This window comes from Mucilaginibacter sp. cycad4, from assembly GCF_034263275.1.
GTDB lineage: Bacteria > Bacteroidota > Bacteroidia > Sphingobacteriales > Sphingobacteriaceae > Mucilaginibacter.
The window spans coordinates 1,901,993-1,959,663 of the sequence record NZ_CP139559.1 but is presented as its reverse complement, the minus strand read 5'-3'; the positions used below and the strand labels follow the sequence as shown (position 1 = coordinate 1,959,663).

Here is a 57,671-nt window from a genome sequence, read left to right as displayed (position 1 = left end):
ATCATCGCTTATAGATGTCAATGCAGCTAAAGCCCATGCCTACCAGGCTAAACTTTCATCGGCCTTTGCCGAAATTGATACGCTGCTTAATATGCAACATGACACCACCAGGCTCAACGCGGAGCAGCGTGTACAACTGCATGCCTGGCACAATCAAAAGGTAAAACTATCTGCCGACCTTCTTTCGGCCCGCCACGATTTTGATTCCCTACTGACAACATACTCAGACTTCGGCACAGCGACCGTTCAAAATAAACTGGCTGTTAAAAGCAGCCGCACCGTGCAAAACAGCAGCGATACTTTAACTCAACCCGGCCAGCTGAAAAGAAAAGGTTTTTTTGCAAGGATAAAAGAGGCAATAAAAAATAAAAATGCCTATGCTACCGGCTCAGGCGGTGTTGTTATCAATCACCGGACACGGATTTATGTTGACTCCGTTACTCAAAAGCTTCGCACTAAAGATAAATCCAGCTACCTTAATAAGCTGAAGCAGTTACAACAAAGTAATTCAAGGTTACAGGAAACGCAAAGGCAGCTCATCGCCCTTAATATGCGTATTACCAGTAAAATGGAACAGTTGATTGCAGCCATTAAGGATATCAATTACAACATGACCGATGCCTTTAAAGGTTTGGCTTTTAACAGTTACCTTGAAACAACAAGCTTACTGAATAAACTTTACCTCATTACGCTATTATCGCTTTTGGCTTTTGCAATATTGCTGATTGTGTTTGTTATTAAACTGGGAAAATCCGAAGAGCTTTTACTTAAGGAGAATGAACGTGCCGTAATGATAGCCCGGCAAAAAATGGACCTGCTGCTGCACATGAGCCATGAAATTCGCAATCCGCTTACATCAATAAATGGCTTTCTATATATTTTCAGCAGAACGACACTCACACCAAAACAATCGGAGATGCTGGGTACAGTGAGGGCATCGTCCGATCTGCTGCTGCAAACACTCAATGACACCCTTGATGCTGCTAAAATGGAAGGCAGTGAGCTGAAGATCCATCAGGACCCTTTTTGCCCGGATAAAATATTGAAAGAGGTTATTGAAAGTATGGCATTCAGCGCTGATAAAAAACAATTGGAATTAAGCTATCATTTTGAAGGCGACCCGGAAGCTGAAGTTTTGGGCGATAGCTTCAGGCTTAAACAAATTATGGTGAACCTCATTAGTAATGCTATTAAATATACGGATACCGGTAGCGTAAAGATCAAAGCAACCCTGAAATCTGCCGATGGTAAAGGTGGATTAACAGTTAATATTACCGATACAGGAGCAGGTATCAGCCAGGAACAGCAGGTTAACTTATTTTCAAAATATTATCAAACCAATTCGGCAAAAGGAAATACCGGTACGGGGCTTGGTTTGTACATCTGCAAGCAATTGCTCGAACTGCAAAACGGAAAAATCAGTGTAAAGAGTGATGCAGGTAAAGGAAGCACTTTTAGCTTTGAGATCCCCTATGAGAAGTATGAAATAGATTAACTGCGGCGTTATTGTTGTTTTTTATAGGAATAGGGTATCACAAAAGGTTGAGAAACTTTTTATCCTCCAGCCAATAACAAGGCATAAAATGAAACCTAAAAATACCATACCCATGCTAAACGGGAAAATGTATAACATTCCAAAATGACTTGCAACTCCTCCAACTAATGGACCGGTAAGCCCAAGCGAAATATCGAGGAATAAACCATAAGCGCCCAGTGCAGCTCCCTTGTTTGAACCGGGCACTAACTTTACAGCCTCCACCCCAAGCGCCGGGAATACAAGTGAAAATCCGAGCCCTGTTATTCCAGCCCCAATTAGCGCTATTTGGGGCATATTGGCAAGCCAAAGGACCATCAATCCCACCGACTCTAAGGCCATACACGCGATGGCTGTTTTAAGTCCCCCGTAATTATCAATAGCCCCGGCGAAAATAAGCCGGCCAAGGATAAAAAATACACTAAAAACAGACAGGCACAATACAGCATTCGTCCAGTTCAGGTAAGCATAATACAACGTAATGAAGGTAGAAATAGCGCCAAAGCCTAATCCCCCGAGCGTGAGGCAAATCCCATAGGGCATCACAGTTTTAAGTACAGATAAAAAAGACTTTCCGGGCTCATTGCTATTATTGCGAAGTCCTTCTTTCCTTTTGGCATATAAATGCCCGATAAGCCCTATTACAAATACTACAGCCCCCATGCCTGCAAGCCCATAACTGTTATTAAGCAGTATGCCCATCGGCGCACCGGCAGCAAGAGCGCCATAACTTGCAACGCCATTATATGATATGGCCTTTGCTGTATTTTCTTCCCCAACGGCATTTATAGCCCAGTTAATTGGGCTTGCACCAATCAGGCCCTCTCCAAAGCCGGTAATAAGGCGTGTTAATGCAAGCAACAACAAACAAACCTCCCGGTGTTCTTTAAGTAAAAAGGCGGCGCACAAAAATAATCCGCTAACAGCAAAACCTATCATACCCGTCATAACGGCTGGCTTTGGCCCTTTTTTATCGATAATATTTCCGGCGTATCCCTGAATAAAAAAGTGCTCAAATACTGCAGACTGATCACAACCCCGGCAATCACGGCACTGTAACCTAACTGATTATGAATAAAAACCGGAAGCACCCCAAGGCTTAAGCCAATAGTAAAATATCCCATAAAGGTAAATTTTACAAATCCGGCTATGGTTAAAACTACGCTTTGTGATGTGCTTTTTATACTCGAGCCTGCTTCCATGGCGCAAAGATAGGCTGTTTTACCGCCCGGTTTAGTGTAAATTATACACTTTACTTTTAATTAACATTTTGTGGCAATTAAAGCAAAGAGCAAAACCCGCATTCACTCATCATTTCAGGCAAAGGGTTATCCCTTCAATAACCCGTTTGGTTTCTTCCGGGTTATGCACGAGGTTAAACGCGACTTCTTAAACGCTGAAGAATTGGAAGTGATGGCAAATAAGAAACTTGTCAGCGGCCGGGGATCACAGGTAAGGGATACTTTTCTTTTCAGCTGTTACACCGGCTTAGCTTATGCGGATGTTAAGAAATTAAAATGTTTAGAGATCGTGACCGGAATCGATGGAAAAAAATGGGTTTATACGAGTCGTCAGAAAACAGCTACTTCTTCCCGCATTCCTTTACTTCCCCAGGCAATGGAATTAATGGCAAAGTATGGAGACCACCCTCAATGCGTGAATGATGGTTTATTGCTTCCTGTGTTGAGCAATCAGAAAATGAATAGCTATCTGAAAGAAATAGCGGACGCCTGCGGCATTAATAAAGAATTGACCTATTACGAGCCCGCCACACTTTTGCAACGACTGTAACACTTGCAAATGGTGTTTCTATTGAAAGCGTTTAAAAAATGCTTGGACATTCTAATATTAAGACTACACAGCACTACGCAAAAATATTGGATGCGAAAGTCAGTGAGGACATGGTTAAATTGAAACGCCGTTTTGCTGAAAGGTAATTACTTATCGGATAACCATCTGCGTTTTCCAAGGCGGTGAATAATTTATCCCTTATTCATCATGGCCGCAAAGGTAGGCCATGATGAATAAGGTACAGTTTTAGGTCGAAGTTGCAAACTTCGACCAGTGGGAGCGAGCCATCCCCGGCATGATAAATACTAATTGCTCCATAGGCAGCTGCAATAATGATTCAAAATATCATCGATTAAATTCAATTTGCTGTTCTGTTATACGCTTTATTAACTTATAGTAAAAGAACCTTTTTTCTTTATAATTGAGTCCCCACATCCATTTGATGATCAGTGTTATATCCTGCACCTATGTAATAGCTACTATCTCTTACTTCGATAGTGGGAAATTGTTTAATATCATAATCTACCCGTTGCACATATCCAGAAAATTCGATATTAATAATTTCCTTATCAACTTGTTTATTCTCACCTACTAAATAAAATGCGGCACTACTAATGATAAAGCTCGCTACATAATTATAATTAATAAATTTCGTTTTAAAAACTGTTCTATCCATGATTACCGTCGGCTGGATAATCATGGATAGTCGAATTGATTCCGTTAGCTGCCTTTCTACAGGATATTTATTGCCTTGAGAATATATCAAGGTTTTATTCAGGCTATTTTCGGATTATCGTCGCAGCGTTCAACAAATCAATCATAACTGCCTTCCCAATCGTCAGGCTCGGGAAATAACAACTGATAAGATTCTTTTCCGTATCGATTCACATATGTTGACCATTCCCTGATATAATCTTCGCCCCAGCCCATATTCCAAAACATCCCGCCGGGCTCATTATTGGGAAAAGCAATCCATGGAGGAAAAATCAAATCCGGGTCTTTCGAGACTTCAAAAAGTTCATTCCTTACGCGCATTAGGATTTCGCCAAGTTGGTTCTTTCCGGTGCCGTCACCTCCGTCGGCCCAATGGAAATCATTGTTCGTATGTTCAATAAGTACAGCGTCGCCAGTTTCCATCAAAAGCTTCTGTAAGCGATGATGCTGAAAAAACTTCGATCTCACCGCTTTAAGCATAACTGCATCCTTCACCTCTTCCCAGTCGGCCCTGGGCTTATCTTACGATTCCTCCCCTCATTGGCAGCTTCCATAGGCATTCTCATCGCCTTAATCTTATCCCATAAACTGACTTCTTTAAAACTTCATCGACTGAAAATAATGCTCTACGGTAGGCCAGATTTCGTTCAATAAAATAATAGGCGCAGCATAAAAGTTAGAAAACTCGCCGTAACGATCTGACGTTCTATAAAATTTAATTTCTTCCATTGTTCATATAATTGCTTCAGGGTGCTTTATTTTCACGGTCAGTTCGTATAAAGATTATGGGATAAGGTTTTGCTGTTATTTTCCTCGGGGTGCGTGTTCCAGCTTTCGGATACGCCGCTCCTGACTGCGCAGTTTTTTATTCTGCTGATCAAGCTGCCTGTCTTTTTCGATAAGGTATAAGGTCAGTTCCTCTATCTTTTGCAGTAATATTCTATTCACTTCGCCAAGGTTTAACCCTTTTTCTGCGATCTCCTGCGAGGAAGGTATTTCCGGTAAATGGCCGTTTTCGCCTATAAAAGCTTGGACTTCCATTAAAGGTCTTAGTTTATAGCTACTCTTGAAGACGTAATCAGGCCAGTTAGCGATCTCTACTTTAATCTGTTTAGCACGGATACTGCCGTTAACTGACAGTTCTTCCCGCGGTGTAGTGGTTCCTATTCCGACAAAACCGGATGACAGGATGGTCATCTTGGTATCGGCTAAGCTTACGCTGGAATTATCCGTTGAGTTATTGACTAGGAATTTCAGACTGCCGACCCCATAAGCGCCCATCCGTTCATGGACGATCGCGGCCTTCCACCAGTTCCCCAAAGCCTCGTTCAGGAATCCGACCCCGACCGCGTTACCGCCAGTTTCTGTACCATTGCCGTTCTGAAATCCCCCGACAATATTTAAACCATTATTCGCCACATAAACATGCAATTTCGACGCCGGACTTATGGTTCCGAGCCCCATATTTCCGGCAAAATAACCCTGACCATCAGCCCTTACACTGAAATTTGTCGTTCCATTTGTCACCCCATCATAATAGAAGTTGGCTGAGCCGACAGGCTGATCCGTCCAAGCTCTAAAAATACCGGCGCCCGGATAGGAATAAGTATTGCCCAACTGATGGCCTACAAAAAAAGATTGGCCGACAGAGGTCTGTGCAACAATCTTGGTATTATTGTTCAAGGCGTCATTCGCATCGACCGTCACCGTCTTCGTTTGCGCAAACGCAATATGTCCCCCCGCCGAGATCGCGAATGCCATTAGTAAAGTTCTTTTCATCGTTTATTCTGTTTACTTTTTAGTTGTTTAACCTCTTTTTTCAAAAGTGTTATCTCTTCTTTAGCCTCAATCATGTATAGCGTCATTTCTTCCATTTTTTTTAACAAAAGTTTATTAGCCTCGCTAACATCAAGCCCGGTTTTGATCATCTCGGCTTCCGACGGAACTCCAGGTAGATGCTTATTTTCCCGGATATAGCTTTTAACCTCATTCAGGGCCGGTAATCTGTAATCCTTTTTGAACACATAGTCGGACCATCCATTCAGGTCGATCACTACAGACTTAGCATGAACGGTACCATTGACGGACAGCTTCTGATCAGGTGTTAGTGTTCCTATGCCAACATTCCCGGCTCCGTCAATAATTAGATCATTTCCATAATACCATTGTGCTCCTGTCCCGAGCTTATCAAACATCCGTCTGGTGCCCAATATCATTTTCCCGGTAGCGTTACCATTGCCTGCATTTCCTGCCACAGTTATAATTCTCGCTTGCCCCCAGGCATTTGTGCCATCTGTATTTGCGGGAATGACGAATTCCAACTGAGCTCCTAAAGTTGTTGATCTACCTCCCGTGTTGGCCTGAATGGCCAGATCATTATTATTGATGCTAATGCTGTTGCCACCGTCTATAGAAACACCATTTCCAACTAAATGTAAGCGCGCAATTGGAGTCGTCGTACCAATACCCACGTTCCCATTGTAAGTCTAGGTCATGGCGTGCTGATCGGGGATGTCATTTTGATTACTGCCACCATTAATAAATAAATCTAACTGTGATCCCCAAACATTGGGACCTCCGTGACCTATTCTGAATTCCGCACTTTCGTTATAAGTATAACCGGAAGTACCTAATCTGGAAAGTTTAAAAACCGATTTGGTTGGTGTTAAAACGCCACCCGGTTTACTTGTTGACGGCTCTACGACCTGTAGATTACTTGCAGGTGTTCCCGTGCCGATGCCTATTGCATTTGTAGTTGACGTAATAGTATTTGCTCCATTAGTTATCCATTGAGCGTGTACCAATGATGAACAGCTTAAAAATAGGGATAGTAAAAAGTTGCCTTTCTTCATGATATTTGTAGTTAACGACTATTGATAGATTTAGGTCCGTGTTCTGTCTGCAAGAGATAGATTATTGGGATTTACTGGTTAGTTAAGACATGCAATAAAAGGTTGGCAAATGATTTTTCCTCTTTTTGCAGCAAAAAGCACTACTTCCCAAAAAGTGTAGCATGGGTATCTATACTGAGCCTTGATAATGTTGTACTATAATTGAAAATATCGATTAATATTACTCCGGTTGGCCGACATAATGATGTGCTGATAACGAAAATTTGCCCCATTAACAAAGAATGATACCTTGGCTGGTTTAATACCGATGAGGGAGCATGCCGAATTTAGCACGGTAAGGTTTAATTGTTTCATTATTGTGATGGTTTAGATAAATAATATTTGTTACAAAGATATTATTTAAACGAAAATTGCAAGCGATTTCTCATATTGTTCTTTTCAACAATTATTTTAACGACCTTCTGAACAGCTGGTAAAATAGCCCACACACTGCTTACCTCACAAAAAAAGTTGTTAATAAAATTGACAACTTGCCTAAAATAGTATTAAACCCCGATGTCTACACGAACCAATTCATTAATGATCTAAAGCGGTTTGCCACTCTATTTGATGAATAAGACCGATATCGCAATATCTAACCTGTTTTTAAATACTGTTCAATTTAATAATTGCTCCGGAGAGCACAGAGCAGGTGATGAAAGTTGTTTAATGTTTTAGATAAGTTGGAGAAGCGCTTGACGGACGATTTGCGTTTATTATCTTCATTATCCGCCTAAAACAAGTAAGAGTTTATTTATAATATTTGCTCTTTTAGATAAACTATTTGCTTTCTGTGATAGACTGGCGTTGTGTTGATAACCCCACATGTATAAATTGATCGTATTATCTTTAGCGCCAAACCATTGTTCGACAGAATTGATAAAAAACTTAATCCCCGCATTCTGTTGGATGTTTTAACAGATGAAAGAGACGACCGTCATCCAATTTGTCTGGAGCCTGAGGATTGCGGTTTTAGAGTAGAACATTTTTCAGGTTTCAAAAAGCTTGCTTCAGAATTAGAACAAGTAGATCGCGAAGGTAGAATGTTCCACACACATCCCATGCCCAAGAAAATCATAATCGACGAAAAACCGCTGAATCATTCATGGAAGGGATTAAAAAGATTTCTATCAGGGAAAACAATTATGATAAGGATGAATATTTTGTAGCTGCTCCTACCTATATCGATAGTTTCGCCGTCTTTACAGTTTTGTCTTTAGATAAAATTGCATTGCAAGAACATTATTCATTGACAAAGGGGAAAATGGACAGATTTACAATCTACCGATCTTTCATCGATAGTTGCAGTAAATATAATCCTAAAAGAATGTTCATTTGCTTTGAAAAGTCCGGATAACGCAGTTGGAGCCATTGAACGAAGGACTGAAGAATTATTCCGGGATACAGGAAGACAATTTATGTACACAATATCCGGTGCAGGAAAAAACTTTGAAGGGCTACATGGGCTATATGATGCTTGCAATGAAATTGCTTCAATGAAATACGAGGGAGCAAAGGGGCATTCAGCCCAATCCGCTTGCATAGTTTGAGCTAAAGCCAATTAAGAAAATGGCATGTTATGTCAGGGCTTTTACGGGTATTGCCATCTGGATATTTATGAAACTTGTTATTATTCCGTTCAGTAAAATTCAGCAGGCCGCTTTGAATTAAGCGCTGTTATCATCAGGATCACCTTGCATATAGTGTTGGCTGGCTTGCCTGTTTCTTTAATAATCAAAAGGCATTTTGAAAGCAACCGCCTACTTAGTTAGCCATTTTTATTTTTAAGAATTCGATGTTTTTTGAATCGTAGCCTGATCTGAAGTGGGGGTTGAACGGTTCAAAGCAGCGTGCTAACTGCTTAACGCTTTACTATCGCTAACCCGTGGATTTTTTTGCAGAATTGCTGAACAGGATAAAGATTATTGGTAATATTCTGTAAATGACATCGTTAAAGGTGTTGCCGCCCGCCGACTTATCGCGTTGCTGACCGGTTTTCACAGCTATACTACGCCGGCGTAGGTTTGTTTCATGCACGAACGGGTGGAAAGTGCATACCCATTACAACATCCTCGATAAGCTGGCACCCGTCATCTTCGTTACGGCGGGTGGCAAGCTATCCTTAAATATATTTTGTTTAAGACGTCTCTATAATGTTATCTTCATAGCAAGGTAGTTTTCTGCTTTTCGATATCCGCCTGAAAACACGCTCGTCATTTTTTTATGAAAGTGCAAAGGTTTTACCGCCGTTTGCTTAAAATTTACCCAGGCCGGTAAAACTCCGGTCTGGGTAAATTCAGATTAATCAACCAAACTGGCCTACCTGATAGGTGCCTGCAATTTGAGGGAAAGCAAGGTTAAACCTGTTCCAGGTGTTAATGGTTGTAACGGCAAGTGTAAGGTCAATTAGTTCTTCTTCGGTAAAATGAGGTTTTACACGCTCGTAAACGCTGTCGGGTATGTCGCATTTGGTTACAGCCTCGGCCCAGCCTAAAGCCGCACGTTCACGGTCGGTAAAATAAGGTGTCTCGCGCCATGCGCTGATTCCATATAAACGCTGTTCGGTTTCACCATGCGTGCGGGCATCTTTGGAGTGCATATCCAGGCAATATGCGCAACCGTTCATTTGGGATACTCTGAAAAATACCAATTCCTGCAGGGGTACTTCTATCTTTGAGTGTTTTAAGTAAGCTCCTGTCTGAAACAGGGATTTCAGGGCGTTCTGCCCTTTGGCAAATAGATTAACTCTTTGTTCCATTGATAATTAAATTAAAATTGTTATTTATTCGTAAAGGTGTAAGCTTTCGGGTTTTTGAAGGTCATCGATCCAGTTTTGAATATACAGCAACAGGCCTTGCTGATCTGGTTTGGTGTCCGACTCACCGCAGCAGCCAAATACAATAAGACCCAGGGCGATGCAATGCGCAATGTCAAGATGTTTTAACAGGCCGATACTAAAACCGGCTATGAAGTTTTGCCTGGCATCTGCGCCTATTTCAATATGATGCTCAACTTTTTTTCGGCTAAGAATAAATTGCTGGTCGCGGGAGAATAGTATTGCATTGTTGGCCGAGTATATCAGCAGGCGGCTAACATCCATAGTCCTGAAAATGGAGAAGTATTTTTTGTTGAGATCGGAAGGTGTTTGGCCTTCCAATGGTGTATCGGGGTTTACGCCGTTCAATACCATCCACAGCTTCATTGCCTCACTTGCGTCAAGCGCGAAGGTTACCTGACCGTGGTGCGAAAACTCGCTGATAAGATCAATCGCTTCATCTACCTGAAACGAAAGTTTGTTTCCGGGGTCGCCGAGGTAAAAGATAAATTCAAGGTCTTTTTTACCCAGCGGCCTGATCACATCGGCCAGTAAACCGTTCCAAAGATTGGAAGCCCCCGTAATGGCTGCCCAATCATCAAATGCAATAGTTCGGCAATTGCTAAACAGTGAGCGAAGCTCCGCGATAACGGATTCATTCTTAAAAAACGTCCATAGATGTTGTTCAACCTGCGCGGGCGGCAATGTTACCGATAGTTTTGAAAGCGCGGTGAAATCATGACTTGCATTTAAGGTTATGCTACGGATACCCAAAAGCTTCAAAATTTCGGGAAGCGGAGCTTCGGTAACACCCAGTTTATTTATCCTTAAGCCGGATGAAGATTGATCTGGCTCTTCGTCAATAAGTGTAAGGTAAATGTTTTCTGAAAGTAAACCGCTCTCCACAATCTGTAAAAGATTGGTTAAAACAGGTGCGGTGTTTTTAATTTCCATGTTTAATGTTTCCATCTTCAAATTATTTTTAGGTTCATTAATTGTGTTTCCGGGTTTGAAAGCGCAAAACACCTACATCACAATATTATTTTGAGCTGTTAACTCGATAGGCAAATCCTTTTCTTCCAAAAACTCTCTCAATTCAATTTCAATACTTCGGCTCATTTGCGAAATGGGCACGTCATTGGGACTGCCTTCAAACGGGTTTTCGGTGCTTTCGCCAACTTGTTCAAGGGATGTGTAGATCCATGATATGAGCGTGCTGAAAGGTGCTACGAGCCAAACCATGTATCCTTTCATTATGCCTTGTACCTCGTTATTGAGCTGGTCAAAATCCTTTAGCATACCAAAAGGAAGGATGATGCAAAACAGCCAAACAAAAAAGGTATTGATAATAGCATACTGGCGGGGGTATGGCGAATTTTTTAATTGTTCGGCTTTAGCCTGCTGCATATAAAAATCGCGGATGGCGCGTTCCATTTCTACAAATTGCAGTACAACAATTTCACCCTGCTCATATGATTGCTTAATGGTTTCACTTTGTAAAGCCAGGAGTTGGGTAGCTTTATTATTGGTGCCGAGGATATGCCTTAGGTCATGATCTGAAAGATAATTTATAAGCTCACTCTCCAATGTTGTCTTCCATTCGGGCACGGTGTAGTATTGCTGGTACTCGGCATTATGCTTTTTATTTACACTTTCCCAAATGCGCTCTTCCCGTAACTGATAGCGCAGCACCGTGAGCCAAGCCATGTGACGATAAATCAGCAGTTTGCTTTTTTCGGGATTATTAAAAAAATCGCGACTGATTAGTCCCCACGCCCGGCTTTGACTAAATATGCTGGTCCATATTTGTTGCCCGTCGTCAGTTCGCCGGTAGGTTTGAGTATTAGTGAAACCAACTATAAAAGCGGCGCTTGTACCAACCAATCCTATAATTGCCCAGGGAATATCAAGCCATTTAAATCCCAACACCTGGTAAAGCATAACAGGTACCAGGCCAAGAACAAAAAGCTTGTATATTTTCCTCCTTGTCCAAACCAGGAACTCTGGTAGTTTATATGATTTTCCGGCGTGCATAATTCAATAAATTGTTAGGCCGGTTTCAGGTATCGTTTTAACTCAGTAGCCACCTGGTAAAAAGCAGAACGTGTTTGAGGCAAGCTTGCAAGGGCATTTAGTAATCCAAAATCGTGAATCATACCATTGTAGCGAACAGAGGTTATTGGCACACCCGCAGCGTCAAGTTTTTGTGCATAAGCTTGTGCGGCATCACGTAAGATATCGCTTTGCGCGACAATGAGTAATGCCGGTGGAAGCCCTTGTAATTGCTCAAGGGTAGCATTTAATGGCGAAATGTATATTTCTTCGCGCTGTTCTTTATCCGGAGCATATTGATCAAACATCCACTGCATCATCGCGGAAGTTAAAAAACGGTCGGTCCCAAACTTTTGGTACGATCTTGAATCGAACTTTGCATCTGCAACAGGCCAAAGCATTACCTGGAGCCTAATTTGCGGGCCTTTTTTTTCTTTAGCCAACATAGCGATTACTGTAGCCATATTACCGCCTACACTATTGCCCACAATGGCCATATTATTGCCGTCAACATTGATCTGGTGCCCGTTTTCGGCTACCCACCTCGTGGCTGCGTAAATTTCATTAATAGCCTGAGGGTATCTTGCCTCGGGAGAGGGGGTATAGTTTACAAACACCGCGGCAAATCCGCTTAGTACAACAATGTCGCGCACCATGCGTTTGTGCGTTTGATAGTCGCCCAGGATCCAGCCGCCGCCATGTAGAAAAATAAATACAGGGAGTTTTTCGTTATTGCCAGCAGGCCTTACGATATTTAATTTGATGTTGAAGCCATCGGCGGTAATTTGTTTTTCAGTTTCGTCAATACCTGATAAATCAACATCTACCGATGCCTGCGCGTCTATTAATACCTGCCGGGCGGCTTCCTTAGTCATGCTTTCAACCGGTGGGTTCTCCGGATTGTTCAATATTTTCAAAAAGTCTTTTACCTGCCCGGATAGCTTGCTGTCGGTAGCATAATCCTGAATGGTTTGTTTGGGTTCTTTAGTTTTCATATCTGTAAATGCTTGTTTTTTGTAAAGGTTTATTTGTTACCGGGTTTCAGGTCCGGCCGTGGGTTGTAGTTCTTTGGCCTGATAATCTCTGCGGAATGATAATAGATACTCGTTCATGGCGGTAACTTTTTTAGGATGATATAATCAGTTTGCTTTATTCATCCTGTAATGGTTGTTCAACCATCCGTAAAGAGTCGTCCATATATTCGCCCCCTTCGCTAAAGCTTTCTTCATTTGGATCGTAATCCTCTGATGGCATTTCTCCCGATTGATCGCCCATTTTGTGTGGATCGCTGTGCGATCCGAATAGCCAGTTTTCGATTTTCATTTTTTTTAGTGTTTAACCTGTGTACGCCTGATTTATCGCCCGGTTCCGATCTGTGTCGCTATACTGAACTACCAGCGGGCGGCTTTTAACTTTTTGCAAGCATTGTGCCATTTGGTAATTAATTGATTTGTAATTATTTGTAATTTTTATTAAGCTTTAATTGCACCTTATTTCGCCGAGCAAGCCGACTTTACACCAAATACAGAGCCTTAGATGGAAAGGCGGTAATTTTGGCAAGAACAAATTGAAGTGCGGGGCCTTTTCGAATGCCGGATATGGAAAATAAAAAGTAGGTCATTTTATTGCTCAGTAAAATGTTATTCGGATTGGAAGAGTGTTTAGAAACTGAAATAACCACAGCAATAGAGTAGTATCTACTGTTGTGGCTATTAAATTGCAAGGGCTAATAGGGGTAAGTATCTTGCCCTTACGAATGAAAGATAACAAGCCTTACCGAGGCAAAATACGGTTCTATGTATTTTTTAATTACGAACCACTGCCGATTCTTTAACCACCTGCCATCTGCCCGATAGATATTCCCAAATAACAGTGAAATATTTTCTGTTCAATTTGCCATCAAATACAAGTTCGCGCGTAATTACCACCATGCCCATGCTCTCATCGCATACAGCGTAATGATATTCGGTTTTGGTAGAAAACGGCCCGGTATTTAAATCTTTGTTTTGCTGGATAAAAGCCATGAGTTGCTCCTTGTTCATGGTATCAACAATGCCATCTTCATCAACTTTTACTATAAGCAATTTATCAGCATAAGCTTTATCAACGTATTGCACGTCAAAATGTGTTGCATGATAAATTAGTTCCCGGGTTAATTCAATTAATTGTTCGCTGTTCATCTTTTAATTTTTAAGGATTAATTATTTTGTTTGTTGAAACTGTAGTTAAACCGGATGTGTTTAAGCTATAGTTATCAGGGATGAGCAGGAACAATACTTATACCGGTGTTTAAAGGGTTGATTTACAGACTTAATAAGTGTTTAACAGACGAATTTTATACCTTATTTCGAGGATGGAAGGACTTGTTGGCGAAATACAGCGTCACAAATAAATTAACAGGTGACGTGTATAAATGGCTGAGATGCTGTTTAAAACGGTTCAACATAATTCGTATGGAGAATAACTTATGGAGGATAAATGGACAATGGCTACACTTGTAGAATTAAATCGTTCATAATTTTTAGCTGCTCTTCGATTCGTATCAATCCAGGCAAACGTTCGCTCCACTATCCAGCGCTTAGGGAGTACTTTAAAGATGTGTAACTCGCTTCTTTTGATCACTTCAAAAACTATTTTGAACATGTTCTTTACTTTCTCAATTAGTGCGCCTCGGTAACCATTATCAGCAAATATCTTAATGACCCCGTTCCATGTTTCAAATAACTTAGTGATCACCTCCATCGCTCCGTCTTTGTCCTGAACCGAGGCGCCTTGAATAACTACGGCAAGCACCATTCCAAGTGTGTCCACAATGATATGACGTTTGATCCCTTTTATCCTCTTTCTCGCGTCAAAGGCCCCTGCTTTCACTGCTTACCAACGTTGATTTGACAGATTCGGCATCGATTATGCCAACAGTCGGTTGCTCCTTTTTCCCTTGTTTCAATCTTGTCTTTTGAACAAGACTTTCCTGAATTATCTCAAAAACATCCTGCCTTTTCCATGCGTTGAAATAATAATAGACCAGTTGCCAGGGGGCAAAATCTTCGGGAGCATGCGCCATTGACACCCTGTCTTTACTAAATAGAGAATTGCATTTATGATCTCTCGTAAGTGATATTTACGGTTACGTTGTGAATCAAAATGTTTTGATATAACTTACCATTGGCCGTCGCTTAAATTGCTTGGATAATTTGTCATACTAATCGGTTTGTCGTTATTCACAATTAGTATTTATTCGCGCAAAAAGCGATGGCCTTTTTATTCACTTTTTAACACATAACACTTTTTTTCATCCGTTTTTAAACAGCTTCTCAGATTGCCAATAGTTTTTCATTAGTTTTTATCATCAGTAAAATTGTTATACCAGTGTGTTCCATCGCAAAACGGTTTGTTTTTTGAACCACCGCAACGGCACAGTGTGTAGTGTTCCTTTGATGCGCCTGCCAGAAATCCGGCGTCGAGTTTTATGCTCCCTTTTATACGATATGGGCCATTTTTTGAAACCGTAATGGTAGGTTCGTTAATTACAGGCAGGTTTAAGCCCGGCTTAGCAAAGTTGAAACTCAGTGCACCCGAAGGGCATTTTTTAGTTTGCTGACTGATCCTTTCGCCGCCGGCTGCGGTTTGATCAACAAAAGGTTCTTTTCCAAGTCTAAAAACTTCGGGCAGTTCATCTGTACAAAAGCCCGAATGCTGACAGATACCGCGGTTATCGCACACCGTAAAATCAGTAGCGGGATATTTATCAAGTCTGTCCGGCGTTCGTCCGGGTAGTTTGCTGCTATCAAAGCCTATGCGGGCATGGGTTCCGTCACAAAACGGTTTATTTGCCGAGCCGCCGCAACGGCACAAAGCCATTTGAGGCTCGGCAGGTAGCCGCTCCCCTTTCGAGTTCAGCAAATTGTCAACTCCCTTTACAAGGTACGGCCCGTTGGCAGAGGGATTAATTTCGGGCTCGAGTTTTGCAGGTTCGGCAAATTCAACCTTCGGAATTATTTTTTGTGCCTGCGCTGTCTTCTTTATAAAAAGCTCGGAAAGCGCCTGCAACGCGGCCGAAGCCTCTTTAACTTCGGGCGGTGAAGTTTTTTGTTCGGCCAATGCTGTAGCTTCTTTGGCAAGGTTAAAAAGTCGTTCGCAGAAAAACACCCATGCCGATTCTTTATGCGGCAACAAGGTTATGTCCCGGTTATACCCAAATCCCGGACCGGCCATTAATGCATCATTCGCCGGATCGCCGAGAGGCATTTTGGCAAGCGCCTCGCCCATTGGGCGTATCACGGTGGTCATGATCCGAAGCGTGGCCCTTGATAACATTTCCAGTTCCTCCTCGGTTTCGTCCGTATGGGCAAAAAAGCGGAGCAGCATCTGCAACATGGTATCATAACTCATGTTAAAAATATCGGCCGCACAATGCGTATCTCCATCAAGTATCAAGGTCCCTCCAGTAGCGTCGTCATAAAACCGGGTCATGGGGTTTGAGGCCATTTTTCTTACCGGGTCAAATATGGCATTGCTATTCGCGGCTTTTTCCATTTCGTTGATGAACTGATTTCTGACGGTATCAAATACCTCAAAATGACAGTCGGGGTGCTGTTGTGTTGGGGCCTCTCCCTGCTCCACAATCATTTCAATGGCCTGCAATGCCGATTCCCGGTTTACCACCGAAATCAATTTCCCGCTCAGATCAACATAGCGGGCATTTGCCTGCGCTTCCTTTGGTCCAATAAACAGCACGTCTTCTGGTATACATTTAAAACCTGATGCTACCTTGTGGTAAAACTCTCCTACAGTTGTAAAATCAATTTCATAGGGTTCCTGAAATTTAAATGCCTCGGGGCCAAAACGTGCTACAAGTTCCGGCTCGGCCTTGAACTGCCGGGGTTTCAATTCAGCGTATTCCAATTCCTGTTCTCTGACAACTTTATTACGGAGCTCATCATACTTAGCGTGTAAAACCGGTTCCAATACCCCCTCTTCGGGAAGTTCAAATATTACCAGCCGTTCAATTGTTGCAAGCGAAAAGGGTTCGAGTGTTAACTTAATACCAAAGGGAAAAGCAGATATGGGCAACGGGAAATTAGCCCGCTTAAAATTAGGCGCACCGCCTATAGCCGTAAGCATATTGTTAACCTGTGCAAGGTGCAGCATCTCTTCAACCGCCACCATGGCCAGCTTTCGTTTCCAGGTTTTAACCATGGTAAGTTGCTCTTCTGTCATTCCCCCTTCGTCAATGTTCGATTTTAGGGAATATGCCGCGTAGAGATAAACGCAGGCCAAACCATGTTCCAATTCAGCTGCCCTTGAGAGTAAATAAATAAGTTCCTCCCTGCTTTCTACGTCTTTAACTGCCGATTCACGTTGACTTGGGTTATTCATATTTTAGATGTTTTAATTAGCAAAATTATTGAAGCCACTCCTGCCAAAAGGGGACCAGATGAATACCTCCAGGTAATCCACGCATTTGTATTAACAGCGATAGCAAATGCTTTATTCGCATTTGCAAGTCAAAATCAAGAAGTTAACTTGACCAGGATATCCACAGCTTTTGAAATCTCTTCTTCGGAGAGCGAGCCAAACCCAAACCGGATCCCATTATCGTTCGGATTGCCCGGAAGTCTGAATGACATACCGATCATACAAAGCCCTGCATAAGCGGCATCGTTAATTATTTTGTTTATAGGATATTGGGGCTTAAACCTTAGCCATATGGCCATCCCGCCAAGCGGTCGGGTAAATTGGACAGCGTGCGATAATTTTTTGGTAAACAGATCACAAATAAAATCGCAACGCCGGGCGTATAGCTTATTCGACCGGTTAATGTGCCGAACCAGATCTCCGTTGATGATCATCTGCGCCAGCATAAACTCGATAAAGGTATCCCCTCTTAAATCAATCAAACGCTTTAAATCGGTTGCTTTTTTTACTATATCGGGCGCAGCTATCATATAGCCAACCCTTATTGACGGAGCAAGCAGCTTCGTAAACGACCCTATGTAAATTATTTTACCGCCATGAGGGCCGCTGGCCAACGGAAGGATGGGATTATTGGTGTAATGAAAATCGTAACCGTAATCATCCTCAATTACATAAAACCCGTACTGTTCAATCAATTGAAGTAATTGCTGTCTTCTCCTAGCCGACATTGTTATGGTAGTAGGATGATGCAGATGAGGAACTATATAAAGCATTTTTACCGGCAACTTTTTAAGGATCTGCTCCAGTTGTTCCAGGTCGGGCCCCTCATCGTCAATTCCTATTTTTGAGATGCGGGCTCCTGTGTTTTCAATGATCTCATCAGCATAACGATAATTAGGTTCTGTCACTACTACATGATCGCCTTTGGTAAGCAATACTGTAGCCGCTATATAAATAGCCATCTGTGCCCCTCGGGTAATTACCAGGTCGTCCTTCCTGATATTTAAACCCCTGGTTTCCTTTAAGAATAAAGCGGTTGCTTCTTTGAGTAGCGGAAGGCCGCCCTGATCTCTCAAACACATCAACTGTTTAATTCTCGAACTGGTGGTTTTGTCCCGGTAAACTTTACTGATCTCATTAAAGGGTGCAAGCTCCGGGTCCGGAAAGCCGTCATTGACAACAATATCCGAACTTTTGGTTGCCCGGTGCTCCGGTTGCAGCGGATTTTGTAAGGCAAGGTTTCTGGAAGTAATGCTATCGGTAGATGAAAAAGGGTTTGGCGGCTGAAACGATCGTGGCTTAATTACCGGAAGCTCCGGAGTTACCCTGTAACCTTTCCGGTCTACCGGTTCAATCCAATCCTCAGTCATTAGCTCTTCGTAGGCATTGATAATTGTTTTGCGGTTAACGGTTATAAATTCGGCCATTTGCCGTGTGCCGGGAAAGAACGTGCCGGGCGGGATCAATCCTTCCCGTATCAAACCTATCAGGCGATTGGTAATTTGCCTGTAAACAGGCAGCTGGTTTTCTTTATCGATAACAATCAGGCTGTGGTAAGGAAGCATTTTATTTTTTAATTAAAAGTTATCTGCCGCCTTTCATTAAATGTCTGAACAGACTGGCTTAAGCAGGGTAACATTACTTTTGCAACTCACATACCATAATACAATAACCTAATAATCAGAAAATTACAATAACAAACGCATTTAAATCACTCCATATTTGGTAGCCGGGCGCTGTCTTACACTATATAAAGCGGATATTTTTTAAAAAAAAGCACCCGCCATTTTCAGTATGACGAGCGCCTAAACCATAAAACAAAAAAGATGAACTACGCCTTTTTAGGCTGATTGATGTACCAATTTTCGAAGTTAATATTGAAGATTTTTGCGTCCTTGCCCGGTACCAGCATATTGTCATTCAGTTCTACTCCATAATAGCTTGCGTGTACATCAGCAACAACTTTACGCGGATCGCCATTTTTGACTAAATATTGCTGAACAAGATCTGAAAGATTGAACTTATCAGGGCCAGCTATTTCTACAATGGCATTAAGGGGTTCCATCAACGCTACTTTAGCAACCGCGGCAGCTACATCGGCAGATGCTATAGGCTGAATATGAGCCGGCGACAGGCGAACAGTATCGCCGTCTGTTGCCGCATTGGCTATCCCACTCAAAAACTCAAAAAACTGTGTGGAGTGTATAATTGAATAAGGAACACCTGAAGCTTTGATCAGATCTTCCTGCACCTGTTTTGCGCGAAAATAACCGCTATCCTGTAAACGATCTGTCCCAACAACCGATAACGCGAGGTGATGCTTAACGCCTGCCGCAATTTCGGCGGTAAGTAGGTTTTTGCCAGATGTTTTGAAAAACTCCATTACTGCGTTATCTTCAAACGAGGGGGAGTTTGCAACGTCTACAACAACGTCTGTTCCGTTCAAAGCTTCGGCAAGGCCTTCGCCTGTTATTGTATTTACACCAGTTGCCGGCGAAGCAGCTATAACTTCATGGCCAAGCTGGGTAAGTTTGCTAACTACCTGCGAACCTATAAGCCCGCTTCCGCCTATTACTACTATTTTCATGATTTGTTTTTTTAATGGCCGTTGCCGGCCGTTTTATAATTGTTAATTTAAAATTCTGCTGTTATGTGCCTGAGCCATGTTTCTATTTTGGCTGATCCGGGTTATGCTATCGGTTATGCAGAAAATGATCCTGATAAACCTCTTCATCAAACCAAACAAAAGAAAATCTCTATCTTCAATAACCGGCCGTTTGATAATGCCCGGCTCCTCAACCAATAATGCAAGTGCATTTTCACTGGTTTTTATTGACTCCCTTATTTCGGCAGCCAATTTTTTCCAGGTAAGGCTTTTTTTATTGAGAAATGTGGCATAACCTGACTTTGCATCCCAGTCTCTGAGTTTATCTGGCGACATGCTTTCCGTTTTAAAGTTCTGAAATTCAAAACCCACGTTATGAGCTTTTAGCCAGGCTAAAGCCTGTCGTGTACGTTTGCAGGTGGTTAAACCGTAAACTTTCATAAAGCTTGTTAATGGTTGATGTAGTTAATCAATGCTTACTTTGCAGCGGTTATGAATGGTAATTCTTTAGGGCCAATAAAATAAACCAGCAATTTAGCTTCCTTCGTTTTACTCATATTTTTGCTCTCGGCATGCAAGCCGTTGGGGTCTTCCCAAAATGCTTCACCTTGTTTGTAAATATGGGTTTTGCCGTTAAACGTTGAAGAGATGTTTCCCTGCAGTACATAAGCTATAGTAGGGATCGGGTGCCTGTGTGCTCCGGATACTTCGCCCGGTGCAAACTTTACAATCACCATTTTAACTTCCTGACCCTTAATTTCGGGCGTGGTGATGATCCTTTTAAAAATAACTTCGGGTTCGTACTGTGTTACATTCACATTTGCGCATTTTGGGTCTTTTTTCGCCTGGGCGCTAACGCCTAAGGCTGCACAGAACGCCAACAAGGTTAAACTTATTTTTTTCATAATAGAATAATTATACCCAAACCCGTTATTGAGTTTGCAAGGCAAAATTATGCTGAAAAAAAGGGCTTAAACTGGTCCAGGGGGCAATCTGAAGGGGGTCCAGGCTGCATTGCCCGGAAGTGGGGTACCGAAATTAATTAACCATTTGAAAGAAACAGCAACAAAGTTTCACAATAGCGAATCCTCACTGCCAGGTATTACAGCGGAGGATTTTTCGATTTTGAACTGTATAGTCATAATTACCCCCCGTTCGCTTTTTATATCAAAACTTCCCCCCAACTGTTTACTAAGGGCTTTCATCATTTCCATGCCCAGGGAGGAAGTCTCAGCCAGTTTGAAATCTGGAGGCAGGCCCCTGCCATTATCCGTAACGCTTAGGGTAACTGTATCTTGAGATGACAACCGCGCTTTAATAAAAATCTCCCCACCCTCCTGATCAAACGCGTATTTAATACTATTAGTAATGGCTTCGTTCAATATGAGGCCCATCGGCACGGCCTGTGATATATCCAGGTTTACGGCATCCAGTTCTTCCCTGAATCTAATTCTTCGCCTGTTACAATCATAACTGGTGTTCAGGTACCGTGCCAGGTCATTGATATAATCGGCCATTATAATAGTGGCAACGTTACTTTTATTATAAAGCTTTTGATGTATAATAGAAATGGCCTGTACCCTGTTGCGACTGTCCTGTATAGCCTCAATTGCATCGGTATTTTGCAGATAAGCCGATTGTGTATACAATAAGCTCATCACTATTTGCAGGTTATTCTTAACCCGGTGATGTACCTCCCGGAGCAGCCATTCTTTTTCAGTAATCAGGTCCTCTTGCCTTTTCAATAAGGCATCCTTATCGGTAAGCAGTTTTTCCTTTTCTGAAAGCAAGGCCGATAATTTATGATTTTGCCTGTCAATCTCTTCCTGTTTGGTTTGCAAACGCACATTGCTGCGCTGTTTGGCGCGATATGCAATATATATTACCACTGCAAATACTACAGAAATAAGCACTGCGGCAAGGGTAATATTTCTTTGCCGGTTAGCTTTTTCCAGCTTATCTTTTTGTACCTGGGCATTATTATTAAGTGTCTGGATGGTTTTATCTTTTTTAATCGAACTATAGTTGGCCTCTAATTCGTTAATTTGTTTAACCGTGGCGGCATTGGTGAGCGAATCCTGCATGCGCCTTATATATTGAAATTCCTTTAACGCGATATCAAAATTCCCGCCTGCTGAATCAATTTTAAATTTATAGGCAGAAATAATTATACGGGAAGGCGCTGACAATCTTTTCAAGGGAAGGCGCTGAAGAAACTTTAATTCATCCGTTAATTTGGCCCACTGTTTTGTTTGAATAAAGTGCTGGGGAAGGGCATCGTAATTTTTAACAAACTTGTCTACCGCGTAAAATAAGGGATCATCGTTAAGGGTATTATATAGATTTTCAAATACTTTCCTAAACGTTGGCACCAGGTTCTCAGCCTCTACATTCCTGCTAAGGAAATTGTACAATTGCATTTTTCTGGCAACATACCTGCTTTGCTCTTCAATGGTTTGTGTTGGAAATTTCTTCGGCGTGTTGTTTAAATAAGCAAGAGCAGTGTTATATTTTTTTATTGTTATACAACAACCAATAGCCCCGTCAACAGCAGTGTAATAATAATTTTGGTTTCTGATTTTTAAAGCCAATTCGGCCCCTTTGATAAAATAAGATAATGCTATGCTGTCCTTATTATTTTCGCGATATGACATTGCCAACGTAATATTGAAAAACGCGGCATCATAATCACTCCTGTGTATATCCGCGTCACAACTATTCATGCACTCAATCCTGGATAGCAATTCTTTTTGAAGCTGGTCTTTACGTGAGTAAACTTCGGCCAAAAGGTAATATCCGTAATATATCCTTGGAAACTTTATAGCCTTGTACTCTTGTATCACACTTAACAGCTCTTTTTCTGCCTTATCAAACCGCCCCTCGTTAAGGTCGGCATCCGCAATTTTACCAAGCGCATCAGCTATCTTAAGGCGGTCCGTTCCTTTTTTATAGAGCTCATATGCCTTTTCATAACATTTTGCACGAGTGGAGAGCAGACGCTTATCATTAAACGACAGGTTGTTTCCATACAGTGTCCAGTATTCAGCTTCCTTTAAATAGTCACCGGTTTTATGGTAATGGCCGGTTATTTGATTAAATAGTGAGTCGGCATTTTTAAAATCTTCCTGTACAATAAAAGTCAGTGCTTTTTCAAATAATGCACGGTGCAACAAATCCATCGATCCAATGGCCCGGCTTAATGTTATTGCCGAATTAAAATAGGAACGGGCCGTATCAAGGTTTTTGGGATCCCAAACAGGCTTGTCTTTAAAATATTGCCCCAATTTTATAAGCGCCGCAGCCCGGTTGGTGTCCTTTTTAGTTTCATTGAGTTCAGTTGTTAAAGTTTTGAAATCCTGGGCATAAGCTGATAGTGATACACAGCAAAATGATAACGGAATGAAACAATATCGTATCAGTGAACGGATCATGAAAATATATTATAATCGCGGCGTTTGGCCGAAACAGATGTTTAGCATTAAAAGTAGATATTTTTCATGATCGAAGCAGGCAATCCCCAAACTTATGTTTATACTTTTTGCGGAAAATAATCCTGCTTAACTATATTAAGTTTCTTCATTTTGGCATGTAACGTAGTGGGTGGTACGCCCAGCCAATCGGCAGCTCCTCCTTCGCCGGCAATTTTACCGCTGCATTTTTTTAATACAGTTATAATGTGGCTCCTTTCAACATCGATAAGCGTTTTGTTCCTAAAAACCTCCTGGTCGCTGATGTTCTTGTTTGTATCGTTCGGCAAACAGATCTGCCTTAGTACGCTATCGTCAGATAGCAGGATGCTTCTTTCAATCAGGTGTTCCAACTGCCGCACGTTTCCGGGCCAGGAATAGCTTTTAAGCTGCTGGAGTACTTTATTGGATATGAAATTGATTTTCTTACCGGTTATTTTGCTGTAACGTACCAGGAAAAAATTGGCCAGTTCGGCAATATCCTCCTGCCTGTTGCGCAGGGGAGGTAAATTTATTGGAAAAACATTGAGACGATAGTACAGATCGGCCCTGAAACGGTTGGCATCAACTTCGGCCTCCAGGTCACGATTAGTCGCCGCAATGATCCGGACATCAACCTTTATGGTTGTTTTCCCCCCTACCCTTTCAAATTCGCGCTCCTGGATAACGCGCAATAACTTCACTTGCAACTCCAGCGGAAGCTCCCCAATTTCGTCGAGGAAAATGGTACCCTGATGGGCCAGTTCAAATTTACCTATCCTACGGTCTGAAGCTCCGGTAAATGATCCTCTCTCGTGCCCAAAAAGTTCACTTTCGATAAGATTTGCCGGAAGCGCCGCGCAATTTACCGTAACCATTGGCCTGTTTTTCCTTGGTGATGACTGGTGTATCCCCCGGGCTATAACTTCCTTACCTGTACCAGTTTCGCCAAGCAGCAAAACCGTCGAATTGCTTGGTGCTACTATAGTCATCAGCCGATAAACTTTTTGCATCTCGGTACAATTACCAATAATGCCCGGGTATTGATTGCTGAAAACAGATTTCCGGGCCGGACTTTCTTTATCTGTATTTATGGCTGGGCCAATCGGTGTACCTTGAGGTAAGCCATAATGTAAATTCAGGCTCTGCATTTCGGGGTTGGGTGTTATTTTTTCAGTGACCATTTCAAATTTGTTAGGGAGATTTTCACTTTAAACGCTTCGAATTTTATGCCACTGCTGTAATGGTGAAAAAAAGGGCGTTTTGGTCATTTACCCGACGATATTTCGGCGGTTTCGTTTTTTTAAATTTTATTTCGTCGGCATGCGTCGCGGGTTCGGGACACATCACTACGGCTAACACTGGTAAAAATAACCTATACCCCGGAAATGCGTTGGTTTTCAGAATACATTTGGCAGATTATTTAAATAGGCGGAAATTGCATAGCGTTAATTAGCGTACGGCACGCATATTGGTTCAAATTTTTATAACCGAAAGATTATTTAACTGAATTTTCGGTGGTTAATGAGTTTTGACGGGAAGCCTGGCACGCTGAAACAGCCTTATTTTTGTATAGTATGTCGATAAAGAAAATACTGATAGTAGAAGACGAATCTCTTGTTGGTCATCATTTAAAACTGATTTTAATATCGGCCGGATATAAAGTTACCGGCATATCAGAATCAGTTAACGAAGCCTTAAGTTCTATCGACGAACAAAGACCCGATTTGGTGTTGCTTGATATTCATCTTAAAGGTGCACTAAACGGTATTGACCTTGCCAGGAAACTTACCGAAAGGAACATGGCTTTTGTATATCTCACTGCCAATTTTCAGGGTACTTTACTGGAAGAAGCTAAATCGACAATGCCTTTCGGCTTTATAGTTAAGCCATTTCGCGAGGACGACCTTCTTACAACGCTCGATGTTGCCTTTTACAGGCATCAAAACAGTATCGAAAGCAGTCGCCAGCAAGAAATGGAACTGAATCAGAAGCTGAAGGAGATCCGCAATTATGATGGCGATAAGATGCAAAAACTGCTTCGTGTTGTCTACAACCTGCAGGCACATATCCCGTTTGATTACCTGAATTTTATACTCAAAAACACAAAAGACGGAACCGTAACCAGCATTAGTTTTTTAAGGATAGGTTTTGATGAATACCAGGTGCTGGGAGAACAGGAATTAATGAACATAACCGGTACCGATAATGCCACATTGAAAAACATTTACACTTCATTGTCTGCAGTAAATAAAGCCAAATACTTTGATGATGAAGAACTTGATCACCTATGCAATCAAAATCCGCTGAGCAAAATAATTGCCGATACCTATGATTTTGAGTCAGCACTATTTTTCCCGGTTTTACGAAACAGTTCAGCATTGATAAGGTATGAGTTTTACAGCCGAAGAGGCAATACTTATTGCCAGCAGCATATCGCGCTATTAAGCCGTTTGCTCAACGCTTTGAGCAGTGTACTTGAAAGTGACAGGCAAAGCGCCATCTTAAATAACCTGCCCTTAGCCAATGCCCCCGAGCCGGTAATGCCCAAAGAACGTACCCGCGATTTTGACGGAATTATAGGGCAAAGCCGCCCCATGTTAACTGTACTGGATCATATCACTACGGTATCGCCGCTGGACACTTCCGTACTTATCCTTGGCGAAAGCGGCACAGGTAAAGAAAGAGTGGCTAAAAGCATCCATACGCTATCGGGCAGGTCGGGCAAACCGCTGGTGGTGGTAAATTGTGCTTCTCTCCCGGCAAATCTTATCGAAAGTGAGCTTTTCGGACATGAGAAGGGGGCTTTTACAGGGGCACTTGAAAAACGAACTGGTAAATTTGAAATGGCCGATGGCGGTACCATTTTTCTGGACGAGATAGGCGAGTTGCCGATAGATCTGCAGGTGAAGCTGCTTCGTGTGTTACAGGAGCAGGAAATAGAGCGCCTGGGCGGCAAAGGCCCTATAAAAATAGATGTCAGGATCATAGCTGCTACCAACCGCGACCTTGAAAAGGAGATGGAAGAAGGGCGGTTTAGGCTGGATCTATATTACCGGCTTTTTGTATTCCCGATTGTTATCCCTTCCTTAAGGGAAAGAATTGACGATATACCAGCGCTCACCGATCACTTTATTTCATATTTTTCAAGAAAATATAAAAAGCCGATCAACGGAATATCCCCTGAAGCCATGGCCCGAATGCTTGATTACGGCTGGCCGGGAAATGTGAGGGAGCTGGAGCATTTTATTGAAAGAACGATATTGTTATCAAAGACTTTAATCATAGAAGAAGTTTCACTGCCTAAACACCCGGCTGATAAAACAAATGCTGAACTGCAAACAGGCACAAGAATGAAAACCATTGATGAGAATGAAAGGGATTATATTATCACCGTGCTAAAAAACTGCAACGGCCGAATAAGGGGCGCCGGGGGCGCTGCCGCCGTAATGGGATTACCTCCAACCACCCTTCATTCAAAAATGAAAAGACTGGGCATTAAGTAAGCCAGGGTGCTAATATTATTACAACAGCTATTACAATTTACATCAGCCCCGCTCCCATGCCGACTATATATCGGACGATAGTTCAACGCCCGTCCGATATATCGCTTCTTTTACGCCTTAAAAAAAGTCAAATATTTGTTTTTCAAACACTTGACTAACTGGCACAATCTTTCGTTGTCGGTATTTGATTTTAAGAGAAGAGATTCTGAAAATGGCAATCATCATCGGCAAAGCCGCTTCAGTTTTTATCCTCTTTTGAATCATAACGAAAACCAATTTAGTTAAATCCCATATCACGACGATGAAAAAGCTTACCATTTGCGTTTTTTTGATAAGCTATGCTTTCATCGCTGATGGTCAAAATATAGGTGAGCTTCTTCAAAAACTTCAAAATACCCAAAATGATACCAATCGTATCAATGTGCAACTTCAATTAGGCCGGTATTACTTAAATAAACCAGGAGAGCTTCCCAAAGATCTGGATAGCTCCTCATATTACTTAACACAGGCCGAAACACTCAGTAAAACTATTCTTGCTGCAGGCCATCTGTATCGTACGCTTTTTAGCAAAGGAGAACTTGATATAGAACAGAACAATTGGAGCGCGGCAACCCAGGTTTTTACCCAGGTAGCTAACTATTACCAGGCACGCCACGAACCGTTAAAGGAAGCAAACGTTTGGCATTATTATGCCGGCCGTATGCCTGTATCAGATAAGGCTGAGGTTGCCCGTAAATTAAATGTCCATAATAAGGCCTACGAAATTTATTTAAAAAATGGCTTCAAACTTCAAGCTGCTGATGAGCAATTTCGGATTGCATTTACATACCAAAATGCTGATCAATTTGATAAGGCCGAACAAGGTTTTATATCTGTAGTTAAGCAATACCAGCTTTTAAAAAGCCCACAGATTGCATTAGCTTATTATAGACTGGCGGATAACTATTATCGAAAGGGCGATATGCCGAAGGAGTTACTTGCCCGTATTAATTGCGTAAATGCCTATGAAGCCGCCCCCAAACATGATCTTAACTGGGGACAATATTATTACTTTACACTGGGAGTAGCCTATTACAACAAACGTCAGTTTGAACAGGCGTTGATTTACCACCAAAAATGTGTTGATATTGCAGCTAAACTGAATGACAAGGAAATGTACAACCTGGGCGTTCACGAGATACTTACCTGTTATATCAATCTAAAAAAGTATTCAACGGCTTTCGCATATCTAAAAAAAACGTCCCGGAGGTATCCTCAAAAAACTGTCGTTCAGGAAGGTATGTTTCTCTCGGCCGAGTTGAAACTATATAATCACATGAACAACAGCAACGGTGCCGAAAAAATGATTCCGAGGTTTAAAAAAGTATTCCAGCAGGTTTATAAAGCTGTCCCCGAGCAAACAAAAAGAAACTATTACGCCATGGATAATTTTATTGCTGCGTACGATCCACTACCTAAGCATTATCTGCTTACCAAACAGTGGGCAAAGCTGAATGATGAGTTGAAGATGCTTGAAGCACTGCCTACCGGTAAAATGTCGGTGCTTTCAAGAATGACCATCTATCAACACAGATTCAAAGTTGATTCGGCCAAAGGCGATTTTCTGGAGGCATTAAAAGGCTTTCAGCGACTTAAAATTATCAAAGATTCCCTTAACAATGTTGCAACAGGCAAGCAAATCAATGAGCTTGAAACGAAATATTTGTCAGTGCAAAAAGATAAGAAGATCCAGGAATTAAATAATCAGTCAACTATACAAAAAAGCAACCTCGAGAAAATTCATCAGCAACGAAACATCACTTTTGCCGGTGTATTGATAGGTTTTATATTAGCAGGAGTATTATACTTCGCTTATCGAAGCAAACAGCGCGGCAACTTCAAGCTAAAAATTAAGCAAGAGGAAATCAATGCCCAGAATAATTCTCTTTTCTCCCTGCTGAACGAAAAAGAAAAGCTACTTCAGGATAAGGATAACCTGTTAAGTCGCCAGCAAGATTTAATTACTGAAAAAGAATGGTTACTCCGGGAGGTTCATCACCGGGTTAAAAATAACCTGCAAATTGTAATGAGTTTACTGTACACGCAATCCGCCTATCTGCAAAGTACCGATGCCCGGGATGCCATAAGGGATAGCCAAAACCGGGTACAGGCCATATCAATTATCCACCAAAAACTTTATAGTAAAACTAATGTAGCCACCATTGTTATGGCCGATTATATTACTGATTTGGTTAGGTATCTATACACCTGCTATGACTGCGGGCACCGGAAAATTAGGTTTAAAGAGAATTTGGACCAGGGCAATCTTGATATATCGCAGGCTGTGCCTATGGGGTTGATATTAAATGAAGCCATTACCAATAGTATTAAATATGCGTTTGGAACCGACGGAGGAGAAATACTTATTGACGCGAAACTATCGGCGCCCGAAATCATTACATTGCGTATAGCCGACAGCGGAAGAGGGCTGCCTCCCGATTTCAATATAGCCGAGACATCATCACTGGGGATGGAGATGATGAAGGCACTTAGCAAACAATTGGGAGGTAACTTTGAGATTAAAAGCGGATTTGGGGTAACAGTACTGGTCATATTTAAAGTTGAAAACCAAATGAGGTTTGATAAAACTTCAGATCGCCCGCAGGACGCCGGGTGAACGCAGTTTTCCAGTCTTTTAGAGTACTTTTTAGTGAATATCTAATATCATAAATTAACTGTATTTCAACTCATTATATAGTTTGAGCGACCCGAATATAAAAACGGATAGGTGTTCCATAGCGTGTGTTCGCAAAGGTCGGAATAGAATAAAAACCCTATAAATCAGCAACTTGATCAAAACACGAAAAAGATCATCGATTACTTCATATACCCTCCGTGGTAGAAAATCAACCACAGAGGGTACTAAACAGAATTCAGCCTCAACCACAATTCGGTATATTCGTTGAGTCTATATAAACATTTCCAATTGGTGCCCATCTGGTATTTTAATCGGCCTTTTGGCAGGCTGTTTTGTATGATCAGGCTCTTACCAATAGAATCAGTATACTCATTGCCAATCCATCTGGAAGTGAATACGTCTTTGGTTTAGGACTTGCTATTATCCTTTTGGGAGGGCTGGTTTGTTTTGTCCTCCACAGGAAATGCAAAAAACAAACATCAGGAACAAAGCATATACGTGACGTGTGTGTATTTCATAATTTATTTACTTGTACTCAGCAACCACCTTTGCGAGGGGCATGCTTATAAATTATTTTACTATCTCGTTCTACATATTCGCCCGATACTATTGGATAGGCATACTTGGGCGCGTACGATACACTATGGCTTTTTATGATTATTTTGTCGTTAATCTTCAGGCTATTTAGCTGCTGAAGCTCATTGTCAAACCTAAGAATATAATCGTTACCATTAATCCTGGCCATCACTCCGAAACCTAATAATGAGCCTGGCGGAAGAGAAAGAGAGGTTACAACAGCCTCCATATTGGTATAATCCTTAATGTGCTCCCTTATTTTAGCAGCACCGGCATATACTTTTTTACCTGCGGGAGACGCTTCCCATTTTTTATACTTTATACCATCAGGGCTCGCCTCCCATTTTTTTAATGCAGCTTTCCTTTCAGCAGCAGAGAAAGGCTTTAGGGTTGAATTTTTAGAAGTTTGATTTTTAATTTCACAATTTGCAAATACTAATCCGCTTACCACAACCAGCGGTAAGATCAGCGCATAAATAACTTTTTTCATATTTTCTGCAGGTTTAATTAAAATAGATATGTCTTTTAAATAAATGGGGCCGTTTAAGGCATTCTTTTTATTTTTCATGCCCTTTTAAAGTTTGGTGCAACAAAATTACTTTGATGTCCTTCAACACAAGGAATTTGGATTGTAAATAAAAATGTAAACTTTGTAAATAAACCGTAAATAGTATGTTTGATAGCTGAAATCTACTGATTGGGAACGCAAGCAGAGCAGGGATGATAACTAAACAGCATTAGTTTTGTATATCTTATTTAGTGCTACTGGCGGCAAAACCTCCGATATAAGTACATCGACCGAGAGTTGCTGAAATAGGATCAATTATGATTTTTATTCCCACACAACTTTCCTGCTTGATCCGGGATCCTGACCCGCATGTGTAAGACGAAAAAACCCGCTCTACATACGTAAAAAGCGGGTTTTGTACTCTGTGCGCCCACCTGGGCTCGAACCAGGGACCAAAAGATTATGAGTCTTCTACTCTAACCGACTGAGCTATAGGCGCGGTTATTTTGTTTTTGTTTGCGGGTGCAATTTTACATATTTGCGGCCATATCTCAAACTCTTTTTATGGAAAATATTAAAAATATCATCTTCGATTACGGTAATGTTATTTTCAGCATTGATTTTCACCGGGTTCAACAATCATGGAATCAATTAGGTATCAGCAATCCTGAAACGTTTTTCGGCCACAAAACCCAGGATGAAATTTTTGATAAATTTGATCGTGGTGAAGTTACTGCAGCACAATTCAGGGATTACGTAAGAGAAAAAACCAACGACTCCTCCCTTACCAATGATCAGATTGATGCGGCATGGAACAGTATCCTGGTCGGAATTGCCGAAGGGAATCACGAATTACTATTAAAGCTGAAAGATAAGTACCGTACCTTTTTGCTCAGTAATATCAACGCCATTCATTATGAATATATCATGAACTATCTTAAAACCGATTTCGGTTTTGAAGGTAACGATCACCTGTTCGAAAAAACATATTACTCGCACCTTACAGGCAAACGCAAACCCGAACCTTCCATTTTTGAGCAGGTACTTAAGGAAAACAATTTAAAACCCGAAGAAACCTTATTTATTGATGATAGCCCGCAGCATTTGGAAGCTGCTAAAAAACTGGGCATCCAAACCTTTTTAATGACCGCCCCCGATACTATACAGGCCTTTGCCGAAAGAGAGCATTTAATTTAATAAATGCTCTCTTTCCATATCTCAATACATTAAGCGCTTCGGCGCTTTCTTTCTTTTGTAATTAAGCTTAACTCGCGGCTCATTTGCCCGGCTATAGCCGTATTCTCCTGCGCACGGCGAAATAAATATGGCAGTACAGCCTTTACCGGTCCATAAGGTACATATTTGGCTACATTATAATCGGCATGGGCCAGGTTAAAACTCAGGTTATCGCTCATACCAAGCAATTGCGAAAAATAAACATGCGGATGTTTATGATCAATGCCTTTGTTATCCAGTAGTTCGGCCAGCAGGCGGCAGCTTTCTTCGTTATGTGTACCTGCAATAAAAGCTATTTCATTGATATGACTGGTGCAATAATCAAGCGCCGAATCATAATCAAGGTCAGCAGATTTTTTATCGGGCTGAATTGGAGAAGGATAGCCCTTTTCTCCGGCACGTTTGCGCTCTTTTTCCATGTAAGCACCGCGTACTATTTTTGCCCCCAGTATAAAGCCTTCACTTTGAGCAATGGCATGATCGTTTAACATCGAAGCCAGTTTATCATGCCTGTACATTTGATAGGTATTATATACTATCGGCTTTTGCTTGTTAAACTGTGTCATCATGGTAAGCGCTAAAAGATCAATGGTATCCTGGATCCAGCTTTCTTCGGCATCTATCATTACAGGCACGTTATTTTTAAAAGCTCTATCGCAGATAGCCAGTACACGGTTTTGTACCCTTCTCCACTCCTCCTCTTCGGTCTCATTTAATTTAAGACGGGCATCAAGTTTTTCAAGCAGGCCAAAGCGGCCTACACCAGTTACTTTAAATACGGTAAGGGGAACGGCTTTGTCTTTGGCAGCGCGGTCAATGGTACGAATGATCTCATCACGGGTATTATCAAATACGGTTTCTTCTTCCTCCCCCTCTACCGAATAATCCAGAATAGTACCTACCCTGCCGCTGTAAAGGTTTTTGATGGTATAATCACATTCGGCGATGGTTTCACCGCCGCAAAAGTGTTTAAATATGGTAGCTTTGATAATACTCTTTATCGGCAAACCAATTTTCATGGCAAAATTGGTAACCGGTGGGCCTATTTTTACTAAAAAGTTAATATTGATCATCCTGAACAGCCAGTAGGCCCGGTTCAGATCGGTATTGGATGAATGGCGAAAAGCTATTTCTGTATTTTCGAACGAGGGCGTATTTCGTCCTTGGTTATTGTTAGTTTCAAAAGAGGTCATCTGCAAAATTATAAAATGATAACTCATAATTGCATGAATAGTTTATTTTTGCCATCCCATGATCGAATTTAAGTTAGAAGGGGACTTTATCCCAATGATCCAGCTACTCAAGGCTGCGAACTTAGTGCAAACCGGCGGCGAGGCGCAAATAGTTGTAACTGAAGGCCTCGTGAAGTATAACGGCACGGTTGACTACCGAAAACGCCTCAAAGTAAAAAGAGGTGATACGGTTGAGTTCGATGGAAATAAAATTATAGTAATATAATAATGAACACTATTCAAAGCGATAATTACGCGGTTTATTTTAATAATAGCCTTAATGAGTTAGTTGATTTTATTAAAAAAGGCAACTACTCCAAATTTTTTATTTTAACCGACGAAAATACAGGCGAACATTGCCTGCCGTTACTTACCAGCAAACTTACAGACTTTAATAATTACGACCTGATCGAAATTTCATCAGGCGAGGAAAGCAAAAACATTGATTTTTGTGTGGGCGTTTGGAAAATGCTGATTGATTTTGGCGCCGATCGTAAAAGCCTCATGATCAACTTAGGTGGCGGTGTTATTACTGATATGGGGGGCTTCGCTGCATCTACTTATAAAAGAGGGATAGATTTTGTGCAGGTGCCCACTACCCTGCTCTCGCAGGTTGATGCATCTGTTGGCGGCAAAACAGGTATCGATGTTGATGGTATCAAAAACATCATCGGTACATTCACCATGCCTAAAGCTGTGTTTATAGCACATGAATTTTTACAAAGCCTTCCGCCGCGCCAAATCCTTTCCGGCTTGGCCGAAATGCTTAAACATGGTTTAATTGTTGATGCCAATTATTGGAATCAACTTAAAAACAGCGACCTTAAAAACCCTTCAGTTGAGCTTGTCCATCGTTCTGTAGAAATCAAGAATGAAATCACCATCGAGGACCCGCACGAGAAAGGCATCCGTAAGGCCCTTAACTTTGGCCATACTATCGGGCATGCGGTTGAAACCTACTCTTTATTGCATGATGAAGATAGCCTTTCACATGGGGAAGCCGTAGCTATCGGCATGATCTGCGAATCATACCTCGCCCACAAAAAAACGGGATTGCCTTCAGAAGAACTTCATGAAATTGTAAAGGTATTGACCGATCTTTATCCCAGGTATATCATCAACGAAGACAGCTTCGACGAACTGCTGTTGAACATGAAAAAGGACAAAAAGAACGTTGGTGATGAAATTAATTGCACCTTATTAACACATATAGGTGAGTTTAGTATTGATAATGTGTGCACTGCCCACGAACTTTGTGAAAGTTTAAGATATTACATTAACTTGTAACATGCTTCAGCATTTAGATCCGCGAAATAAGGCTGCCCTGGTTTTGATGGGCTTGCTTGTTGTTTTAACGCTTGTTGAAATGGCCCTGAGCTATTGGGAAGACCGCAAGTATTATGAAACCCGCGATACACTGACCAATATTTACCTTACTTCCCTCGCTGTTGTAATCAACCTTTGCGTTAAGTTTTTTACCTTTTTTATTTTAGATTATACATACCTGCATTTTAGGTTATTCCAAATCCATAATATATTTCTGTATTGGTTTATCCTTGTCGTAGTTCAGGATTTCTTATATTGGATTTTGCATTATACAGGACATTACTGCCGCCTGTTTTGGGCCATGCACGTTACCCATCACTCGTCCGAGCATTTTAACTTCACCACGGGCTTTCGGTCAACCGTATTTGAACCACTTTACCGGGTATTCTTTTATCTGCCGCTGGCTTTAATGGGTTTTACTGCTTTAGATATCCTGTACGCATATCTTATTACCCAGCTTTACGGTAACCTGGTACATACGCAATACAAAATCCCGTTGCCAAAATGGTATGGTTGGATTTTCGTAACGCCCGCGCATCACCGCGTTCACCATGCTTCAAATATCCCTTATCTTGATAAAAACATGGGAATGGTGCTTATCATCTGGGACAGGCTATTCGGCACTTTCCGTGATGAAGATTTGCCCGAGCCTGTTAAATATGGTATCACCAAGCAGCCCGAAGATATGGGACCTGTGAACGTGCTTTTTCATGAGTGGAAGGCCCTGTTGCACGACGTAAAAAATGCACCCGATCTTAAATCAAAAATAGGCTATTTTATGCACCCTCCGGGTTGGAGCCATGATGGAAGCACCCAGACAGCACGTGTATTGCAACGGGAATATAGGGAAATGGAAGAGGCGCATAAAAAACACGAAACTGCCGCTTAGCAATATCATTTGGGGCGCGGCTTTCAAACATACCTAAAACAACAACACAATTAATATCTAAACTCGGGCACAACAGTTACAAAAAGGCAAATGTTCTGATGAGCAAACCTGTAACTTTGATGAAACTATCCGGAAAAATTGGGCATTAAGATAACTTACATCCGGAAAACAACGTTTGGTGAATTAAAAACCAACTTCCACCAAATTTAATTTTGTTGACTATTCTTTTTTTACAAAAAATAAAATTTTCTATTGACAAACTCTTTTTTTACCGTACATTTACGTCGTAATAAAAAAACAACAAATGAAATTAACAGGTGCATACTTCTTTGGCTACTACTTTTACTTTACCAGTGAGAGCCGGGACTAATATGTACAAAACAAACATATAAAGAAACTAAAAAGTCCCGGCCTACAAGCCGGGACTTTTTGCTTTAAGCAGGTTTATGAAAATAGAAAAACCAAAAGTCGCGATTCAGGGTATCCGCGCCTCTTTTCACGAAGAAGCTGCATTGAAATACTTCGGCGAAAACACCGAGACCATTGAATGCAACTCTTTCAAGCAAACATTTGAAAGTTTAAAGAACCGTGAGGCCGATTATGTTGTAATGGCTATCGAAAACAGTATTGCCGGCAGCATCCTGCCAAACTATACCTTGCTGCTTGATTATGGCTTCCCCGTAGTTGGTGAAATTTACCTGCCCATCCAACTGCACCTGATGGCTTTACCCGGAGTAAAATTCGAGGACATTAAATATGTAACCTCCCACCCCATTGCCTTACGCCAGTGTGTTGATTTTTTTGACGAATATCCGCACCTTAAAATTGTGGAAAGCAGCGATACTGCTGCCTGTGCTAAACGCATCAGGGACGAACAGCTAACAGATACGGTTGCTATTGCAAACTCTTTAGCCGCTAAACTTTACGGCCTGGATGTTTTGGAGCGTCGCATCGAATCGAACAAAAGAAACTTTACCCGTTTTCTGATCCTTACCCATCATGATAATATCGAGAAGAAACCGGCTAACAAAGCTTCGTTATGTTTCCAGGTAAGTAACAAAGTTGGTGCATTGGCTAAAGTGCTTAATATTTTTGCCGAAGAAGGCGTAAATATGAGCAAAATTCAGTCGATGCCGATTTTGGGCAAGCGCAACGAGTACAATTTTTATGTAGATATAGAATGGGAGGAGCAAAAACAATATGACGCTTCTATAAGGCAGATTCTTAAGTACACCCATAACTTCAACATCCTTGGCGAGTATGAAAGGCACGATGATGAGCATACGGTAAGCCCAAAACCTAACCGGGCCCAACGGAGCATCCGAAAGTATATCAATATCAGGCGTAACGTATAAGCTAAAGTTAATACACAAACAGAAACCAAAAAAACTAACATAATTTAAATTATTAACTAACATTCCCGGCTACCCCGGACAAACAAAAAACGATGAAACTAAATTTAAACATACAGCCGCTTAACACCTGGATCAAAACAGGTAAGGAACCTCTGGTTATTTCAGGCCCTTGCAGCGCTGAAACAGAAGAACAATTAGTAGCCACAGCTCATTTATTAGCCCAAACAGGTAAAATCTCAGCTTTGCGTGCAGGTATCTGGAAACCACGTACCCGCCCGGGTGAGTTTGAAGGTATCGGCAGCATTGGCTTGGAATGGTTAAAACGCGCCAAGGAAGAAACAGGCTTGCCAACCGCTGTTGAGGTTGCTACTGCAAAACACGTTGAAGAAGCTTTAAAAGCGGGTGTTGATATCCTTTGGGTAGGTGCACGTTCAACTGCAAACCCTTTTACCGTTCAGGAAATTGCTGATGCTTTAAAAGGTGTTGATGTACCTGTAATGGTTAAAAACCCGGTAAACCCTGATCTTTCATTATGGGTTGGCGCTTTAGAGCGTATCAATAATGCAGGCATTACTAAATTAGCTGCCATTCACCGCGGTTTCTCATCTTACGAAAAATCTGCTTTCCGTAACGAACCGATGTGGGATGTTGCTATCGCCTTAAAAACACTTGCCCCCGAATTACCTCTTATTAATGACCCAAGCCATATTTCAGGGAACCGCGATCTAATCGGTTATGTTTCACAAAAAGCTTTAGACCTTGATATGCAGGGCTTAATGATCGAATCACATATCGATCCGAGTGTAGCCTGGACAGATGCTAAACAACAGGTTACGCCTGCAGCTCTTGCTGATATCATTGACCACTTAACTTTGCGTAAAGCGGAAGTTAGAAATTCTGAAGTAAACGATAAACTTGCTGAACTACGTAACCAGATCGATAAGATCGACGACCTGGTAATCCAGAAAATTGCTGAACGTATGCAGATCGCCGAAAAAATCGGTCAGTACAAAAAAGACAACAACATTACCATTTTACAGGTTGGCCGTTGGGACGAGATCCTGCAGAAACGCACAACCTATGGTAAAGCTTTAAAATTAAGCGCCGAGTTTACTGAAAAATTGCTTGAACTGGTTCACAACGAATCTATCCGCAGGCAAACAGAGGTAATGAACGCAGACGCTGCTCAAGGCCAGGCAGCAGAAAAACTTACACACGCCTAATATTTTAATGATGCATAACATCATTCTGAAAAGAAACAACAAGCTCATTAATGGTACGGTTAACCTCACCGGTTCAAAAAGTGAGTGTAACCGTGCCCTGGTCATTGAAGCGTTAAGCAAAGGTAAAGTAAGGGTTGAAAACGTATCTGACGCCGCTGATGCTGTTTTACTGGCAGGTATTTTGAGGGAGAATCAAGAGTCAAGAGCTCAGAGCCAGGAGGTTCTGGCAGGAAACGCTTCTCCTGATAATTCCGAAATCGAAAATTGCAAATCCGAAATCGTAGATATCGGTCCGGCGGGAACAGCTATGCGTTTTTTGACGGCTTACTATGCTATACAGGAAGATGAAGTGATTTTAACCGGCAGTAAACGCATGAAGGAACGGCCAATAGGTATATTGGTTGATGCATTGCGGGTGCTGGGTGCCAATATTGATTATGAAGAGAATGATGGCTATCCTCCAATTAAACTAAAAGGGGGCTTTAAGCAGCAAACCGATAAGATCAGCATTAAAGGCAATATCAGCAGCCAGTATATTACAGCTTTATTACTGATAGCAGCCCGGCTTCCTTTAGGTTTGGAATTACATATTGAGGGTGAGTTAACTTCACGTCCTTATGTTGAAATGACCCTGGCTATGCTTGAAACTTCTGGCATAAAGCATACGTGGGTGGGGAATGTTATCGCAATTTCAAATCAGGAATTTACCACAACATCATTATATGTTGAACCAGACTGGAGCGCCGCTTCCTACTGGTATGCCATCGCTGCATTGGCTGATGAGGCCGAACTGTTTTTAACAGGTCTTACCCCGTATAGTTTGCAGGGCGATAGTGTGATCACCGAGATCATGGCTAACTTTGGTATTACTTCCCAGTTCAGGGATGGTGGCGTTCATTTGAAAAAAGAGAACAAACCTATCTCCCGCCGCGAATTTGATCTGAAAGAATGCCCCGATCTGGCACAAACGGTAATTGTTGTTTGCGCGGCCCTGAATCATGAAGCATCATTTACAGGCCTCGAAACCCTGAAGATCAAGGAAACCGACCGCATACTGGCTTTGCAAACAGAGCTTGGTAAAATGGGTGTTAAACTGATTGAAAAAGATGAAGTTTATACGCTTGATTGCAGCGGAAAATTCATCCCTGATAGTATATTTATCAATACTTATCATGACCACCGTATGGCAATGGCCTTCGCACCGCTGGCTCTAATCCTTCCGCAAATGGAATTTGAGAACGGACCGGTAGTTGATAAATCATATCCTGCTTTCTGGAGCGATCTGGAAAAGCAAGGGTTTGAAGTAGAAGAAGTGGTGGCGAAAGCCTAAAAGCAATATTAAACCACGTCATTGCGAGGCACGAAGCAATCCCCGATTAGCAGGTTCGCCCTGTATAGTTCGCGATTGCTTCGTACCTCGCAATGACGGTTATAAATACTAACATCTCATATCTAAAACTATGGCAGGCAATTCATTCGGGCAATTATTCAGGATCACCACTTTTGGCGAATCACATGGCGAAGCCATTGGTGTGATTATCGACGGCTGCCCTGCTGGTTTACAAGTTGATCTTGACTATATCCAGGGCGAGCTTGATAAACGTAAACCAGGTCAATCAAAGATTACTACGCAACGTAAAGAGAGTGATACGGTAAAGATACTTTCAGGCGTATTTGAAGATAAAACTACAGGTACCCCTATTGCTATGCTGATCCCCAATGAAGATCAGCGTTCAAAAGACTATAGCCATAATGTAGATGTATTCCGCCCCTCCCATGCCGACTATACCTATCAGGCTAAATACGGTATTCGTGACCACCGTGGCGGCGGTCGTTCGTCGGCCCGGGAAACTGCGGCCCGCGTTGCGGCAGGCGCTTTAGCTAAACTGTTACTAAAAACTCAGGGCATCGAAATTGTTGCCCATGTGAGCAGCGTAGGCAAGATCAATGCGCCTAATGTATTTATCAGCAATCCGCTTGAGTTTATCGAAGAACGCGAAAAAAACATCGTACGCTGTGCAGATCCGGCAACTGCCGAAGAAATGATCGAATTTATTGACAGCGTACGTAAAGATGGCGATACCGTTGGCGGTAAGATCAGCTGTTATGTAAAAAACTGCCCGGTTGGCCTTGGCGAACCTGTATTTGATAAACTCCATGCCGATTTAGGCAAGGCCATGCTCAGCATCAATGCCGTACATGGTTTTGAGTTTGGATCCGGATTTGAGGGCAGCGAAATGCGTGGTTCTGAACATAACGACATTTTTGTAAAATCACACTTAGGAGATATACAAACCATTACCAATTTTTCGGGCGGGATCCAGGGAGGCATCAGCAATGGTATGCCTATCGAATTTAAGGTTGCCTTTAAACCCGTAGCCACCATCATGAAAAACCAGGCTACTATCGACAGCCAGGGCAACGCTGCAGAAATCTCGGGCAAAGGCCGTCATGACCCTTGCGTGGTTCCGCGCGCCGTACCTATTGTTGAAGCCATGGCAGCCCTTGTTTTAGCCGACCATTGGCTCAGAAACAGAAACGCCAGATTGATTTAATAGTATATTTTTAACTCAAAGCAAAAAGCCGAAAGTTTAAAGCGTTCTACTGAGAAGCATTGAACTTTCGGCTTTTTATTTATCATATTTTTTTGCTTTGGGCTTTCTGCTTTAAGCTTTCCGCTCAATAACCTACCTTTGCAAAGCTATGGCTACCTCTCTTATCCAATTATACAAACAAGCATACAGCGGACTTTCAAAAAACAGCTGGTACCTGAGCATAGTAATGCTTATTAACCGCAGCGGTACCATGGTTGTACCTTTCATGACCATTTATACCATCAGGCAGCTGCATTTTACCATTGAGCAGTCAGGGTATATCATGGCAATTTTTGGCGTAGGTGCTGTGTCCGGAGGTTTTATTGGTGGTAAGCTGATTAATAAAATAGGCTTTTATGATTTGCAGGTGGGTGCATTACTTACTGGTGGCTTACTGTTCCTGGTCCTGGGTTATCAAACAAGTTTCATCAGTATGGCTATCTTCACATTGGTGTTGAGCATCTGCAATGAATCATTCCGACCGGCAAATTCAACTGCTATAGCCCATTATAGTACCGAAGAAAACAAAACGCGCTCCTACTCGCTTAACCGGCTGGCTACAAACCTGGGCTGGGCCTTTGGCGGTGGTTTAGGGGGATTGTTAGCTTCAATAAATTATCGCCTACTTTTTTGGGTAGATGGTTGTACCAATATCGCAGCAGGTATACTATTACTAACTTTGATGCCACGTTCAAAAGTGGCGAAAACCATCAAAGAAGCCGTTGCCGGTTTTGAAGAGGTAGTATCATCGGCTTATAAAGATGGCGTTTACCTGTTGTTTATCTTATTAGCTACTTTATTTGCGACCTGCTTTTTCCAGTTCTTTATTATGCAGCCTGTATTTTATAAAATACAATGGCATTTTAATGAGCGTTTTATCGGTTTCCTACTGGCGTTAAACGGGATACTTATCGTTTTGATTGAAATGATATTGATCAACTGGCTTGAAGGCAAGCGCCATGCTTTAACATATATTATATCCGGCATTTTGGTTACCGGCAGTGGTTTTATATTGCTTAACCTGATGCCACATGTGCCTTTGGTAGCCATATTAATTGTCTGCATGATAACTTTAGGCGAAATGCTTTCCATGCCATTTATGAACACGTTTTGGATAAGTCGTTCAAACGTACGCAACCGCGGTGAGTATGCTGCGTTATACAGCATGTCATGGGCCGGCGCACAGATCATAGCACCTTTTTTGGGCAGCCAGGTTATCGCCTACGGAGGGTTTGAGCTTTTGTGGTGGTTACTTGGAGGTGTTTGCCTGTTTGTGGCCTTAGGTTATTTTATCATGAAGCGATCGATACATATCAATAAACGAGTGCCTGTTTTACCTTAATTTGCTGCTATGAAAAAAGCTATCATATTAGATCTTGATAATACCATATATCCGGTTAGTTCCATAGCCGATCATTTGTTTAACGAACTGTTCAGCTTTCTTGATCTGCATATTGCCGGCGAGGGTATTGAGCATATTAACAGGGCAAAAGAAGATCTGAAGCGCATCCCATATCAAAAGGTAGCAGACAAGTACCAGTTTGGCGAAACCGTTAGAAGCAAGGGGTTGGAGCTATTAACGAATATTGAATATAACCTGCCCATGCAGCCTTTCGACGATTACAAACAGATCCGCGAAACAAACGTTACCAAATTCCTGGTTACCACAGGTTTTACCAAATTGCAATGGAGCAAGGTTAAAATGTTGGATATTGAAGCTGATTTTGAAGCCATCCACATTGTAGACCCGGAACTTTCGTCATTAACTAAAAAAGATATTTTTGCATCCATATTGGAGCAATACAATTACCAGCCCAAAGATGTGCTCGTTATTGGCGATGATCCTGAATCGGAAATAAAAGCTGCAAGCGAATTGGGGATAGATACATTTCTATATGATCCCGAAAATAAACATCCCAACGCGCAGGTAACCCACCGTTCACAAAACCTGAAGGATGCAACTGCTTTTATTGCTTAAGCACCTTTACTGTAACAATAAGCTGCCCCAAATGCCGCATCGTGTGCTCTGCCGAATGAGTGTATAAACCGATCACAGTAGATGGTAATTGCACCCGCCCCACTCCTCGCCAATCGGTTAAGGTAGATTCATCAGTAGTTTTGAGCTGTTGCAACACAGCGTCGATCTTTTGATTAAAAGCATTAACCAAAGACCCAACGCTTGTTTCTTCTTCACCCGGTTTTCCCTCTGCCGCGAGATAGGTTAATTGCTCATCGCTCAATAACCCGCCTTTGGCATAAGTAAAAAGCCTGTCGAGCACGCCGGTTAAATGCTGCAAATGAAAGCCCGGTGAAGCCATACCGGCAAGCTTCTCCCATAATAAAACCTCAGGAAAACCAATCATCAATTCATTGAGTTCTTCCCTTGCCTGTAAAAGCGCGTGTGCTACCGGTTGCAGCAAAGCAGGAACATCCGCCAGCGGGCCGCGGAGCCAAACTTCAGGTAATTTTGTTACAGACATTAGTTTTTATTTAACTGTGCTTTTACTTCTTCATGATTAAGCGTTTGGGGAAGGCTATATATTGTCCTCACCCTCTCGTGTGTATTATCAGTCCAAAGCCAGCTTGTCCATACCATAAACCAGGCCCATTCGGGCTGGGCTGCCAGAATTTCGGGTTTTGGCAGTTCACCGGTTTCTGTCAGCGCAATGATCTTGCCGTTAGCTACCTTAAGCAGATCGTTATAATCCCGTTGTTCATAATCGAAGTGATAGATATCAGCACCTAAAATATCTACATAATCAGCACCGGGATAAAAGTCCTTATAATCATAGGCTTCATCCAGGGGCAGATCGCGTAAACCGTTCGGCCCCCACACCCAGATCAAATTATTTAAATGGTGATAATTGGTATAGCGGTCATACATCATCTTCCAAAGTTTGATAATTCCGTCATTTCCTTTTTTATTTCCCCACCAAAACCACACGCCGTTCATTTCGTGGTATGGTCGCCATAAAACAGGTACATGAGCATCCCTTAGTTGTTTAAGGTAGCCGGCGACCACATCAATCTGGGCCAGCCATTTTTTGTTCAAATCGGTATTAGGTGTAGTTAATTCTTTCCATTGTGCATCGGTCATTTTCCCCTGAATGCTTTGTTTCCAATCATATGGCGGATTGTCTAACGGCCGGCCCTGGTGCCACATGAGTGTTACGAGATAACCGTCCTGCCATTTCTGCTTAGCTTCATTAACAAGGTCCTGCCCCAGGTCTTTATCTCCCCAAAGCATGAAATCCGAACCCCACACGGCGGGATAATGTCCTGTAATAGCCTTAGCACTGTCTGAAAAAACGTCACGGTCGCTATTGTAATTCTGTTGGCCCGACAAAGTATGTTTGCCTTTTATACTATAAAGGAAAGCAAGCAATTTATTTACTTCAGGCGATGCTTCTTTATTTACGGGTTTAAAACCCTGTGCTAATACCATGAAAGGCAATGATATAATCAAGGCAAGTGATAGTAGTTTTTTCATTTTAATTAAAACAGATTATGCAGCTTAATGGTTATAGAGCGTTATGTTCAAAAATAAATAAAAAGCATAACCCTTTATGGTATAGGTATTGCTATTGATATGCAATATTTAACTATCTTTCGTGTATATGATACCTATCCCGTTTAAAAAACACTTTATCCCGATTATACTTTCCACGTGTTTTGTTTTGCTGTTTGTGTTTCAAAGCTGTAAAAAAAAGCATGAGATGATTGCTGAAGACATGTTCAGGATCACCCACAATGAGATTTTCAAAAAGGCCGATACTGAAGAATATATTCCCGTTTTTAAAAGAGTATTCGCAAAATACAGATCTAAAACGGCCAACCCATTAGTTATTGAATCATTTTTTAGAAAGAACGAATACCAGCCACTCTTAGTTATAAACCACTTAAACAATGGCGACCTGGAGGCTCTACCAGAATATCTGGATAAGATCAACGAACATGGCCTCGACCCTACTGTATACCCATCGGCAGAGATCAAAGCGCTTGTTGCTAAACTTAAAGACAAAACAGCTATAAAAACAATTGATGAGGCTTATGAAACTGTTGCCAAACTTGAAATTTTAGCGGCCGGAGCATTGGTAAAATATTCCAATGCTTTGCAATACGGCGTGATCAATCCTAAAAAGATCTATTCGAGATATTTTATGGCCACCCGCCGACCCGATAGTACAACAATGCTTGCCACTTTAAACCGGGCAGATTTTAAAACATTCCTTGACAGTATCCAGCCCAAAAGCCCGCAATATTTAGCTTTGCAAAAAGCTTACAGGGATAGCGCTACCATACAAGGCCTTTCAAAAGAGGAAAGCAAACGCTATTTATTGGTTAGCCTTGAACGCTTACGCTGGAGAAATAAACCTTTCGAACCCAAATACGTGATTGTAAATATCCCTGATTTCAGGCTTGACGTTATGGAAGATGGCAAATCGGTTTTAAATATGAAAGTTTGCGTAGGCCAGGGGCGTAACATGAAAAACCAAAACACGCTTGAACACTTTGATGATACCGCGAAGGCTGATAAGCCTTTCCCCAGGGAAACACCTATATTAAACAGCCTGATCCACAGCGTTCAGGTAAACCCCATTTGGAATATCCCGCGCAGCATTGCCACTAAAGAGATCATTGTTGAAGCTGCTGATGACCGTTATTACCTCTCCAATAAAAACATAGATGTTTTTAAAGATGGTAAAAAGATTGAAGACCCGGAAACGATCGACTGGTCACAAGTTACGCCCGACAATTTGGAATACGAGTTTAAACAACGCCCCGGCGAAGACAATTCATTGGGTAAAATAAAGTTTCTGTTTAAAAACCGCAGCAGCGTTTATCTGCACGATACACCTAATAAAGAAGCATTCAGGCATGCTATGCGGGCCGTAAGCCACGGTTGTGTACGATTAGGCGATCCACTCGGCCTGGCGCGAAACCTATTTGGTGAAGGTGCAGACCTCGATACTATTTCAAAAGATATGATTGAAGATAAACCAGAGCCTACCAATATCGGTTTACCAAAGAGAACGCCTATTTACATCACGTATGTAACCTGCTGGGCTGATGAAAATGGTACTATCCAATACAGGCCAGATGTTTATGGTTTAGATATAGTGCTTTACGCACACCTGCAAAGCTTTATGGCCAGGTAAAAAAAGCCCGGCAAACTTTTCGGTAAGCCGGGCTTCATGATTTGGTTTATAGTGGGTTGGATTTAAAACTTAGCAAAAGTAAATGAAGTATCAGCGCTCGCCATTAAATTAAGCGGTCCCGCCTCATCCAGGTATTTTGAATAGTATGATTCATCGTTTCCGTTAATAAAGAAAACGGTTTTGCCTGCAATAGTATTGATAACTTTATTAACCACTTTTGGCGATACCGCCGGGCAACCAAAGCTTCTGCCTATGTATCCCTGCTCATTTATGGCCGCCTGGCCAACATAATTAGCACCATGTACAACAATGCTGCGCATCCGCGCACTGCCATTAAAACCGGGGTCCATACCGTCAAGATACAACGAACGGCCATGTTTACCTATGTATACTTTATCGGTAACATAAAATCCAACACTGCTTTGATGCGAATCATTAGTATCTGAAAAACGACTGGCCATTTCTTCGCCGCTACCGGATCCGTGTGCTACCCAAGTGTTAAGCACCAATTGTTTACTGAACAGGTTGATAATCCACATGCGTTTTTCACGGCTGGATTTGGTAAAATCAACCACCGTAAGCACGTCGCTGTTTTGAGGTACCTGGTGCGAAAGTTTCAGGTTGGTATAGCCAGTTACAGCTTTTTCAAATACATTAAAAGCTAAACCAGCCTCCTGAAGGCGAGCTGCCTCGTATAAATTATTGACGTATTGCCCGAATAGTTCCTTTGTTGTAAACGCTGCATTTTTTCTCTTTACACTCACTGATCTGTTTGCACCATCCGATCTCCAGCTTAAAATTGTTGCCGAAAGGAAAAAGATCGCCATAGTAACCCACAAAAAATGTTTCCTCATACGCTTGCCTGAGTTTAATTTAATTTTAATTAATTAGGGTATAGTAACAGGGTTTGGATAAAAGGTTAACCTGCTATTAACAGATTAATGCAAAAATATACTTTAAAACTTAAAATCCAAATCAGCAACATGATATTTTTTACTAAAATGAAAATAAATTTAAAACTAAGCAATATTTTAAACTGTTATACGGAGCAAAAAAAGGAAAAGTTATAGGTTAAATTTATTTAACCCATTTAATTTTATTTTCAAGAGGAATGGTGCGTTTACCTTCGGGATATTGATCAGCATAACCAAGATATAATACTCCCATTACATTATCCTCATCCCGCAAATTCAAAAATTCTTTAAAAGCAGGTTTCAGGATAGCGCCGCCGGTGCTCCAGAAGGAGGCCATATTTAAGGCCGTAGCTCCCAAAAGGATATTCTGAATAGCGCTCGATACAGCTGCAACTTCCTCGAACGGCGGGATCTTAGGCAGATCGCCGCGCTGCATGACCGTAATGATCACATGCGAAACCTTGTTGCCAAGGGTTTTCAGATTATTGTACGCAGCCTCATTAAATTCTTCGGCAGATACACTCTGTTTATAAACTTCGGCATGTTCGGCACAAAACTGATCGGGGTTTTCATAAACAATAAAGCGCCAGGGTTCGGTAAAACCATGGGTCGGCGCCCAGTCGGCAAGTTCCAGCAGTGCGGCTATATGACCGTTCGGTGCCTTATGACCATTCATCATGGCTGGTTTTACGGTACGGCGGGTTTTGATATTCTCGGCAACGGTTAAAAAAGTATTGTCCATTTCAGATAAAAAACGGTTGTTGAAATTAGGATGATGAATCACTGATTTCAACAACCTGTAGTTATGTTATTAATAAATAGCAGGATATTTGGACGGGTTAGCCTCATTCATCATAGCGTAAATGGTTTCAACAACATCATCAACAGATGGCTTGCTGAAGTAATCACCGTCCGAACCATAAGGCGGCCTGTGCTCTTTTGCGGTAAGCGTTTTCGGCTGGGCATCAAGTGCATAATAGCCATTTTGGCCTTCCATTATCTTTTGCAGGATATAAGCTGAACCTGCACCCGGTAAATCCTCATCAACTACAAGCAACTTGCTGGTTTTCTTTAATGAAATGCCACAAACATTCTCTGTATCAAAAGGATATAAAGTTTGCGGATCAATAATTTCAATATTGATACCCATTGCTGTAAGCTCTTCGGATGCCTCCTGAACTATGCGCAGTGTTGAACCGTACGATACCACAGTAATATCATTGCCTTCGCGCAAAATCTCGGCCTTACCAAGCGGTACAGTAAATTCGCCGACATTGGCAGGTAATTTTTCCTTTAAGCGATAACCATTCAGGCACTCTATTACCAGCGCAGGTTCATCACCCCTTAAAAGCGTATTGTACATACCTGCTGCCTGGGTCATATTACGGGGCACACAAATGTGAAACCCACGCATCGCTCCTAAAATAACACTCATTGGCGAACCTGAATGCCAGATCCCTTCTAAGCGGTGGCCACGGGTACGAATAATCAGCGGAGCTTTTTGCCCGCCCATCGTACGATAGCTTAAACTTGCAATATCATCGCTGATAATGGTTATGGCATAGATCAGGTAGTCAAGGTATTGGATCTCAGCGATTGGCCTTAAGCCACGCATAGCCAGGCCCATTCCCTGCCCTATAATACTTGTTTCGCGAATGCCGGTATCGGTGATGCGGATTTCCCCATATTTTGCCTGTAAACCCGCAAAACCCTGGTTAACATCGCCTATAGCACCCAGATCTTCACCAAACGCAACAATACTCTTATCGCGTGCAAAATTGGCATCGAAAGCGGCGTTCAATACTTCTCTTCCGTCTATCAGCTTTGCATCATCGCTATAGATAGCATCCACAACAGGTACATACAGAGGTGATTCCGGGGTTCCGGTAAACAGCTTTGAGTTGTAACGTTCTGTATTTTTTGCTTTCTCAACTTTTAACCATTCTGTTAAAAGCTGGCGTTCAACATTATTTTCGGTAGTAGTTAACCGTAATGTTTTGCGGATGGCTGAAAAGATTTCGCGACGCCCGGCATCAATACCGGAGCGCAAACCAGCTGATAATGCTGATATTGCTTCTTTTTTATCCGGCACTGTTTCGGCAAAGGCATCGATCAATGCTGCAGCTTCTTCTATTTCGCTTTTTATTACGACAGCCAATTCATTAGCCGCCTCACGCTGACATTCGCGCACATATCTTTTTGCTTCAGCTTCAAGCTCCTCCAGTTCTATTTCGGTCGAGATAGCCGATGTAATCATCCATTCGCGCATTTTTAGCAAACAATCGTGCTCATCTTCCCAGGTAAGGCGTTCCCTGCTTTTATAACGCTCATGTGAGCCCGACGTTGAGTGTCCCTGTGGTTGGGTCATTTCGGTAACGTGGATCAGTACAGGCACATGTTCTTCACGGCAGATATTAATGGCACGTTCGTAAGTTTCGCAAAGGGCGATATAGTCCCAGCCACGAACTTTAAAGATCTCGTAGCCGTTGCTTCCGTTTTCGCGCTGAAAACCTTTTAATATTTCAGAAATATCTTCTTTGGTAGTTTGCAGGTTCGCCGGCACCGAAATAGCATAGGCATCATCCCAAATAGAGATGGCCATAGGTACCTGTAATACCCCACCCGCATTGAAAGTTTCAAAAAACGCCCCCTCGGATGTAGCCCCATTACCAACACTGCCAAAAGCTACCTCGTTGCCATTAATCGAAAACTGTTTTAGGTAATCCAGCTCTTTATTTTGACGATAAAGTTTTGAAGCATAAGCTAAACCTAACAAACGGGGAATCTGGCCGGCAGTTGTTGAGATATCCGATGAACTGTTCATCGTTTCAACCTGGTTAACCCAGCTGCCGTCGGTATTCACAAAACGTGTGGCATAATGGCAATTCATTTGCCTGCCGCCTGATGCAGGATCTTTTTCAATATCGGGGTTAGCATATAACTGAGCAAAAAACTCTTTCATATTGCTCATGCCGGTAGCAAACATAAAAGTTTGGTCGCGATAGTAACCCGCGCGCCAGTCGCCGGCGCGAAAAGCCTTGGCCATTGCCAGTTGTGCAACCTCTTTACCGTCGCCAAAAATACCGAACTTTGCCTTGCCCGTTAGTACTTCCCTGCGGCCTATTAAACTAGCCTGACGGCTCTCATAACCAATGCGGTAATCATCAATAACAATCTTCTTGAAATCATCAAAACTGAGCTCGGCAGTATTAAATTTACTGGTAGCGCGTGTTGTAGTTTCAGGCATATAAAATTTTGTTTAGACGGTAAAAGTATAAAATTCTATTCTGTATTAAGCAAACTAACAGATAAAACCCGGAGTTTGAGTAATAGTTTTGTAATTACATTAAACCTTTTATATTTGTAATAATCAAATATAACGTATGAAAAAGATATTAATGATTTGCGCGGTAATATTGGGCTTTGCCTTCACCGCATCAGCACAAGATAGCGGAAAAGCTGAGTTTAAATTTAACGAAGAAAAGCATGATTTTGGTAAAATACCACAAGGCACTCCCGTTACTACCGTGTTTGAATTTACCAATATTGGTAAAGAACCACTTATTTTAACAGAAGTAAGACCAACCTGTGGCTGTACCATTGCCGACTATACAAAAACTCCTGTAAAAAGTGGCGATAAAGGCACAATCAAAATTACTTATAACGCTGCTGCTGCTGCCCCGTTTAACAAAACTATCGTAGTTAAATCAAACGCAGTAACACCCGAAAAATATTTGAACATTGTTGGTGAAGTTGTAGCTAAACCCGCGGCAAGCAAGTAGTTGATTGCAAGCTTGATATATCCCCTATATCAACCGGGGGTATTAAAATAATATTTAAAGACCCGGTTTCGGGTCTTTTTTCGTTTACAAAGGTTTTACAAAACAATATTTTCATTTTTAGTAATTTTGCAGGATGCCAAAAATATCTGAAAAAGGGCAGCGAATGCCCGCATCACCGATACGTAAATTGACACCTTTTGCTGATAAAGCAAAGCGGGAGGGAAAAAAAGTGTATCATCTCAACATCGGCCAACCCGATATTGCAACACCCGATGGCATGCTTAACGCCATTAAAAATATTGATTTTAAGGTTTGGGCCTATACCCCGAGCGAAGGCACATTAAGCTATCGCAAAAAGCTTACTGAATATTACAACAAACTGGATTACAATATTACTCCCGAAGATATTATTGTTACCACAGGCGGCTCTGAAGCAATTACCATTGCCATGATGGCCTGCCTCGATTCGGGTGATGAAGTGATCATCCCGGAGCCTTTTTATGCCAATTATAATGGATTTGCAAGCCAGGGCGATATTGTGGTTAAGCCTATATTATCATACATTGATAATGGTTTCGCGCTCCCTCCTATCAGCGAATTTGAAAAACTAATAACCAATAAAACCAGGGCGATCATCATATGCAACCCTAATAACCCCACAGGTTATTTATATTCAAAAGAAGAAATGGATGCCTTGAAAGAATTGGTTTTAAAGCACGATCTGTACGTTTTTTCGGACGAAGCATATCGTGAATTTTGTTATGACGGGCGCTCCTTTATATCACCAATGCATTTGGATGGATTGGAAGAAAACGTTGTAATAATGGATACTGTAAGCAAACGCTACAGCGCATGCGGTGCCCGATTAGGCTGTCTCATCACTAAGAACAAAGAATTACATTCAACAGCATTGAAATTTGCCCAGGCGCGCTTGAGCGCAGGCATGGTTGAACAAATTGCGGGTGAAGCGGCAGTTGATACTCCAGACAGCTATTTTGAAGCCGTAAATAAAGAATATACCAGCAGGCGCAATACACTTGTTAGTGCATTGAACAAAATGAATGGTGTTTACTGCCCTAATCCCGGGGGGGCATTTTACGTGGTTGCAAAACTACCCATTGATGATGCCGACAAGTTTTGCCAGTGGATACTTGAGTCCTTTAGCCTTAATAACGAAACCGTTATGATGGCCCCAGCCACCGGCTTTTACAGCACACCCGGCGCTGGCTCAAATGAAGTGCGTATGGCTTATGTTTTAAATAACGATGCCCTTAAAAAGGCTATGATTTGTTTGGATGAAGCATTGAAAGTTTATCCGGGCAGGATTGAAGCTGAAAACTTAAAGTCAAAGGCCGAAAGCGTTTGAGTAAATTTGGCGGAGTAGGTAAAAATTCGTAATTTTGGAAGCTTTTAGCTTTATCCTTTCAGCTTTTAGCTCCAATAATGGGGTCGACCGGAATTGACAGGATGGAGATAAGTAGGTAAGCATGCAGCGCGTTGGGTGAATTAGCGCTTAAATCTGAACGCTCAAACTTACAAATGGCGAAAATAACTACGCCTTAGCTGCCTAATTTAGAATTAGCATAGCTTTTGTCCCGCCGGTTTTCCGTTTCATCGGATCGGCAATCGGGGCATCGAAAGATGAAACTGGTTTGCTTAAGGTGTGCATAGCGAACGAGATAAAGCACCTAAGGAAGACGGTACAGGTAAGCGACTGACCTTCCCCTTCCCTACAATTAAACAGAAGCTAAGCATGTAGAAAGCTTACCTTATACCATGTTTGGACGAGGGTTCGAATCCCTCCGGCTCCACGAAAACGGTATCAAACACCACTAAAACCCTTCAAACGCTACGTTTGAGGGGTTTTTTGTTGCATTTTGATGTCGTTTGCTCACTGTTGAACGGCCATTTTGGTGAGCATTCTGGTGAGCACCGAATTTTAAAACAAGTGCTCACCAGAACGCTTGTAACTAATTGACAAACAAGATGTTCAGCAAGTGAACATCTTGTGAGAATTATGCTGTAAAGGTAAATTTGTTTAACTTTTTAACAGCTTTTTATGATCAAAAATGTGGCTGTTCTCTTTTATCTGAAAAAGAGGACGAATTCAAAAGAAGAAAAAGTTCCGGTTTACGTACGCATCACCTGCGATGGACAGCGTGCCGAATTGGCAACCGGTCAAAAAATTCAGTCAAAGCTCTGGAATCCAAGTGAAGAAAGAGCTAAGGGCAAAACAGAGGCAGTGTACAAATTGAACTCTGCCCTCAATGATGTCGAACTAAAGATTAATGATACGATCCGCTACTTAAAGGACTGTAGTGAAGAGCTTACAGCGGAAAAAATTAAAAATCGGTTCCTTGGCAAAACAGAAAAGCCCGTTATGCTGGTTGATGTATTCAAGGAACATAACCGCAAGGTAGCCGCCTTGGTGAATGAGGAATTTGCTCCCGCTACTGTTACCCGGTATGAAACAACGCTAAAGCACACGCAAGACTTTATGCAATGGAAATACAAAATCAGCGATATCCGCGTCAAGCAAATTGATCACCGGTTTATCAGTGAATTTGAGTTCTACCTCCGTTCGGTTCGTAAATGCAACAATAATTCAGCATTAAAGTATATCAAGAACTTTGGTAAGATTGTTCGCATCTGTTTGGCGAGTGGCTGGATTACTGTCAATCCCTTCCTTAACTACAAAATCAAAATAAAAAAAGTTGATCGGCCATTTCTGTCGAAAGAAGAGTTGGAAATCATGGCTTCAAAATCTTTCGTTAGTGCTCGTCTTGAGCAGGTAAGGGATATATTTTTATTTAGTTGTTATACTGGATTGGCTTATATCGACGTGCAAAAACTTAGGCGCTCTGAAATTGTCAAGGGCCACGACGGTGAGCAATGGATCTTTACAAGTCGCCAAAAAACTGACACACCCTCTCGTATTCCACTTATGCCTTATGCGTTGAGTGTAATTGAAAAATATCGGGATCATCCACAATGTGAGATTGAGGATAAGTTATTACCCATACTAAGCAACCAAAAAATGAATGCTTACTTAAAAGAGATTGCAGATTTGTGTAATGTAAATAAAGATCTGACTTTTCATATTGCCAGGCACACTTTCGCAACCACTGTCACCTTACTGAATGGTGTACCAATTGAAAGTGTTTCTAAAATGCTCGGCCACACTAATATCAAGACTACACAACACTATGCGAGGATTTTGGATTTGAAAGTTGGTGAAGATATGGGTGTGCTCAGAAAAAAACTACAATCTCACTAAATATTCAACCGCAACTATTGTACTAAAATCGATAGATAACTATTTTATGAAAGAGTTGAACGCTGGCGATCAAGAAATCGCTGAAAAAATATACATGATAAGGGGGCACAAAATTATGTTGGATAAAGATTTGGCTGAGATGTATGGAGTAGAAACTAAACGGCTAATTGAACAAGTCAATAGAAATGCCCTTAGGTTTCCCCCAGAATTTATGTTTCGTCTTACCAACGAAGAGTTTGATGTTTTGAGGTCGCAATTTGCGACCTCAAAGAGAGGCGGCCGGAGATACGCCCCATACGTTTTCACAGAGCACGGTATTCTCATGCTTTCAAGCGTGTTAAATAGTAAGCAGGCTATTTCTATGAGTATCAAGATCATTGAGGTATTTGTTAAATTCAGGGAAATGCTTATTTCTCATAAGGACCTTCTCCTTAAATTCGAACAGCTTGAAAAGCTGGTCATTCACCATGACGATGATATTCAATCCATTTTTCAGGCATTGAGGCAATTGATACAGCAGAAGAATGAGCCGCGTGAGCCAATCGGTTTCAAGTTGAAAGGTAATTAATTCCCAAACGTCAAACTACAAGGGGGTACAATTTGCCCCCCTTGTAGTTTAACGTTTTTATATTTTCCTGAAGAATATTGATAATCCACCAATTAACAAAACGTTGTTTTATCGACATTAGAAAAAAAATTCCGTTGGTGGAATTCTGATAACCCTACGTTTCCGGCTAAGCGAGCAAGGTCGTGAGATACTCACGTCCCTGCATTTGCTTTCGCCGGGGCTACTTGGTCGGGCTCCTTGATTTCTTGGCGGTACATTACAAATTTCACAATGAAAATCCGGATAATCTATTTTGTGTGTTTCTAAAATAGGCTTTGCCGCGGCATATTAAAGTTTACAGCATTTGCTCATGAAAACTTACCCAAAGAATACTCGAGAAAGGCGATTTGTTGATTATATAGCTCTTCAGTTCTCGACAAATACTGTTCAATCTTTTTTACAGCAGTTTCTAAAACAGATTTGTCGGCTTTGAAATTCTTCTTTTTACCTTTTAAGTTTCCTTTCTCGAATAGATCGTAGAAAACGGACTCCGTATCGTCATTCGTACCTTCAAAAAGTATAAATTGATAGTCATTGGTAAACAGACTTATTATCTGTTGCAGTTTGGCAAATTTTCCGTCCTGTCTGTTGTATCCCAGCTTAAGCTCTATCGCACATCGTTGTACAGTTTCAATCGCTTTAATCATAAAGGATATTGCAGACTTGTATTCTTCCTTCTTCAAGTGGGTTTCTATTCGTTTTAACAGGCTACGGCACGCTTTATGAGAGTTCTTCCAGCACCTTTCCAACACTGCCTGATGCATTTCGACAGTCACATATTCAGGGTTCGGAATCACAAGATCCTGGTAGGTATATAATACAGTCCCAGCATAAACTACCCATTCCCAAAAGCGTGGATTCGTTTTGATTTCATCTAAAGCGTCTTTGACTTTATAACGAGGGGAATGATAAATGTTTTTCCAAGCCTATCAGATTGAATTTTATCTGATATCTCATCTTCTGTTATCCCAATCTGGTCATCGACTAAAATCAGCAGGTAAATCCTGTCCGCATAGGGTATAGCACCCAGGTGGCATACATGTCGGATAAATGGAAATTCTTTTACGAGAGCCCCGGCCATTTCCCCAAATTTAAACTCTTTCTCCAATCTGTTTTTGCGTTTGAGTGCCCGCGGCAACTTCCAATCAAAAAGGTTATAATTTTCAGTGTCTTCCATAATGGTGATTACCTTCCGGCCATCTTTAGTATAAGAAAGGTGATGCCCATTATTGGTAGTGAGGGTTTCCCATACCGCGCCAATGGCAAGCTGTTCTACCATATAAGCTGCCGAATGGAGTTTTAAAAGGTCGTCGAATAATTTTGGCATATTGCCTTCGAATTCTTCTACTGTCAATGCCTTATTGCTTAGGGCTGCATAAAGCCAGTAATCAAAATAGTCACGCAGGTCCTGCAAGCCGATATAACCGAAGATTCGCCTGAAGACTATATATGGATTCCGCTCTTCGTAAAACGACAGATCATCAGGAAAATATTTCCAGGTATTTTTGGCAAAATGCAATTGCCAGCCCTCAACAAGTTCAGCCTTATCCCAATCATCCGGGGTTTTCCTGTCAAGCCACAAAATATAGCAGATTTCAATCATCCTGACCCACTCGCTTACCGCCTGCACCATTTTAGCAGGGCCTTCTTTGCCCCCCTGGTAATGTGTATCGCTTAGCGCAAATGTTTTTAATTGCTCCAGCAACCGTTTATTCCTTTCGGGTTCGCCCCAAAAAGCATCGCGTAACGCGCGATAGGGATCACGGATTTCGTTAAAAAACAGGAACTTAGGATAGTTTTCCCATGGTACATAATGTTCGTCACCTCGCATAGCTTAAAAGATTGATTGAGTAATAACTTGACATACGAAATTGATGATATCCGCCTGTATACCCTAATCAACCATGTTCTATCTTATCTTTCCGGCTTACATATTTCACCGGTTATTATTTCTATTTTAGATAAAGCCCAGCTTTTTATTATTTTGTTTAATTTTGAGCAAACTCTACATACTGACTTATGAACACTACCGAAACCCCAAAGAACATCCATCAAGGCCGAAATGTTAAACGTTTTCGTGAAATGTTGGGACTAAAACAAGAAGCTCTTGCGCTGGAATTAGGGGATGACTGGAGCCAAAAAAGAGTATCATTATTGGAATCTAAAGAAGTATTAGAACCGGAATTATTGACACAAGTTGCAAAGGTCTTAAAAGTCCCGGAAGAAGCAATAAAAAACTTTGATGAACAGGCTGCCGTGACATATTTCAATACATTTAATGACACAAGTGTCAATCACGGTCCTTTTATGGGAAGTTTTAGTACTTATAACTTTAACCCTATTGAAAAATGGCTTGAGGTCATAGAAGAAAATAAAAAGCTTTATGAGCGTCTTTTGCAAAGTGAACGTGAAAAAATAGAAATATTAAAGAATAAGGGTTAATGGCAAATTTCATTGGTAAGAGGAATTACCAGGACAGGTTATTTGCTTTTATAAACGATAGTGAACTTGCCGTTATCGATACAAAGTTCGAACCTTACTTTGAACTTCACAAAATCGAGGACATTTTTGATTTATTCGATGTTGTTCAATCCGCACCTGATGATGCAATTACCGGCAAACTCGTTTGGAAGATGCAGCGCGATTTACCTATTGAACTTAAAAAAGCTGTTATAGCGGTTTACAACAAATATTTTGTTGATTAAGGTAGACCGCCCAGATCAAGCCGACTTACGAATAATTACAAACACACTAAGTCATTCACCGCTTAAACACCCGGAGCTGTTAGCAGGAAAACTGTCAAGGGCCGGCGATAGCCGGTTTATATACCCTTGACGGTTTTCCTGCGTAGCTATCTTTGTGACTGCGGTGCTGTGACTAACCGATCATCCGTGGGCGGGAAAGGCAGGTGTGTATGAGGAACGAATACACTCCTGCACGTGCGGCGGCAGCGCTGACGGCGTAATGGAACCCGGAGCGAAGCAGTGGTGTAATGGAGCCGCCTGCCGCAGCCGCATGGCCTTTCTCTACTATCAGAAAATCAAAACATAAAAAAGTGTACTTACTTGGCCGACCTAACTTTCTTCAGGTTATCCCTCGCCGCTTTCTGATCCTTGTCTGCCTGTTCGGCAAGAGCTTTAGCGGCAGCTATTGCCTGCTGTTTTTCCATCGCCTTTTCCGCCCTGGCAATAAAAGCATTCGGATCATCCTTTAACCCTCTAATAATGGTTTCCGCCATTTTAGGATACATCGCCCTGACCAGCCAGAAATTATAAGCTTCCTCATTTAATCGGTCGTTTTGATGATTGAGATATAAAGCTGTACCAAATGATCCGGCTGTAATAACAAAAGCGACCACCACTCCGATAATCAGGCTTTTTGACCATGCACCGAAGTGATGATGATTTTTGACACCGATCACTTTAGGCACCCGTGACACCACATCTTTTAATTCATCCATCTGTTGCTGGATCTTTTTATCATCGTAACGCTTGTTAGCCGTCTCAATCCTGCCGCCGATCCGGTCTAATGTTTCCTTATATTG

53 protein-coding genes, 1 tRNA gene, 1 other RNA gene and 2 pseudogenes (2 of these 57 running past the window's edge) are annotated in these 57,671 nt (G+C 41.7%); 23 read left to right on the top strand and 34 right to left on the bottom strand.

The window, feature by feature from the left end; translation table 11 throughout:
* Positions 1 to 1,495 carry the 3' portion of a HAMP domain-containing sensor histidine kinase gene (locus tag SNE26_RS08000; RefSeq protein ID WP_321558833.1) on the top strand. Its footprint begins 197 nt before the window's first position, so the window shows 1,495 of its 1,692 coding nt (coding positions 198-1,692); the start codon falls outside the window, past its left edge; its stop codon occupies positions 1,493 to 1,495.
* A gap of 21 nt (positions 1,496 to 1,516) precedes the next feature.
* Here the strand turns inward: SNE26_RS08000 and SNE26_RS07995 are convergent, their stop codons facing one another.
* Both SNE26_RS07995 and SNE26_RS07990 read right to left on the bottom strand, forming a co-directional pair.
* Positions 1,517 to 2,482 (bottom strand): MFS transporter, encoded by a 966-nt coding sequence (locus SNE26_RS07995; RefSeq protein WP_321558832.1) that lies wholly within the window; start codon positions 2,480 to 2,482, stop codon positions 1,517 to 1,519.
* Entirely contained in the window at positions 2,479 to 2,736 is a 258-nt protein-coding gene (locus SNE26_RS07990) for a hypothetical protein (protein WP_321558831.1), read from the bottom strand. The genes SNE26_RS07995 and SNE26_RS07990 overlap by 4 nt, the downstream gene beginning before the upstream one ends.
* Before the next feature lie 70 nt (positions 2,737 to 2,806).
* Here SNE26_RS07990 and SNE26_RS07985 point away from each other — a divergent pair, with 70 nt between their 5' ends.
* The gene (locus tag SNE26_RS07985; RefSeq protein ID WP_321558830.1) at positions 2,807 to 3,325 is read left to right on the top strand and encodes a site-specific integrase; all 519 of its coding nucleotides are present in this window, start codon (positions 2,807 to 2,809) and stop codon (positions 3,323 to 3,325) included.
* 415 nt (positions 3,326 to 3,740) lie between these two features.
* Here the strand turns inward: SNE26_RS07985 and SNE26_RS07980 are convergent, their stop codons facing one another.
* From SNE26_RS07980 to SNE26_RS07955, 6 genes and pseudogenes are all read right to left on the bottom strand, one after another.
* Positions 3,741 to 4,001, bottom strand: a complete 261-nt coding sequence (locus SNE26_RS07980; protein WP_321558829.1) for a hypothetical protein — start codon at positions 3,999 to 4,001, stop codon at positions 3,741 to 3,743.
* A gap of 137 nt (positions 4,002 to 4,138) precedes the next feature.
* Positions 4,139 to 4,537: pseudogene (locus tag SNE26_RS07975) on the bottom strand (NADAR family protein); the annotation flags it as partial.
* A gap of 306 nt (positions 4,538 to 4,843) precedes the next feature.
* Positions 4,844 to 5,818 (bottom strand): hypothetical protein, encoded by a 975-nt coding sequence (locus tag SNE26_RS07970; RefSeq protein ID WP_321558828.1) that lies wholly within the window; start codon positions 5,816 to 5,818, stop codon positions 4,844 to 4,846.
* Positions 5,815 to 6,510, bottom strand: a complete 696-nt coding sequence (locus SNE26_RS07965; RefSeq protein ID WP_321558827.1) for a hypothetical protein — start codon at positions 6,508 to 6,510, stop codon at positions 5,815 to 5,817. Before SNE26_RS07965 ends, SNE26_RS07970 begins: the two co-directional genes overlap by 4 nt.
* A gap of 15 nt (positions 6,511 to 6,525) precedes the next feature.
* Positions 6,526 to 6,891, bottom strand: coding sequence for a hypothetical protein (locus SNE26_RS07960; RefSeq protein WP_321558826.1), 366 nt, complete (start codon positions 6,889 to 6,891; stop codon positions 6,526 to 6,528).
* Between the two features lie 195 nt (positions 6,892 to 7,086).
* Positions 7,087 to 7,245: a hypothetical protein gene (locus SNE26_RS07955; RefSeq protein WP_321558825.1), complete on the bottom strand. Its 159-nt coding sequence runs from the start codon at positions 7,243 to 7,245 to the stop codon at positions 7,087 to 7,089.
* Between the two features lie 548 nt (positions 7,246 to 7,793).
* On the opposite strand from SNE26_RS07955, the pseudogene SNE26_RS29515 reads away from it, so the two are divergent.
* A pseudogene (locus SNE26_RS29515) lies at positions 7,794 to 8,287 on the top strand (hypothetical protein).
* Positions 8,288 to 9,235: 948 nt separating this feature from the next.
* Here the strand turns inward: SNE26_RS29515 and SNE26_RS07945 are convergent.
* The 15 genes from SNE26_RS07945 to SNE26_RS07875 form a co-directional block, all read right to left on the bottom strand.
* Positions 9,236 to 9,688 carry a carboxymuconolactone decarboxylase family protein gene (locus SNE26_RS07945; RefSeq protein ID WP_321558823.1) on the bottom strand — a complete coding sequence of 151 codons (453 nt, stop codon included), beginning with the start codon at positions 9,686 to 9,688 and terminating at the stop codon, positions 9,236 to 9,238.
* 24 nt (positions 9,689 to 9,712) lie between these two features.
* Positions 9,713 to 10,714 (bottom strand): hypothetical protein, encoded by a 1,002-nt coding sequence (locus SNE26_RS07940; protein ID WP_321558822.1) that lies wholly within the window; start codon positions 10,712 to 10,714, stop codon positions 9,713 to 9,715.
* Between the two features lie 57 nt (positions 10,715 to 10,771).
* Positions 10,772 to 11,779: a bestrophin family ion channel gene (locus tag SNE26_RS07935; RefSeq protein ID WP_321558821.1), complete on the bottom strand. Its 1,008-nt coding sequence runs from the start codon at positions 11,777 to 11,779 to the stop codon at positions 10,772 to 10,774.
* Positions 11,780 to 11,793: 14 nt separating this feature from the next.
* Complete coding sequence (locus SNE26_RS07930; protein WP_321558820.1) at positions 11,794 to 12,792, bottom strand: alpha/beta hydrolase; 999 nt, start codon at positions 12,790 to 12,792, stop codon at positions 11,794 to 11,796.
* Between the two features lie 154 nt (positions 12,793 to 12,946).
* A complete protein-coding gene (locus SNE26_RS07925; RefSeq protein ID WP_321558819.1) occupies positions 12,947 to 13,120 on the bottom strand; it encodes a hypothetical protein in 174 nt (57 codons plus the stop codon).
* Between the two features lie 482 nt (positions 13,121 to 13,602).
* A complete protein-coding gene (locus SNE26_RS07920; RefSeq protein WP_321558818.1) occupies positions 13,603 to 13,977 on the bottom strand; it encodes a hypothetical protein in 375 nt (124 codons plus the stop codon).
* A 259-nt stretch (positions 13,978 to 14,236) separates the two neighbouring features.
* Positions 14,237 to 14,668: a transposase gene (locus SNE26_RS07915; protein WP_321558817.1), complete on the bottom strand. Its 432-nt coding sequence runs from the start codon at positions 14,666 to 14,668 to the stop codon at positions 14,237 to 14,239.
* Positions 14,649 to 14,861 (bottom strand): hypothetical protein, encoded by a 213-nt coding sequence (locus SNE26_RS07910; protein ID WP_321558816.1) that lies wholly within the window; start codon positions 14,859 to 14,861, stop codon positions 14,649 to 14,651. Before SNE26_RS07910 ends, SNE26_RS07915 begins: the two co-directional genes overlap by 20 nt.
* Positions 14,862 to 15,133: 272 nt before the next feature.
* Positions 15,134 to 17,176, bottom strand: coding sequence for a ferritin-like domain-containing protein (locus tag SNE26_RS07905; protein WP_321558815.1), 2,043 nt, complete (start codon positions 17,174 to 17,176; stop codon positions 15,134 to 15,136).
* A gap of 134 nt (positions 17,177 to 17,310) precedes the next feature.
* Positions 17,311 to 18,780, bottom strand: coding sequence for a PLP-dependent aminotransferase family protein (locus SNE26_RS07900; protein ID WP_321558814.1), 1,470 nt, complete (start codon positions 18,778 to 18,780; stop codon positions 17,311 to 17,313).
* Between the two features lie 266 nt (positions 18,781 to 19,046).
* A complete protein-coding gene (locus SNE26_RS07895) occupies positions 19,047 to 19,802 on the bottom strand; it encodes an SDR family oxidoreductase (protein WP_321558813.1) in 756 nt (251 codons plus the stop codon).
* 42 nt (positions 19,803 to 19,844) lie between these two features.
* The gene (locus SNE26_RS07890) at positions 19,845 to 20,261 is read right to left on the bottom strand and encodes an ArsC/Spx/MgsR family protein (protein WP_321558812.1); all 417 of its coding nucleotides are present in this window, start codon (positions 20,259 to 20,261) and stop codon (positions 19,845 to 19,847) included.
* Between the two features lie 35 nt (positions 20,262 to 20,296).
* Positions 20,297 to 20,725 (bottom strand): cupin domain-containing protein, encoded by a 429-nt coding sequence (locus tag SNE26_RS07885; RefSeq protein ID WP_321558811.1) that lies wholly within the window; start codon positions 20,723 to 20,725, stop codon positions 20,297 to 20,299.
* Positions 20,726 to 20,893: 168 nt separating this feature from the next.
* Positions 20,894 to 23,251, bottom strand: a complete 2,358-nt coding sequence (locus SNE26_RS07880) for a histidine kinase dimerization/phosphoacceptor domain -containing protein (protein ID WP_321558810.1) — start codon at positions 23,249 to 23,251, stop codon at positions 20,894 to 20,896.
* A gap of 98 nt (positions 23,252 to 23,349) precedes the next feature.
* The gene (locus SNE26_RS07875; protein WP_321558809.1) at positions 23,350 to 24,450 is read right to left on the bottom strand and encodes a sigma-54 dependent transcriptional regulator; all 1,101 of its coding nucleotides are present in this window, start codon (positions 24,448 to 24,450) and stop codon (positions 23,350 to 23,352) included.
* A gap of 393 nt (positions 24,451 to 24,843) precedes the next feature.
* On the opposite strand from SNE26_RS07875, the gene SNE26_RS07870 reads away from it, so the two are divergent.
* Together SNE26_RS07870 and SNE26_RS07865 are read left to right on the top strand one after the other, a co-directional pair.
* Positions 24,844 to 26,772: a sigma 54-interacting transcriptional regulator gene (locus tag SNE26_RS07870; protein ID WP_321558808.1), complete on the top strand. Its 1,929-nt coding sequence runs from the start codon at positions 24,844 to 24,846 to the stop codon at positions 26,770 to 26,772.
* 301 nt (positions 26,773 to 27,073) lie between these two features.
* Positions 27,074 to 29,428, top strand: a complete 2,355-nt coding sequence (locus SNE26_RS07865) for a histidine kinase dimerization/phosphoacceptor domain -containing protein (RefSeq protein WP_321558807.1) — start codon at positions 27,074 to 27,076, stop codon at positions 29,426 to 29,428.
* 556 nt (positions 29,429 to 29,984) lie between these two features.
* Here SNE26_RS07865 and SNE26_RS07860 read toward each other — a convergent pair.
* Positions 29,985 to 30,515 carry a hypothetical protein gene (locus SNE26_RS07860; protein ID WP_321558806.1) on the bottom strand — a complete coding sequence of 177 codons (531 nt, stop codon included), beginning with the start codon at positions 30,513 to 30,515 and terminating at the stop codon, positions 29,985 to 29,987.
* Positions 30,516 to 30,958: 443 nt separating this feature from the next.
* Positions 30,959 to 31,032 (bottom strand) — tRNA-Ile (locus SNE26_RS07855).
* 65 nt (positions 31,033 to 31,097) lie between these two features.
* Between SNE26_RS07855 and SNE26_RS07850 the strand changes: the two genes are divergently transcribed.
* Entirely contained in the window at positions 31,098 to 31,730 is a 633-nt protein-coding gene (locus tag SNE26_RS07850) for an HAD family phosphatase (protein WP_321558805.1), read from the top strand.
* A gap of 29 nt (positions 31,731 to 31,759) precedes the next feature.
* Here SNE26_RS07850 and SNE26_RS07845 read toward each other — a convergent pair whose 3' ends face one another.
* A complete protein-coding gene (locus SNE26_RS07845) occupies positions 31,760 to 32,962 on the bottom strand; it encodes a proline dehydrogenase family protein (RefSeq protein ID WP_321558804.1) in 1,203 nt (400 codons plus the stop codon).
* 58 nt (positions 32,963 to 33,020) lie between these two features.
* Here SNE26_RS07845 and SNE26_RS07840 point away from each other — a divergent pair, with 58 nt between their 5' ends.
* From SNE26_RS07840 to SNE26_RS07800, 9 genes are all read left to right on the top strand, one after another.
* The gene (locus SNE26_RS07840) at positions 33,021 to 33,227 is read left to right on the top strand and encodes an RNA-binding S4 domain-containing protein (RefSeq protein WP_112566398.1); all 207 of its coding nucleotides are present in this window, start codon (positions 33,021 to 33,023) and stop codon (positions 33,225 to 33,227) included.
* A 2-nt stretch (positions 33,228 to 33,229) separates the two neighbouring features.
* Entirely contained in the window at positions 33,230 to 34,288 is a 1,059-nt protein-coding gene (aroB, locus tag SNE26_RS07835) for a 3-dehydroquinate synthase (protein ID WP_321558803.1), read from the top strand.
* A gap of 1 nt (position 34,289) precedes the next feature.
* Positions 34,290 to 35,216: a sterol desaturase family protein gene (locus SNE26_RS07830; RefSeq protein ID WP_321558802.1), complete on the top strand. Its 927-nt coding sequence runs from the start codon at positions 34,290 to 34,292 to the stop codon at positions 35,214 to 35,216.
* 446 nt (positions 35,217 to 35,662) lie between these two features.
* The gene (locus tag SNE26_RS07825; RefSeq protein ID WP_321558801.1) at positions 35,663 to 36,571 is read left to right on the top strand and encodes a prephenate dehydratase; all 909 of its coding nucleotides are present in this window, start codon (positions 35,663 to 35,665) and stop codon (positions 36,569 to 36,571) included.
* Positions 36,572 to 36,663: 92 nt separating this feature from the next.
* The gene (locus SNE26_RS07820; RefSeq protein ID WP_090525833.1) at positions 36,664 to 37,794 is read left to right on the top strand and encodes a chorismate mutase; all 1,131 of its coding nucleotides are present in this window, start codon (positions 36,664 to 36,666) and stop codon (positions 37,792 to 37,794) included.
* 7 nt (positions 37,795 to 37,801) lie between these two features.
* Positions 37,802 to 39,124: a 3-phosphoshikimate 1-carboxyvinyltransferase gene (gene aroA, locus SNE26_RS07815; protein ID WP_321558800.1), complete on the top strand. Its 1,323-nt coding sequence runs from the start codon at positions 37,802 to 37,804 to the stop codon at positions 39,122 to 39,124.
* Positions 39,125 to 39,254: 130 nt separating this feature from the next.
* Positions 39,255 to 40,349: a chorismate synthase gene (gene aroC / locus SNE26_RS07810; RefSeq protein ID WP_321558799.1), complete on the top strand. Its 1,095-nt coding sequence runs from the start codon at positions 39,255 to 39,257 to the stop codon at positions 40,347 to 40,349.
* Between the two features lie 148 nt (positions 40,350 to 40,497).
* Positions 40,498 to 41,730 carry an MFS transporter gene (locus tag SNE26_RS07805; RefSeq protein WP_321558798.1) on the top strand — a complete coding sequence of 411 codons (1,233 nt, stop codon included), beginning with the start codon at positions 40,498 to 40,500 and terminating at the stop codon, positions 41,728 to 41,730.
* A gap of 9 nt (positions 41,731 to 41,739) precedes the next feature.
* A complete protein-coding gene (locus SNE26_RS07800; protein WP_321558797.1) occupies positions 41,740 to 42,366 on the top strand; it encodes an HAD family hydrolase in 627 nt (208 codons plus the stop codon).
* Here SNE26_RS07800 and SNE26_RS07795 read toward each other — a convergent pair.
* On the bottom strand, positions 42,356 to 42,868 hold the full coding sequence (locus SNE26_RS07795; RefSeq protein WP_321558796.1) for a DinB family protein: 513 nt from the start codon (positions 42,866 to 42,868) through the stop codon (positions 42,356 to 42,358). The two genes, SNE26_RS07800 and SNE26_RS07795, sit on opposite strands and share 11 nt — an antisense overlap.
* Positions 42,868 to 43,878, bottom strand: coding sequence for a glycosyl hydrolase (locus tag SNE26_RS07790; protein WP_321558795.1), 1,011 nt, complete (start codon positions 43,876 to 43,878; stop codon positions 42,868 to 42,870). Before SNE26_RS07790 ends, SNE26_RS07795 begins: the two co-directional genes overlap by 1 nt.
* A gap of 226 nt (positions 43,879 to 44,104) precedes the next feature.
* On the opposite strand from SNE26_RS07790, the gene SNE26_RS07785 reads away from it, so the two are divergent.
* Positions 44,105 to 45,547 carry a L,D-transpeptidase family protein gene (locus tag SNE26_RS07785; protein WP_321558794.1) on the top strand — a complete coding sequence of 481 codons (1,443 nt, stop codon included), beginning with the start codon at positions 44,105 to 44,107 and terminating at the stop codon, positions 45,545 to 45,547.
* A 62-nt stretch (positions 45,548 to 45,609) separates the two neighbouring features.
* Here SNE26_RS07785 and SNE26_RS07780 read toward each other — a convergent pair whose 3' ends face one another.
* The 3 genes from SNE26_RS07780 to SNE26_RS07770 form a co-directional block, all read right to left on the bottom strand.
* Positions 45,610 to 46,401 (bottom strand): murein L,D-transpeptidase catalytic domain family protein, encoded by a 792-nt coding sequence (locus SNE26_RS07780; RefSeq protein WP_321558793.1) that lies wholly within the window; start codon positions 46,399 to 46,401, stop codon positions 45,610 to 45,612.
* Positions 46,402 to 46,624: 223 nt separating this feature from the next.
* Complete coding sequence (locus SNE26_RS07775; RefSeq protein WP_321560026.1) at positions 46,625 to 47,245, bottom strand: nitroreductase; 621 nt, start codon at positions 47,243 to 47,245, stop codon at positions 46,625 to 46,627.
* Between the two features lie 27 nt (positions 47,246 to 47,272).
* Positions 47,273 to 49,708 carry a thiamine pyrophosphate-dependent enzyme gene (locus SNE26_RS07770; protein WP_321558792.1) on the bottom strand — a complete coding sequence of 812 codons (2,436 nt, stop codon included), beginning with the start codon at positions 49,706 to 49,708 and terminating at the stop codon, positions 47,273 to 47,275.
* Positions 49,709 to 49,844: 136 nt separating this feature from the next.
* Between SNE26_RS07770 and SNE26_RS07765 the strand changes: the two genes are divergently transcribed.
* The 5 genes from SNE26_RS07765 (at position 49,845) to SNE26_RS07745 (ending at position 54,088) form a co-directional block, all read left to right on the top strand.
* Positions 49,845 to 50,243 carry a DUF1573 domain-containing protein gene (locus SNE26_RS07765; protein ID WP_090525844.1) on the top strand — a complete coding sequence of 133 codons (399 nt, stop codon included), beginning with the start codon at positions 49,845 to 49,847 and terminating at the stop codon, positions 50,241 to 50,243.
* Positions 50,244 to 50,376: 133 nt separating this feature from the next.
* Entirely contained in the window at positions 50,377 to 51,609 is a 1,233-nt protein-coding gene (locus tag SNE26_RS07760; protein WP_321558791.1) for a pyridoxal phosphate-dependent aminotransferase, read from the top strand.
* Between the two features lie 79 nt (positions 51,610 to 51,688).
* Positions 51,689 to 52,057, top strand: a transfer-messenger RNA (tmRNA) gene (gene ssrA / locus SNE26_RS07755).
* 245 nt (positions 52,058 to 52,302) lie between these two features.
* Positions 52,303 to 53,520 (top strand): site-specific integrase, encoded by a 1,218-nt coding sequence (locus SNE26_RS07750; protein ID WP_321558790.1) that lies wholly within the window; start codon positions 52,303 to 52,305, stop codon positions 53,518 to 53,520.
* Positions 53,521 to 53,566: 46 nt separating this feature from the next.
* Positions 53,567 to 54,088 (top strand): ORF6N domain-containing protein, encoded by a 522-nt coding sequence (locus SNE26_RS07745; RefSeq protein ID WP_321558789.1) that lies wholly within the window; start codon positions 53,567 to 53,569, stop codon positions 54,086 to 54,088.
* A 347-nt stretch (positions 54,089 to 54,435) separates the two neighbouring features.
* Here the strand turns inward: SNE26_RS07745 and SNE26_RS07740 are convergent, their stop codons facing one another.
* Together SNE26_RS07740 and SNE26_RS07735 are read right to left on the bottom strand one after the other, a co-directional pair.
* Positions 54,436 to 54,810, bottom strand: coding sequence for a hypothetical protein (locus tag SNE26_RS07740; RefSeq protein ID WP_321558788.1), 375 nt, complete (start codon positions 54,808 to 54,810; stop codon positions 54,436 to 54,438).
* A gap of 191 nt (positions 54,811 to 55,001) precedes the next feature.
* On the bottom strand, positions 55,002 to 55,958 hold the full coding sequence (locus SNE26_RS07735; RefSeq protein WP_321558787.1) for a hypothetical protein: 957 nt from the start codon (positions 55,956 to 55,958) through the stop codon (positions 55,002 to 55,004).
* A gap of 188 nt (positions 55,959 to 56,146) precedes the next feature.
* Between SNE26_RS07735 and SNE26_RS07730 the strand changes: the two genes are divergently transcribed.
* Both SNE26_RS07730 and SNE26_RS07725 read left to right on the top strand, forming a co-directional pair.
* Positions 56,147 to 56,569: a helix-turn-helix transcriptional regulator gene (locus tag SNE26_RS07730; protein ID WP_321558786.1), complete on the top strand. Its 423-nt coding sequence runs from the start codon at positions 56,147 to 56,149 to the stop codon at positions 56,567 to 56,569.
* On the top strand, positions 56,569 to 56,832 hold the full coding sequence (locus tag SNE26_RS07725) for a hypothetical protein (RefSeq protein ID WP_321558785.1): 264 nt from the start codon (positions 56,569 to 56,571) through the stop codon (positions 56,830 to 56,832). Before SNE26_RS07730 ends, SNE26_RS07725 begins: the two co-directional genes overlap by 1 nt.
* A 356-nt stretch (positions 56,833 to 57,188) precedes the next feature.
* Here the strand turns inward: SNE26_RS07725 and SNE26_RS07720 are convergent, their stop codons facing one another.
* On the bottom strand, positions 57,189 to 57,671 hold the 3' portion of the coding sequence (locus SNE26_RS07720; protein ID WP_321558784.1) for a hypothetical protein. It continues 120 nt past the right edge of the window; the window shows 483 of its 603 coding nt (coding positions 121-603); the start codon falls outside the window, past its right edge — the gene reads right to left on this strand; it ends in the stop codon at positions 57,189 to 57,191.

Bases quoted from the DNA above. Each gene is read 5' to 3' on its own strand.
- SNE26_RS07730 (WP_321558786.1), top strand. From the start codon at position 56,147: ATGAACACTACCGAAACCCCAAAGAACATCCATCAAGGCCGAAATGTT.
- SNE26_RS07925 (WP_321558819.1), bottom strand. From the start codon at position 13,120: ATGAAAATCGAAAACTGGCTATTCGGATCGCACAGCGATCCACACAAA.
- SNE26_RS07825 (WP_321558801.1), top strand. From the start codon at position 35,663: ATGAAAATAGAAAAACCAAAAGTCGCGATTCAGGGTATCCGCGCCTCT.
- SNE26_RS07960 (WP_321558826.1), bottom strand. From the start codon at position 6,891: ATGAAGAAAGGCAACTTTTTACTATCCCTATTTTTAAGCTGTTCATCA.
- SNE26_RS07860 (WP_321558806.1), bottom strand. From the start codon at position 30,515: ATGAAAAAAGTTATTTATGCGCTGATCTTACCGCTGGTTGTGGTAAGC.
- SNE26_RS07890 (WP_321558812.1), bottom strand. From the start codon at position 20,261: ATGAAAGTTTACGGTTTAACCACCTGCAAACGTACACGACAGGCTTTA.
- SNE26_RS07795 (WP_321558796.1), bottom strand. From the start codon at position 42,868: ATGTCTGTAACAAAATTACCTGAAGTTTGGCTCCGCGGCCCGCTGGCG.
- SNE26_RS07820 (WP_090525833.1), top strand. From the start codon at position 36,664: ATGAAACTAAATTTAAACATACAGCCGCTTAACACCTGGATCAAAACA.
- aroC (WP_321558799.1), top strand. From the start codon at position 39,255: ATGGCAGGCAATTCATTCGGGCAATTATTCAGGATCACCACTTTTGGC.
- SNE26_RS07920 (WP_321558818.1), bottom strand. From the start codon at position 13,977: ATGAACAGCGAACAATTAATTGAATTAACCCGGGAACTAATTTATCAT.
- SNE26_RS07735 (WP_321558787.1), bottom strand. From the start codon at position 55,958: ATGCGAGGTGACGAACATTATGTACCATGGGAAAACTATCCTAAGTTC.
- SNE26_RS07970 (WP_321558828.1), bottom strand. From the start codon at position 5,818: ATGAAAAGAACTTTACTAATGGCATTCGCGATCTCGGCGGGGGGACAT.
- SNE26_RS07885 (WP_321558811.1), bottom strand. From the start codon at position 20,725: ATGAAAAAAATAAGTTTAACCTTGTTGGCGTTCTGTGCAGCCTTAGGC.
- SNE26_RS07905 (WP_321558815.1), bottom strand. From the start codon at position 17,176: ATGAATAACCCAAGTCAACGTGAATCGGCAGTTAAAGACGTAGAAAGC.
- SNE26_RS07955 (WP_321558825.1), bottom strand. From the start codon at position 7,245: ATGAAACAATTAAACCTTACCGTGCTAAATTCGGCATGCTCCCTCATC.
- SNE26_RS07850 (WP_321558805.1), top strand. From the start codon at position 31,098: ATGGAAAATATTAAAAATATCATCTTCGATTACGGTAATGTTATTTTC.
- SNE26_RS07765 (WP_090525844.1), top strand. From the start codon at position 49,845: ATGAAAAAGATATTAATGATTTGCGCGGTAATATTGGGCTTTGCCTTC.
- SNE26_RS07725 (WP_321558785.1), top strand. From the start codon at position 56,569: ATGGCAAATTTCATTGGTAAGAGGAATTACCAGGACAGGTTATTTGCT.
- SNE26_RS07900 (WP_321558814.1), bottom strand. From the start codon at position 18,780: ATGCTTCCTTACCACAGCCTGATTGTTATCGATAAAGAAAACCAGCTG.
- SNE26_RS07830 (WP_321558802.1), top strand. From the start codon at position 34,290: ATGCTTCAGCATTTAGATCCGCGAAATAAGGCTGCCCTGGTTTTGATG.
- SNE26_RS07845 (WP_321558804.1), bottom strand. From the start codon at position 32,962: ATGACCTCTTTTGAAACTAACAATAACCAAGGACGAAATACGCCCTCG.
- SNE26_RS07940 (WP_321558822.1), bottom strand. From the start codon at position 10,714: ATGGAAACATTAAACATGGAAATTAAAAACACCGCACCTGTTTTAACC.
- SNE26_RS07750 (WP_321558790.1), top strand. From the start codon at position 52,303: ATGATCAAAAATGTGGCTGTTCTCTTTTATCTGAAAAAGAGGACGAAT.
- SNE26_RS07995 (WP_321558832.1), bottom strand. From the start codon at position 2,482: ATGACGGGTATGATAGGTTTTGCTGTTAGCGGATTATTTTTGTGCGCC.
- SNE26_RS07865 (WP_321558807.1), top strand. From the start codon at position 27,074: ATGAAAAAGCTTACCATTTGCGTTTTTTTGATAAGCTATGCTTTCATC.
- SNE26_RS07990 (WP_321558831.1), bottom strand. From the start codon at position 2,736: ATGGAAGCAGGCTCGAGTATAAAAAGCACATCACAAAGCGTAGTTTTA.
- SNE26_RS07870 (WP_321558808.1), top strand. From the start codon at position 24,844: ATGTCGATAAAGAAAATACTGATAGTAGAAGACGAATCTCTTGTTGGT.
- SNE26_RS07745 (WP_321558789.1), top strand. From the start codon at position 53,567: ATGAAAGAGTTGAACGCTGGCGATCAAGAAATCGCTGAAAAAATATAC.
- SNE26_RS07895 (WP_321558813.1), bottom strand. From the start codon at position 19,802: ATGAAAATAGTAGTAATAGGCGGAAGCGGGCTTATAGGTTCGCAGGTA.
- SNE26_RS07930 (WP_321558820.1), bottom strand. From the start codon at position 12,792: ATGAAAACTAAAGAACCCAAACAAACCATTCAGGATTATGCTACCGAC.
- SNE26_RS07945 (WP_321558823.1), bottom strand. From the start codon at position 9,688: ATGGAACAAAGAGTTAATCTATTTGCCAAAGGGCAGAACGCCCTGAAA.
- SNE26_RS07800 (WP_321558797.1), top strand. From the start codon at position 41,740: ATGAAAAAAGCTATCATATTAGATCTTGATAATACCATATATCCGGTT.
- SNE26_RS07760 (WP_321558791.1), top strand. From the start codon at position 50,377: ATGCCAAAAATATCTGAAAAAGGGCAGCGAATGCCCGCATCACCGATA.
- SNE26_RS07790 (WP_321558795.1), bottom strand. From the start codon at position 43,878: ATGAAAAAACTACTATCACTTGCCTTGATTATATCATTGCCTTTCATG.
- SNE26_RS07980 (WP_321558829.1), bottom strand. From the start codon at position 4,001: ATGGATAGAACAGTTTTTAAAACGAAATTTATTAATTATAATTATGTA.
- SNE26_RS07840 (WP_112566398.1), top strand. From the start codon at position 33,021: ATGATCGAATTTAAGTTAGAAGGGGACTTTATCCCAATGATCCAGCTA.
- aroA (WP_321558800.1), top strand. From the start codon at position 37,802: ATGATGCATAACATCATTCTGAAAAGAAACAACAAGCTCATTAATGGT.
- SNE26_RS07780 (WP_321558793.1), bottom strand. From the start codon at position 46,401: ATGAGGAAACATTTTTTGTGGGTTACTATGGCGATCTTTTTCCTTTCG.
- SNE26_RS07935 (WP_321558821.1), bottom strand. From the start codon at position 11,779: ATGCACGCCGGAAAATCATATAAACTACCAGAGTTCCTGGTTTGGACA.
- SNE26_RS07770 (WP_321558792.1), bottom strand. From the start codon at position 49,708: ATGCCTGAAACTACAACACGCGCTACCAGTAAATTTAATACTGCCGAG.
- SNE26_RS07910 (WP_321558816.1), bottom strand. From the start codon at position 14,861: ATGGCGCATGCTCCCGAAGATTTTGCCCCCTGGCAACTGGTCTATTAT.
- SNE26_RS07880 (WP_321558810.1), bottom strand. From the start codon at position 23,251: ATGATCCGTTCACTGATACGATATTGTTTCATTCCGTTATCATTTTGC.
- SNE26_RS07875 (WP_321558809.1), bottom strand. From the start codon at position 24,450: ATGGTCACTGAAAAAATAACACCCAACCCCGAAATGCAGAGCCTGAAT.
- aroB (WP_321558803.1), top strand. From the start codon at position 33,230: ATGAACACTATTCAAAGCGATAATTACGCGGTTTATTTTAATAATAGC.
- SNE26_RS07785 (WP_321558794.1), top strand. From the start codon at position 44,105: ATGATTGCTGAAGACATGTTCAGGATCACCCACAATGAGATTTTCAAA.
- SNE26_RS07805 (WP_321558798.1), top strand. From the start codon at position 40,498: ATGGCTACCTCTCTTATCCAATTATACAAACAAGCATACAGCGGACTT.